At 52.9% G+C, this 55,312-nt stretch carries 61 protein-coding genes and 1 pseudogene (2 of these 62 only partly in view); 46 read left to right on the top strand and 16 right to left on the bottom strand.

What is annotated here, in order from left to right:
* Positions 1 to 461: the start of a succinylglutamate desuccinylase/aspartoacylase family protein gene (locus ACO6S1_RS19450; RefSeq protein ID WP_422344184.1), read on the bottom strand. The gene continues 592 nt to the left of window position 1, outside the view; only the first 461 of its 1,053 coding nucleotides appear in the window; it begins with the start codon at positions 459 to 461; its stop codon lies beyond the left edge, outside the window.
* A gap of 271 nt (positions 462 to 732) precedes the next feature.
* Between ACO6S1_RS19450 and rpsM the strand changes: the two genes are divergently transcribed.
* The 5 genes from rpsM to ACO6S1_RS19425 all read left to right on the top strand — a co-directional run bounded on the left by rpsM (position 733) and on the right by ACO6S1_RS19425 (position 5,505).
* Positions 733 to 1,101, top strand: a complete 369-nt coding sequence (gene rpsM, locus ACO6S1_RS19445) for a 30S ribosomal protein S13 (protein WP_108810492.1) — start codon at positions 733 to 735, stop codon at positions 1,099 to 1,101.
* A gap of 59 nt (positions 1,102 to 1,160) precedes the next feature.
* Complete coding sequence (rpsK, locus tag ACO6S1_RS19440; protein WP_067198370.1) at positions 1,161 to 1,550, top strand: 30S ribosomal protein S11; 390 nt, start codon at positions 1,161 to 1,163, stop codon at positions 1,548 to 1,550.
* A 103-nt stretch (positions 1,551 to 1,653) separates the two neighbouring features.
* On the top strand, positions 1,654 to 2,712 hold the full coding sequence (locus tag ACO6S1_RS19435; protein ID WP_108810491.1) for a DNA-directed RNA polymerase subunit alpha: 1,059 nt from the start codon (positions 1,654 to 1,656) through the stop codon (positions 2,710 to 2,712).
* A 114-nt stretch (positions 2,713 to 2,826) separates the two neighbouring features.
* Entirely contained in the window at positions 2,827 to 3,249 is a 423-nt protein-coding gene (rplQ, locus tag ACO6S1_RS19430; protein ID WP_422344183.1) for a 50S ribosomal protein L17, read from the top strand.
* A gap of 96 nt (positions 3,250 to 3,345) precedes the next feature.
* A complete protein-coding gene (locus ACO6S1_RS19425) occupies positions 3,346 to 5,505 on the top strand; it encodes a prolyl oligopeptidase family serine peptidase (protein WP_422344182.1) in 2,160 nt (719 codons plus the stop codon).
* 105 nt (positions 5,506 to 5,610) lie between these two features.
* Here ACO6S1_RS19425 and gyrB read toward each other — a convergent pair whose 3' ends face one another.
* Positions 5,611 to 8,118, bottom strand: coding sequence for a DNA topoisomerase (ATP-hydrolyzing) subunit B (gene gyrB / locus ACO6S1_RS19420; RefSeq protein WP_422344181.1), 2,508 nt, complete (start codon positions 8,116 to 8,118; stop codon positions 5,611 to 5,613).
* Positions 8,119 to 8,266: 148 nt separating this feature from the next.
* On the opposite strand from gyrB, the gene ACO6S1_RS19415 reads away from it, so the two are divergent.
* Genes ACO6S1_RS19415 through ACO6S1_RS19405 form a run of 3 tightly spaced genes read left to right on the top strand, consistent with a single transcriptional unit; the run spans position 8,267 to position 9,701 of the window.
* Entirely contained in the window at positions 8,267 to 8,701 is a 435-nt protein-coding gene (locus ACO6S1_RS19415) for a GxxExxY protein (protein ID WP_422344180.1), read from the top strand.
* A gap of 26 nt (positions 8,702 to 8,727) precedes the next feature.
* Positions 8,728 to 9,129 (top strand): PaaI family thioesterase, encoded by a 402-nt coding sequence (locus ACO6S1_RS19410; protein WP_422344179.1) that lies wholly within the window; start codon positions 8,728 to 8,730, stop codon positions 9,127 to 9,129.
* Between the two features lie 56 nt (positions 9,130 to 9,185).
* A complete protein-coding gene (locus tag ACO6S1_RS19405; RefSeq protein WP_422344178.1) occupies positions 9,186 to 9,701 on the top strand; it encodes a hypothetical protein in 516 nt (171 codons plus the stop codon).
* Between the two features lie 28 nt (positions 9,702 to 9,729).
* On the opposite strand, the gene ACO6S1_RS19400 is transcribed toward ACO6S1_RS19405, so the two are convergent.
* On the bottom strand, positions 9,730 to 10,137 hold the full coding sequence (locus tag ACO6S1_RS19400) for a host attachment family protein (RefSeq protein ID WP_422344177.1): 408 nt from the start codon (positions 10,135 to 10,137) through the stop codon (positions 9,730 to 9,732).
* A gap of 55 nt (positions 10,138 to 10,192) precedes the next feature.
* Positions 10,193 to 11,536 (bottom strand): dicarboxylate/amino acid:cation symporter, encoded by a 1,344-nt coding sequence (locus ACO6S1_RS19395; protein WP_422344176.1) that lies wholly within the window; start codon positions 11,534 to 11,536, stop codon positions 10,193 to 10,195.
* Positions 11,537 to 11,721: 185 nt separating this feature from the next.
* On the opposite strand from ACO6S1_RS19395, the gene ACO6S1_RS19390 reads away from it, so the two are divergent.
* A complete protein-coding gene (locus ACO6S1_RS19390) occupies positions 11,722 to 13,278 on the top strand; it encodes a class I adenylate-forming enzyme family protein (protein ID WP_422344175.1) in 1,557 nt (518 codons plus the stop codon).
* Positions 13,279 to 13,348: 70 nt separating this feature from the next.
* Here the strand turns inward: ACO6S1_RS19390 and ACO6S1_RS19385 are convergent, their stop codons facing one another.
* Positions 13,349 to 13,912 carry a PEP-CTERM sorting domain-containing protein gene (locus ACO6S1_RS19385; protein ID WP_422344174.1) on the bottom strand — a complete coding sequence of 188 codons (564 nt, stop codon included), beginning with the start codon at positions 13,910 to 13,912 and terminating at the stop codon, positions 13,349 to 13,351.
* 256 nt (positions 13,913 to 14,168) lie between these two features.
* Here ACO6S1_RS19385 and ACO6S1_RS19380 point away from each other — a divergent pair, with 256 nt between their 5' ends.
* From ACO6S1_RS19380 to ACO6S1_RS19330, 11 genes and pseudogenes are all read left to right on the top strand, one after another.
* Positions 14,169 to 15,821 carry a tetratricopeptide repeat protein gene (locus ACO6S1_RS19380; RefSeq protein WP_422344173.1) on the top strand — a complete coding sequence of 551 codons (1,653 nt, stop codon included), beginning with the start codon at positions 14,169 to 14,171 and terminating at the stop codon, positions 15,819 to 15,821.
* Between the two features lie 81 nt (positions 15,822 to 15,902).
* Entirely contained in the window at positions 15,903 to 17,462 is a 1,560-nt protein-coding gene (gene guaA / locus ACO6S1_RS19375) for a glutamine-hydrolyzing GMP synthase (RefSeq protein ID WP_422344172.1), read from the top strand.
* A gap of 119 nt (positions 17,463 to 17,581) precedes the next feature.
* On the top strand, positions 17,582 to 18,589 hold the full coding sequence (locus ACO6S1_RS19370; RefSeq protein WP_422344171.1) for a zinc-dependent alcohol dehydrogenase family protein: 1,008 nt from the start codon (positions 17,582 to 17,584) through the stop codon (positions 18,587 to 18,589).
* 79 nt (positions 18,590 to 18,668) lie between these two features.
* The gene (locus ACO6S1_RS19365) at positions 18,669 to 19,385 is read left to right on the top strand and encodes an endonuclease III domain-containing protein (protein ID WP_422344170.1); all 717 of its coding nucleotides are present in this window, start codon (positions 18,669 to 18,671) and stop codon (positions 19,383 to 19,385) included.
* Positions 19,382 to 19,804, top strand: a complete 423-nt coding sequence (locus ACO6S1_RS19360; RefSeq protein WP_422344169.1) for a GNAT family acetyltransferase — start codon at positions 19,382 to 19,384, stop codon at positions 19,802 to 19,804. The genes ACO6S1_RS19365 and ACO6S1_RS19360 overlap by 4 nt, the downstream gene beginning before the upstream one ends.
* Before the next feature lie 25 nt (positions 19,805 to 19,829).
* A complete protein-coding gene (locus ACO6S1_RS19355; protein ID WP_422346248.1) occupies positions 19,830 to 20,255 on the top strand; it encodes an AAC(3)-I family aminoglycoside N-acetyltransferase in 426 nt (141 codons plus the stop codon).
* A gap of 53 nt (positions 20,256 to 20,308) precedes the next feature.
* Positions 20,309 to 20,470 (top strand): annotated as a pseudogene (locus ACO6S1_RS19350) (endonuclease III); the annotation flags it as partial.
* A gap of 36 nt (positions 20,471 to 20,506) precedes the next feature.
* On the top strand, positions 20,507 to 20,875 hold the full coding sequence (locus tag ACO6S1_RS19345) for an ArsC family reductase (protein ID WP_254054360.1): 369 nt from the start codon (positions 20,507 to 20,509) through the stop codon (positions 20,873 to 20,875).
* Positions 20,876 to 20,909: 34 nt separating this feature from the next.
* Positions 20,910 to 21,452, top strand: a complete 543-nt coding sequence (locus ACO6S1_RS19340) for a metal-dependent hydrolase (RefSeq protein ID WP_422344168.1) — start codon at positions 20,910 to 20,912, stop codon at positions 21,450 to 21,452.
* Complete coding sequence (locus tag ACO6S1_RS19335) at positions 21,419 to 21,703, top strand: DUF427 domain-containing protein (RefSeq protein ID WP_422344167.1); 285 nt, start codon at positions 21,419 to 21,421, stop codon at positions 21,701 to 21,703. Before ACO6S1_RS19340 ends, ACO6S1_RS19335 begins: the two co-directional genes overlap by 34 nt.
* On the top strand, positions 21,703 to 22,821 hold the full coding sequence (locus ACO6S1_RS19330; RefSeq protein WP_422344166.1) for a glycerophosphodiester phosphodiesterase: 1,119 nt from the start codon (positions 21,703 to 21,705) through the stop codon (positions 22,819 to 22,821). Before ACO6S1_RS19335 ends, ACO6S1_RS19330 begins: the two co-directional genes overlap by 1 nt.
* Here the strand turns inward: ACO6S1_RS19330 and ACO6S1_RS19325 are convergent.
* On the bottom strand, positions 22,803 to 24,029 hold the full coding sequence (locus ACO6S1_RS19325) for an MFS transporter (RefSeq protein WP_422344165.1): 1,227 nt from the start codon (positions 24,027 to 24,029) through the stop codon (positions 22,803 to 22,805). The two genes, ACO6S1_RS19330 and ACO6S1_RS19325, sit on opposite strands and share 19 nt — an antisense overlap.
* A 124-nt stretch (positions 24,030 to 24,153) precedes the next feature.
* Between ACO6S1_RS19325 and panB the strand changes: the two genes are divergently transcribed.
* The 5 genes from panB to ACO6S1_RS19300 all read left to right on the top strand — a co-directional run bounded on the left by panB (position 24,154) and on the right by ACO6S1_RS19300 (position 29,289).
* Positions 24,154 to 25,026: a 3-methyl-2-oxobutanoate hydroxymethyltransferase gene (gene panB, locus ACO6S1_RS19320; protein WP_422344164.1), complete on the top strand. Its 873-nt coding sequence runs from the start codon at positions 24,154 to 24,156 to the stop codon at positions 25,024 to 25,026.
* 153 nt (positions 25,027 to 25,179) lie between these two features.
* Entirely contained in the window at positions 25,180 to 25,950 is a 771-nt protein-coding gene (locus ACO6S1_RS19315) for a tetratricopeptide repeat protein (protein WP_422344163.1), read from the top strand.
* Positions 25,950 to 27,296, top strand: coding sequence for a PQQ-binding-like beta-propeller repeat protein (locus ACO6S1_RS19310; protein ID WP_422344162.1), 1,347 nt, complete (start codon positions 25,950 to 25,952; stop codon positions 27,294 to 27,296). The genes ACO6S1_RS19315 and ACO6S1_RS19310 overlap by 1 nt, the downstream gene beginning before the upstream one ends.
* A gap of 30 nt (positions 27,297 to 27,326) precedes the next feature.
* The gene (gene der / locus ACO6S1_RS19305) at positions 27,327 to 28,718 is read left to right on the top strand and encodes a ribosome biogenesis GTPase Der (RefSeq protein WP_422344161.1); all 1,392 of its coding nucleotides are present in this window, start codon (positions 27,327 to 27,329) and stop codon (positions 28,716 to 28,718) included.
* A gap of 133 nt (positions 28,719 to 28,851) precedes the next feature.
* Positions 28,852 to 29,289: an Hpt domain-containing protein gene (locus ACO6S1_RS19300; protein WP_422344160.1), complete on the top strand. Its 438-nt coding sequence runs from the start codon at positions 28,852 to 28,854 to the stop codon at positions 29,287 to 29,289.
* 4 nt (positions 29,290 to 29,293) lie between these two features.
* Here ACO6S1_RS19300 and bfr read toward each other — a convergent pair whose 3' ends face one another.
* The 4 genes from bfr to ACO6S1_RS19280 form a co-directional block, all read right to left on the bottom strand.
* Positions 29,294 to 29,770 (bottom strand): bacterioferritin, encoded by a 477-nt coding sequence (gene bfr / locus ACO6S1_RS19295; protein WP_109356584.1) that lies wholly within the window; start codon positions 29,768 to 29,770, stop codon positions 29,294 to 29,296.
* Positions 29,771 to 29,889: 119 nt separating this feature from the next.
* Entirely contained in the window at positions 29,890 to 30,060 is a 171-nt protein-coding gene (locus ACO6S1_RS19290) for a (2Fe-2S)-binding protein (RefSeq protein ID WP_422344159.1), read from the bottom strand.
* A gap of 72 nt (positions 30,061 to 30,132) precedes the next feature.
* Positions 30,133 to 31,380 (bottom strand): DUF418 domain-containing protein, encoded by a 1,248-nt coding sequence (locus ACO6S1_RS19285; protein ID WP_422344158.1) that lies wholly within the window; start codon positions 31,378 to 31,380, stop codon positions 30,133 to 30,135.
* Positions 31,381 to 31,419: 39 nt separating this feature from the next.
* Complete coding sequence (locus ACO6S1_RS19280) at positions 31,420 to 32,094, bottom strand: nitroreductase family protein (RefSeq protein WP_422344157.1); 675 nt, start codon at positions 32,092 to 32,094, stop codon at positions 31,420 to 31,422.
* A gap of 225 nt (positions 32,095 to 32,319) precedes the next feature.
* Here ACO6S1_RS19280 and ACO6S1_RS19275 point away from each other — a divergent pair, with 225 nt between their 5' ends.
* The 3 genes from ACO6S1_RS19275 (at position 32,320) to ACO6S1_RS19265 (ending at position 35,290) form a co-directional block, all read left to right on the top strand.
* Complete coding sequence (locus ACO6S1_RS19275) at positions 32,320 to 33,108, top strand: Coq4 family protein (RefSeq protein WP_422344156.1); 789 nt, start codon at positions 32,320 to 32,322, stop codon at positions 33,106 to 33,108.
* Positions 33,109 to 33,419: 311 nt separating this feature from the next.
* Positions 33,420 to 33,731: a Bor/Iss family lipoprotein gene (locus tag ACO6S1_RS19270; protein WP_422344155.1), complete on the top strand. Its 312-nt coding sequence runs from the start codon at positions 33,420 to 33,422 to the stop codon at positions 33,729 to 33,731.
* A gap of 29 nt (positions 33,732 to 33,760) precedes the next feature.
* Positions 33,761 to 35,290 carry a hypothetical protein gene (locus ACO6S1_RS19265; RefSeq protein WP_422344154.1) on the top strand — a complete coding sequence of 510 codons (1,530 nt, stop codon included), beginning with the start codon at positions 33,761 to 33,763 and terminating at the stop codon, positions 35,288 to 35,290.
* 4 nt (positions 35,291 to 35,294) lie between these two features.
* On the opposite strand, the gene purL is transcribed toward ACO6S1_RS19265, so the two are convergent.
* Positions 35,295 to 37,529: a phosphoribosylformylglycinamidine synthase subunit PurL gene (gene purL, locus ACO6S1_RS19260; protein WP_422344153.1), complete on the bottom strand. Its 2,235-nt coding sequence runs from the start codon at positions 37,527 to 37,529 to the stop codon at positions 35,295 to 35,297.
* A 127-nt stretch (positions 37,530 to 37,656) separates the two neighbouring features.
* Between purL and ACO6S1_RS19255 the strand changes: the two genes are divergently transcribed.
* Positions 37,657 to 38,379: an SDR family NAD(P)-dependent oxidoreductase gene (locus ACO6S1_RS19255; protein WP_422344152.1), complete on the top strand. Its 723-nt coding sequence runs from the start codon at positions 37,657 to 37,659 to the stop codon at positions 38,377 to 38,379.
* 43 nt (positions 38,380 to 38,422) lie between these two features.
* Positions 38,423 to 39,022, top strand: coding sequence for a 2-hydroxychromene-2-carboxylate isomerase (locus ACO6S1_RS19250; RefSeq protein ID WP_422344151.1), 600 nt, complete (start codon positions 38,423 to 38,425; stop codon positions 39,020 to 39,022).
* 15 nt (positions 39,023 to 39,037) lie between these two features.
* Here the strand turns inward: ACO6S1_RS19250 and ACO6S1_RS19245 are convergent, their stop codons facing one another.
* Positions 39,038 to 40,018 (bottom strand): NADP-dependent oxidoreductase, encoded by a 981-nt coding sequence (locus ACO6S1_RS19245; RefSeq protein WP_422346247.1) that lies wholly within the window; start codon positions 40,016 to 40,018, stop codon positions 39,038 to 39,040.
* Positions 40,019 to 40,215: 197 nt separating this feature from the next.
* Here ACO6S1_RS19245 and ACO6S1_RS19240 point away from each other — a divergent pair, with 197 nt between their 5' ends.
* Positions 40,216 to 40,398 carry a DUF1289 domain-containing protein gene (locus ACO6S1_RS19240; RefSeq protein WP_422346246.1) on the top strand — a complete coding sequence of 61 codons (183 nt, stop codon included), beginning with the start codon at positions 40,216 to 40,218 and terminating at the stop codon, positions 40,396 to 40,398.
* Positions 40,399 to 40,401: 3 nt separating this feature from the next.
* Here ACO6S1_RS19240 and ACO6S1_RS19235 read toward each other — a convergent pair whose 3' ends face one another.
* Positions 40,402 to 41,304 (bottom strand): LysR family transcriptional regulator, encoded by a 903-nt coding sequence (locus ACO6S1_RS19235; RefSeq protein WP_422344150.1) that lies wholly within the window; start codon positions 41,302 to 41,304, stop codon positions 40,402 to 40,404.
* A 298-nt stretch (positions 41,305 to 41,602) separates the two neighbouring features.
* Between ACO6S1_RS19235 and ACO6S1_RS19230 the strand changes: the two genes are divergently transcribed.
* Entirely contained in the window at positions 41,603 to 41,971 is a 369-nt protein-coding gene (locus ACO6S1_RS19230) for a DUF983 domain-containing protein (protein ID WP_422344149.1), read from the top strand.
* Between the two features lie 14 nt (positions 41,972 to 41,985).
* Here the strand turns inward: ACO6S1_RS19230 and ACO6S1_RS19225 are convergent, their stop codons facing one another.
* Together ACO6S1_RS19225 and ACO6S1_RS19220 are read right to left on the bottom strand one after the other, a co-directional pair.
* Positions 41,986 to 42,393: a DUF2177 family protein gene (locus ACO6S1_RS19225; RefSeq protein WP_422344148.1), complete on the bottom strand. Its 408-nt coding sequence runs from the start codon at positions 42,391 to 42,393 to the stop codon at positions 41,986 to 41,988.
* 29 nt (positions 42,394 to 42,422) lie between these two features.
* Complete coding sequence (locus ACO6S1_RS19220) at positions 42,423 to 43,082, bottom strand: hypothetical protein (RefSeq protein ID WP_422344147.1); 660 nt, start codon at positions 43,080 to 43,082, stop codon at positions 42,423 to 42,425.
* Positions 43,083 to 43,222: 140 nt separating this feature from the next.
* Between ACO6S1_RS19220 and ACO6S1_RS19215 the strand changes: the two genes are divergently transcribed.
* The 6 genes from ACO6S1_RS19215 to trhA all read left to right on the top strand — a co-directional run bounded on the left by ACO6S1_RS19215 (position 43,223) and on the right by trhA (position 47,427).
* Positions 43,223 to 43,483, top strand: a complete 261-nt coding sequence (locus tag ACO6S1_RS19215) for an exodeoxyribonuclease VII small subunit (RefSeq protein WP_422346245.1) — start codon at positions 43,223 to 43,225, stop codon at positions 43,481 to 43,483.
* 2 nt (positions 43,484 to 43,485) lie between these two features.
* A complete protein-coding gene (locus ACO6S1_RS19210) occupies positions 43,486 to 44,388 on the top strand; it encodes a polyprenyl synthetase family protein (RefSeq protein WP_422344146.1) in 903 nt (300 codons plus the stop codon).
* Between the two features lie 36 nt (positions 44,389 to 44,424).
* Positions 44,425 to 44,928: a pantetheine-phosphate adenylyltransferase gene (gene coaD, locus ACO6S1_RS19205; protein WP_422344145.1), complete on the top strand. Its 504-nt coding sequence runs from the start codon at positions 44,425 to 44,427 to the stop codon at positions 44,926 to 44,928.
* Between the two features lie 121 nt (positions 44,929 to 45,049).
* The gene (locus tag ACO6S1_RS19200) at positions 45,050 to 45,703 is read left to right on the top strand and encodes a peptidylprolyl isomerase (protein ID WP_422344144.1); all 654 of its coding nucleotides are present in this window, start codon (positions 45,050 to 45,052) and stop codon (positions 45,701 to 45,703) included.
* Between the two features lie 8 nt (positions 45,704 to 45,711).
* Entirely contained in the window at positions 45,712 to 46,740 is a 1,029-nt protein-coding gene (gene queA, locus ACO6S1_RS19195; protein ID WP_422344143.1) for a tRNA preQ1(34) S-adenosylmethionine ribosyltransferase-isomerase QueA, read from the top strand.
* Positions 46,741 to 46,791: 51 nt separating this feature from the next.
* Positions 46,792 to 47,427, top strand: a complete 636-nt coding sequence (trhA, locus tag ACO6S1_RS19190; RefSeq protein WP_422344142.1) for a PAQR family membrane homeostasis protein TrhA — start codon at positions 46,792 to 46,794, stop codon at positions 47,425 to 47,427.
* 101 nt (positions 47,428 to 47,528) lie between these two features.
* Here the strand turns inward: trhA and ACO6S1_RS19185 are convergent, their stop codons facing one another.
* Positions 47,529 to 47,876 carry a DUF2282 domain-containing protein gene (locus tag ACO6S1_RS19185; protein WP_422346244.1) on the bottom strand — a complete coding sequence of 116 codons (348 nt, stop codon included), beginning with the start codon at positions 47,874 to 47,876 and terminating at the stop codon, positions 47,529 to 47,531.
* 152 nt (positions 47,877 to 48,028) lie between these two features.
* Here ACO6S1_RS19185 and tgt point away from each other — a divergent pair, with 152 nt between their 5' ends.
* From tgt to ACO6S1_RS19145, 8 genes are all read left to right on the top strand, one after another.
* Positions 48,029 to 49,156, top strand: coding sequence for a tRNA guanosine(34) transglycosylase Tgt (gene tgt, locus ACO6S1_RS19180; protein ID WP_422344141.1), 1,128 nt, complete (start codon positions 48,029 to 48,031; stop codon positions 49,154 to 49,156).
* Positions 49,156 to 51,882 (top strand): bifunctional [glutamate--ammonia ligase]-adenylyl-L-tyrosine phosphorylase/[glutamate--ammonia-ligase] adenylyltransferase, encoded by a 2,727-nt coding sequence (gene glnE, locus ACO6S1_RS19175; protein WP_422344140.1) that lies wholly within the window; start codon positions 49,156 to 49,158, stop codon positions 51,880 to 51,882. Before tgt ends, glnE begins: the two co-directional genes overlap by 1 nt.
* Entirely contained in the window at positions 51,879 to 52,340 is a 462-nt protein-coding gene (locus ACO6S1_RS19170; protein ID WP_422344139.1) for a peroxiredoxin, read from the top strand. The genes glnE and ACO6S1_RS19170 overlap by 4 nt, the downstream gene beginning before the upstream one ends.
* A 67-nt stretch (positions 52,341 to 52,407) precedes the next feature.
* Positions 52,408 to 53,160: a ferritin-like domain-containing protein gene (locus tag ACO6S1_RS19165; RefSeq protein ID WP_422344138.1), complete on the top strand. Its 753-nt coding sequence runs from the start codon at positions 52,408 to 52,410 to the stop codon at positions 53,158 to 53,160.
* Between the two features lie 111 nt (positions 53,161 to 53,271).
* Positions 53,272 to 53,973, top strand: coding sequence for a M23 family metallopeptidase (locus ACO6S1_RS19160; protein WP_422344137.1), 702 nt, complete (start codon positions 53,272 to 53,274; stop codon positions 53,971 to 53,973).
* 152 nt (positions 53,974 to 54,125) lie between these two features.
* Positions 54,126 to 54,479 carry an iron-sulfur cluster insertion protein ErpA gene (gene erpA / locus ACO6S1_RS19155; protein ID WP_422344136.1) on the top strand — a complete coding sequence of 118 codons (354 nt, stop codon included), beginning with the start codon at positions 54,126 to 54,128 and terminating at the stop codon, positions 54,477 to 54,479.
* Between the two features lie 11 nt (positions 54,480 to 54,490).
* Complete coding sequence (gene xth, locus ACO6S1_RS19150; RefSeq protein ID WP_422344135.1) at positions 54,491 to 55,279, top strand: exodeoxyribonuclease III; 789 nt, start codon at positions 54,491 to 54,493, stop codon at positions 55,277 to 55,279.
* A protein-coding gene (locus tag ACO6S1_RS19145) for an alpha/beta hydrolase (protein WP_422344134.1) crosses the window boundary here: on the top strand, positions 55,279 to 55,312 show its start. 782 nt of this gene lie beyond the right edge of the window; only the first 34 of its 816 coding nucleotides appear in the window; its start codon is at positions 55,279 to 55,281; the stop codon falls past the right edge of the window. Before xth ends, ACO6S1_RS19145 begins: the two co-directional genes overlap by 1 nt.

The following is a 55,312-nucleotide window of genomic DNA, read 5'->3' as shown; positions in this document are numbered from 1 at the left end:
TTATAGCGGTGCAGGGCGGCGCTGTGGATATCAATGCCCAGTGAGCAATGCCCGATAATCTCGGTCGAGAAGATGTGGGCCAGCTGAGAGGCAAGCGAGCCTTTTTCCGCCCCCGGAAAGGACCGGTTCAGATCGCGGCGATCGGGCAGGTAGCGGCTATGGGTGATAAATCCGAACATGTTGACGACCGGTACAAAGATGACCGTGCCCGCCATTCGTGAGGCATTGAGCTTTTTCATGACCCGGCGAATAATCTCGGTTCCGATGATTTCGTCGCCATGAATGGCGGCGCTGACAAAAATCGTCGGGCCAGTTCGCTTGCCGTGGAAAACCCGGACTTCGAGATTGGCTTGCATACCGGCAGATAGGTCGCTGACCGGAATGGCTATGTCTGCTGCTTTGCCGGGGGGGACAGTCGTTCCGGCAATTTCGAACAGATCATGCTTATTTCTGATGGTCACGCATTTTCCTTATACAAACGACAGGGTTGAAAACCCTTATGAGGACGGATATTGTCCAGGAGCAAGATAAAAACCATCTTGTCGAAAATGGCAGAGTTACGATGCTTGACAGCGCGTGCGACTCTCCCTATCTGAACGTTATTCGAAATCCCATACAACCGGCAACGCTTTCGTGGCGTCCGCTGGTTTTGTGCGTTTTGGATGTAATTTTAACAGCTTAGCTATGAGATAGGGGCCGGCGAATCGGTCTCTGTGGAGCAGGAGAAAAATATTGGCACGTATTGCCGGGGTAAATATCCCAACAAACAAGCGCGTAATTATCTCGCTTACCTATATTCACGGTATCGGACGCACAAAAGCGGCTGAAATTGTCGAAAAATTGAAAATCGATCCAGCCCGCCGGGTTCAGGACCTTACCGATCAGGAAGTTTTGCAAATTCGTGAAACCATTGATGCGGATCTGACTGTTGAAGGTGACTTGCGTCGCGAGACCGCAATGAACATCAAGCGTCTGATGGATCTGGCCTGCTATCGCGGTCTTCGTCATCGTAAAGGACTTCCTGTTCGCGGACAGCGTACGCACACCAATGCGCGCACCCGTAAAGGCAAGCCAAAAGCGATTGCTGGTAAGAAAAAATAAGACAGTGATCCCAGTTTTTGGGAACTGTCTCTTCTGGATATTAGGTAGGAATTGATCACATGGCACGCGAACCGCAGCGCATTAAGAAAAGCGCGCGCAAAAATATTTCGGCAGGCGTAGCGCACGTCAACGCCACATTTAACAACACGATGGTCACCATCACCGATGCACAGGGCAATGCGATAAGCTGGTCTTCTGCTGGTATGATGGGTTTTAAAGGCTCTCGTAAATCTACGCCTTACGCGGCGCAGGTTGCAGCAGAAGACGCTGGCAAGAAAGCAGCAGACCACGGTGTTCGCACCCTGGAAGTGGAAGTGAAAGGACCTGGCTCTGGCCGTGAATCCGCACTTCGCGCGCTGCAGGCCGTCGGTTTCACCATTACCTCGATCCGCGATGTTACGCCGATCCCGCATAATGGTGTCCGTCCGTCCAAACGTCGCCGCGTCTAAGCCGCTCAAGTTTACGGGAACTATCCGGCCGGTAGTTTCCAATTTTTGGTAATTCAGAGTGGTAACGGTCCAACCCACTCTTTGAACTCACTAGGGGAAGTCCATGACTGTCAATATGAAGAACTGGCAAGAACTGAAGAAGCCCAATGTTCTCGATATAAAATCCGGTGGTGATCCCAAGCGCAAAGCTACTTTTGTAGCGGAACCTCTTGAGCGCGGCTTTGGTTTGACCATTGGTAACGCACTACGTCGCGTTTTGCTGTCATCGCTGCAAGGCGCTGCGGTTACCTCGATCAAGATCGAAAATGCTCTGCATGAATTCTCGTCGCTTCCGGGCGTACGTGAAGACGTCACCGACATTGTTTTGAACGTCAAACAGATTGCTCTCAAGATGGAAGGCGAAGACGCCAAGCGTCTGCAACTTTCTGCAACCGGTCCTGCTGAAGTGACTGCAGGCGACATCGCTGTTTCCGGCGACATTGAAGTGATGAATCCGGATCTCGTTATTTGTCACCTTGATGAAGGCGCGTCATTCAACATGGAGCTGACCGTTAATGTTGGCAAAGGCTATGTTCCGGCGGTTGCTAACCGTCCGGCAGACGCCCCAATCGGCTTGATCCCGGTAGACTCGCTCTATTCGCCCATCCGTCAGGTTTCCTACAAAGTCGACAATGCCCGTGTTGGTCAGGAGCTCGACTTTGACAAGCTGAACCTCACCATCGACACCGACGGCACCGTGACCCCGGAAGATGCGATTGCCTACGCAGCCCGCATTCTTCAGGACCAGTTGCAGCTGTTCGTGCATTTCGAAGAAGCTTTGGAAAGCGTATCATCGCCCATCGGCATGGCCGCAGCCCAGAGCCAGCAGGAAAGCGATGCGAACCAGCTCAACCGCTACCTTCTCAAGAAGGTCGACGAGCTCGAACTTTCGGTGCGTTCGGCAAACTGCCTCAAGAACGACAATATTATCTATATTGGCGATCTCGTGCAGAAGACCGAAGCCGAAATGCTGCGTACGCCCAACTTTGGCCGCAAGTCCTTGAACGAAATCAAGGAAGTATTGTCCAGCATGGGGCTGCGTCTGGGAATGGACATTCCTGGCTGGCCGCCTGAAAATATCGAAGAAATGGCCAAGAAGCTTGAGCAAGAGCTTCTGGGTTAACTGATTATCCCTCTCCCCTTGAGGGAGAGGGTAAATAGGGAAAACTGGCCGACCCTTTGAACCGGCCTGCATCGGGGTACCTCATACGGCCCCAATACGAACGGAGTATAGAATATGCGTCATAGAATGAAGGGCCGCCGTATGCAGCGGACCGGTGCTCACCGTCAGGCTTTGCTGAAAAACCTGTCTGCGGCACTGATCAAGCATGAGCAGATCATGACAACCCTGCCCAAAGCCAAAGAGATGCGGCCTTATGTAGAGAAATTGATCACGCTCGCAAAAAAAGGTGGCCTGTCCAACCGTCGTCTTGCACATTCGCGCTTGATGGACGAAGTGCAGGAAAAGAAGCTTTTTGAAGTTTTGGCTGAACGTTATGCTGATCGCGATGGCGGTTACACGCGGGTTATCCGCGCAGGTTTCCGTGCTTCCGACGCTGCTGCTATGGCGGTCATCGAACTGGTCGACCGCGACCCAGAAGCAAAGGGTCAGGACAGCGGTCCGGATCAGAATGCTGAGGAAGATTTTGAAGAGGCATAGTCCTTCACTATAGATACAGTTTCAATTGATAATAGAGGCTGCGAGCGATAAGCTTGCGGCCTCTTTTGATTTGTTTCCATTGCTCGGGGAATTTTCATGCGTATCACCAGCCTTCTTGCCGTCGCACTGGCCACCAGTGCAGCCGTTGCTGTTAATCCGGCTCTTGCTCAAACTGAAGAAAAGACAAAGGATGCTGCGGCTTTGACCTATCCCCAAACCAAGACTGTCGATGTGGTGGACGAGCAATTTGGCGAGATGATCGCCGATCCCTATCGCTGGCTGGAAAATGATGTGCGCGAAGATGCAGAGGTCGCGGCATGGGTTGAGGCCCAAAATGCGGTGACCGATGCTTATCTTGAGACGCTGCCTGGCCGTGAAGCGTTGGCCGCATCGATGACAGCGCTTTTTGACTATGACGAGATTGATCCCCCGGTCGAGGCTGGTGGCAAATATTTCTACGAACGCAAGAGCGGCGGCCAGAATCAAGCGATACTCTACGTCCGGGATGGCAAAGACGGCGAAGAGCGGGTGCTGATCGACCCGGCCGGTTGGTCGGAAGATGGTGCTACGGCGCTGGCCGAATGGAAGCCTTCGGAAGACGGCAGTTTGCTGGTTTATGCGGTTCAGGACGGCGGCTCCGACTGGCGCACGTTGAAAGTCATCAACGTTGCAACCGGCGAGATTATGAAAGACACGGTTGAATGGGTGAAGTTTAGCAACCTTGCCTGGATGCCCGGCAATAGCGGATTTCTCTATTCCCGCTTTCCGGAGCCGGAAGAGGGCGAAGCCTTTCAGTCGCTGAACAAAAACCGAACCATCTACATGCACATGCTTGGTAAAGATCAGGGCCAGGATATCAAGGTCTATGCGACCCCCGACCAGCCGGAGTTAAGCCATTCGGCGACTGTAACCTCGGACAAGGCATGGGTGGTCATCACATCCTCGTCGGGGACAGATGATCGTTATGAAATCACCTTGGTCAAGGTCGATGCGAACGAGATCGAGCCGCGCAAGCTGATCACCGGCTTTGATCATAACTGGTCGCTGATCGATGGCGTAGGCGACACGTTATATTTTGTTACCAACATGGACGCGCCGCGCCTGCGGGTGATGAAAACGGATGTCAGTGCCGAGACCCCTGAATGGGTGGAGATTGTGCCGGAGCATATGGCGACGATTGATGATGCCATCCTGGTCGGCGAAACGCTGGCCGTGGACTATATTGACGACGCCAAGAGCCGTTTGGAGCTATTTGCGCTGGACGGCAGTCCGAAAGGCGTTGTCGATTTGCCGGGGCTGGGACAGGTGAAGGGGCTAGATGGTTCGGCCAAAGCGTCGGCTGGCTATTTCGCTTTCGAAAGCTTCAATAGACCTGCGACAATCTATAGCTTTAATCAGGCGGGTACGCCGACTGTCTGGGCAAAACCGGATATTCCTTTTGACCCTGATTCCATCGCCGTCACACAGCGCTTTTACGAGAGCAAAGATGGCACAAAAATCCCGCTATTTCTGGTGCACAAGAAGGATCTCGATCTGAGCGAGGGCGCGCCGACATTGCTCTATGGTTATGGCGGTTTCAATATCTCGGTTCTACCCGGTTATAGCGCCCCTAAAATGGCCTGGATCGAGGCAGGCGGCGTCTATGCTTCTGCCAATCTGCGCGGTGGCGGGGAATATGGCAAGGAATGGCATGATGGCGGCCGCTTGCAGAACAAGCAGAATGTGTTCGATGATTTTATCGCTGCCGGTGAATATTTGATCGCCGAGGGCATTACCCCGAAAGATGGTCTGGCGATTGAAGGGCGTTCCAATGGCGGCCTGCTCGTCGGTGCGGTGATGAACCAGCGGCCAGACCTGTTCACGGCCGGTCACGCCGCTGTGGGCGTGATGGACATGCTGCGCTTCGACCGGTTCACTGCCGGACGCTATTGGGTCGACGATTATGGCTATCCGAACAAGGAAGCGGATTTCCGGAAACTTCTGACCTATTCGCCTTATCACAATATTCAGGATGGCACGGACTATCCGGCCCTGATCGTATCCACGGCCGATACCGACGACCGCGTGGTGCCGGGCCATAGCTTTAAATATACCGCGCGCTTGCAAGCACTGGATACTGGCGAAAAACCGCACCTGATCCGCATTGAAACGCGGGCCGGACATGGCAGCGGGAAACCGACCGATAAAATCATAGAAGAATATTCTGATATTTACGGGTTTATGGCGGACGCCATCGGGTTGGAGATTGCCGACTAGTTTTACCTAGGATGTGGTGGCTTCAAAATCCGTTCGTCCTTCGACAAGCTCAGGACGAACGGGTGGAGCGGATTAAGCCAGGATAATCGCTCCAGATAGCCGCTCTTAAACGTCGAGGTTGGCGACATTCAGCGCGTTATCGACAATAAATTCCCGCCGTGGTTCGACGACGTCACCCATCAGCTTGGTGAATATCTCGTCGGTGAGATCGGCTTGTTCGACCGTTACTCGCAGCAACGAGCGGACTTCCGGATCCAGCGTGGTTTCCCAAAGCTGTTCGGCATTCATCTCGCCCAGGCCCTTATAACGCTGGAAGGACAGGCCTTTGCGGCCCGCGGCTAATACCGAATCCAGCAACTCGGATGGTCGCGTTATCAGCGTGCCCTCTGACCCGACCGTTGTATCCTCTTCTTTTTCATCGCCATAACCCGCGGCGCTTTTGATCAGACGGCTACCGGCCGCATAAGTGGCGCTCTGTTCAGAGGCAAGACGGTGCAATTTGCGTGCTTCGGCGGATTCCAGGAACTTCGCTTCGATAATATGGTGATCGGTGACCCCGCGCCACAGACGCTCAAACAAATAGCCACCTTCTTCGGACACACTGCCCGACCAGCGGCCTTCTTCGTCCACAGCGTCCATCCATTTAGCCGTAGCGTCCACCGCAGCCTGTCGTTCAGGGCGGCCATGATCAGGGTTTAGAGCGCCGGTGAGCGCCATGCCCTCGACAATGGTGCTGTCATAACGGCGCGGCACATAGGTCATTAGTGACCGCATGCGGCGACCATGTTCGACCAGGCTGCGCAGATCCTCTCCAGAACGTGCGCCTTCATTGGTCTGCAAAATCATGTTCTGCAATCCGGCATCGACCAGATAATTGTCGAGCGCATTATCGTCTTTCAGATAGACCTCGCTCTTGCCTTTGCCCACTTTGTAAAGCGGCGGTTGTGCAATGTAGAGATGCCCGTTTTCAACGATTTCCGGCATTTGCCGATAGAAGAAGGTCAGCAGCAAGGTGCGGATATGCGCGCCGTCGACATCAGCATCGGTCATAATGACAATCTTGTGATAGCGCAGCTTTTCGAGGTTGAAATCTTCGCGGCCAATACCTGTGCCCATCGCCTGAATCAGCGTGCCGACCTCTTTCGACGAGAGCATGCGATCAAAGCGCGCACGCTCGACATTCAAAATCTTACCCTTAAGCGGCAGGATCGCCTGATAATGCCGGTCGCGGCCCTGCTTGGCGGAACCACCAGCGGAATCACCCTCCACCAGGAAAAGTTCGGATTTCGCCGGATCGCGTTCCTGACAATCGGCAAGCTTGCCGGGCAGGGAGGCAATATCCATCGCGCCCTTGCGCCGTGTCAGTTCACGCGCCTTCTTGGCAGCCTCGCGGGCCGCAGCAGCGTCGATAACCTTCTGGACAACCATGGACGCATTTTGCGGATTTTCTTCGAGCCATTCGGCCAACTTGTCCGCCATCAGGCTTTCCAGCGGTTGACGTACTTCGGAGGATACCAGCTTGTCCTTGGTTTGTGAGCTGAATTTCGGATCCGGCAGTTTGACAGACACGATGGCGGTCAAACCTTCGCGCATGTCATCGCCAGTCAGTTTGACTTTCTCTTTCTTGAGCGCGCCAGAGCTTTCGGCATAGTTATTCAGCGTCCGGGTTAGCGCCGAGCGGAAAGCCGCCAAATGGGTGCCGCCATCGCGCTGCGGGATATTGTTCGTGAAACACAGCACATTTTCATAATAGCTGTCATTCCACTCCAGCGCGACGTCGATGGTGACATCATCACGGTCGCCATGAATGGCAATCGGTTCGGGAACCAGCGGGGTTTTGTTGCGATCAAGATATTGCACAAAAGCCGCAATGCCGCCTTCGTAGAATAGGTCGATTTCCTTGGTCTCTTCATGGCGTTCGTCACGCAGCAGGATGTGGACGCCGCTGTTGAGGAACGCGAGCTCGCGATAGCGATGCTCCAGTTTCTCAAAATCAAAATCGGTAATCTTGAAGGTCGCAGGGGAGGGGAAGAAAGTGACTCGCGTTCCCTTTTTACCGTTTGCATCGCCAATAATTTCCAGCGGGCGAACAGCGTCGCCAAATTCAAAGCGCATATTATGCTCTTTGCCATCCCGCCAGATATTGAGTTCCAGCCATTCGGACAGCGCATTCACAACCGATACACCAACACCGTGGAGACCGCCGGAAACCTTGTAGGCATTGTCGTCGGATGTGTTTTCAAACTTGCCGCCTGCATGGAGCTGCGTCATAATAACTTCTGCGGCGGATACGCCCTCTCCGGCGTGCATGCCGGTCGGGATGCCGCGGCCATTATCTTCCACAGAAACACTGCCATCTGCGTTCAGGGTGATCAGAATCAGGTCGCAATGGCCGGCCAGGGCTTCGTCAATCGCGTTGTCTGACACCTCGAAAACCATGTGATGCAGACCCGAGCCGTCATCGGTATCACCGATATACATTCCGGGCCGTTTACGCACAGCATCAAGGCCTTTCAGGACCTTGATCGAATCCGCGCCATATTCGTTTTTGTTTGAAGTATCGGAAGCGTTTTCAGCGCCTTCCGGGGTGTCGTTTTCTGTGTTTTCACTCATAGCTGTAAGATAGCGGTTAGGCACTCTAAACCCAAGCGAATTATTGGATTTTGGCATATTATTATATTTGTTTTTCAGATGCTTAACATATCCGGACAATCGCCAGTTTTTTCTCGCGCGAAGGCGCGAAGAATGCGAAGAAATTCTGGTGAAATATTCGGTGGACGAGCTGTCAGCCATTGCCGTGGATTGTGGCTACAAATTGCATGTCAATTTGGGTCCCGGGCTGCTGGAAAGTGTTTATGAAGCACTGTTGGCCAACGCGCTTGAACGCTGTGGGTTGAGAGTCGATCGGCAAAAGCCGATCAGAATAAAATATAAAGATGTCGTGCTGCAGGAAGGTTTCCGTGCAGACCTGATCGTTGAAGATAGATTGCTGATCGAGTTAAAATCCACCGAACGCCATTTGCCGGTTCACGCCAAGCAGGTGTTGACGTACTTGCGTTTGATGGACCTGCCGCTTGGTCTATTAATGAACTTCGGTTCTCCCACCTTTAAAGAGGGTTGCAAGCGTATCGTGAACAACCATAAGGACTTAGCGTCTTCGCGCGTTGACCTTGCGGTCGGCCTCCGGCTCGCGTGAACCAATCAGACAAAGAGCCATAGAATATGAATAACCCCGCCGATATCGTGCCCTTTGCAAAGACAATGGGTATCAAAATCACCGAAATGACGAAGGAAAAAATCCGCGGCGAGATGCTGGTGCGGCCTGAAATCTGTACCGCTGGAAACGGACGCGGCGCACCGTCTATTCATGGCGGCGCAGTGATGACATTTGCCGATGTTCTGGGCGCTTTTGGTGGTTTTGCTAACCTGCCTGAAGGATCGAGCGGCACCACTACCTCGGAAAGCAAGACCAATTTCCTCAACGCTGCGCCAGAGGGACAGATGGTTTATGGAGAATCCGTCCCTCTGAAAGTTGGCAGACGGCAATCTGTCTGGCAAACTCGTATATCGCTGGAAGATGAGACGTTGGTGGCGGTTGTTACGCAGACCCAAATTGTGCTGTAAAACACTTGATCATTCGAATCTTTCCAAAAGCCTGCATTTTCGTCTAGACCATAGATATGATGAGAAGCTTGATCCCCGCTGTGCTGATTTGTTTTGCCGCCAGCGCCTGTTCTGAAACCACGCAAGTCAGTGATGATTTGCAGGAAAGTCAGACCGATACTGCCAATCCTACTGGCCGGACGGAGCGAATTGGCGCCAATCCCGGTGAACGTCCCGTGCGTATCGGTGAAGGCGGACCCCGCTTTGATGCTTGTCAGGCAATGGGCCGCATAACCGGTTTGCGCGAAACCGAGCTTGATGTCCTGATCGCACCTTTTGATACTGCAAAGCGCAAGGATGGCGTGTTGGCAGGCCAGCTGGTCCATATCTGCACCCGCAGCCATGACCAGCAGTGGCTGGGCATTGTATATGATGACACAGCTGCAGCCGCAGAACCGGGCGCTGAAGGATCCGCAACCGTCGGATCAAAGGATTGCGGTGTGTCTTCGCCAGTGCGATCAAAACGCAACTATGACGGCCCATGCAAAAGCGGCTGGGTCGAAAGCACTTTTGTGAAGTTGGTTGCCGGTTAGTCGAACCTTGCTTGCCAGATAACAGAGCTTAATTATTCTGGATCGTTCGTTCGATATCCTTGATCGAGGAATTGGTTAGCGTCTTGCCCATTTCCAGAACGATTCTGTCGGTCACTTCCTTGTGCAGCAGCGGGCGCATTTCACCCAGACTATCCGGATCCGCGGTCAATACCAGACTGTCAAACTCGTCGTCGATCGCAAGCTTATAGAGATGATGGGCAAGCTGTTTGGAAAAGGTTGCTTCATCGGTTTCTCTGGCTGAGGAATCGGGCACATAGGAACCGGACGGACCCTCTGAACGAAGATTCTTGGGATTCAGAATGCTCTCTTCTCGCAGTCTGATACCATTGCTGTCACCAATGTTGCGATAGAGCTTGGCTTCGGCACCAGTTGCAACAACGACCAGGCAGTTGGTTGGGATGGAAGAGTTTGTCATTATATTTCCTTTGCTTGAGAGGGTGGGCCTGTTTCGAAAATTGTGTCGCCAGGGGTTAAACGCTTTGTTCGGATGTTTGTTCCACAACTGGAACGGCAACATTGCGCAGCAGGGTGCTTGCCGTCAGGTCGCCAGCGACATTGACGCTGGTGCGGCTCATATCCAATATCCGGTCCACGCCCATCACGATGACCATGCCATCGGCCGGTATCCCAAAACCGGCGGAAACGCTGGCCAGAATGGCGATGCTGACACCCGGTGTTCCCGGCGCGCCAATGGACGATGCAACCAGCGTTACGGTCATCACCATGATCTGACCCGCGTTCAATTCAATGCCGGACATTTGGGCGAGAAAGAGGATCGCGACGCTTTGATAGAGCGCGGTCCCGGCCATGTTCATGGTAGCCCCTAGCGGCACCACGAGGTTCGCAACGTCGCGCGGGACACCGAGCTTCTTCGCCGACTGCACGGTGCTGGGCATGACGGCTGTGGAGCTGGATGTCGAAAAGGCCAGCAGCAAGGTCTCACCGGTTTGTCTGAAAAACCTGGCAGGCCCTATCCGGCAAAATATGGCGAGTATGGCGAGGTAAAGCAGGAACAGCAGCAACAGGCCAAGCAACACCGTTCCGACATAGGCAGAAACCGCGATCAAAGTATCGAAACCGATCTGCATGACCAGCTGGGCCATCATGCCAAAAACCGCCAGGGGTGCGAGAAACATGGCCCATTTCACGATAGTCATGCAGATTGACAGTAGCGCGTCGAGCACAGAAAGAAACGGTTCGATCCGGTCGCGCGTAACCTGTGTCGCAGCGACGCCGACTAGCAAGGCAAGAATGACGACTGCCAGCAAATCGCCCTGAACGATGGACGCGGTCGGGTTGTCGGGCAAAATCGCGGAAATCAGTTCTGGTGCCTTGCCAAGATCAAAGGTGGCCTCGTCGCCATTCGGAACTGCGGTTCCGGATGAAATCCCGAATGATCCGGAAAGGGCATTACCGGGACGCAAGATGTCGGCAAGTGTAATGCCAATGGCAGCAGCGGCGAACGTTGTTGCGATTACAAATCCGGCAAAGCGCAGCCCGATGCGTTGCAGCGCTTCGCTTGAACCGCTGCCGGTCAGGCCACCAATGATCGAGGCAAATACCAGCGGCACCAGCACCATAGCGATAAGGCCGAGAAAAAGCTGACCGGGAAGCGCAAGCCATGCGCCCAGCCAGCGCGCGGTTTCCGCGGAAATGAGGCCGCCTTCCGGGCCGAGCAGCAATCCGGCTGCAATGCCGAGCACCAGTGCGACCATGACCTGCGCCCATAGCCGTGTCTGGATCCAGCTGTGCATTTTCGCCGATTGCTGGCCAAGGCGAATGGACGGTAGCTCTGGAAGAGGCGCTATTGGCATGGGTGTGCTGTTTCCGTTTCAATGGGCATGACAATATGGATTGTCCTCTCAGAAACGAGAACCGGTTCTGCGTCAGGCCGAGCGGGGTTTCCCGTTATCCGTTTGTCGAAACAATAGGTAATGTTCCGGATCAATGGCGAAATGCCGGATTGCATTTTTCCGCACAATGCAGGAAACAGCGGAACATGACAAAAATTGACCCTATCGCCTATCTCAACCAACCTTTTGGTCACTTATCCGATCTCATCAATGCCCATGCTGTCAACCAGCCGGATCGCATTGCCCTGGACGATGGGGAGGAACGGTTGAACTGGCGGGAAACTGCGGCTTTGGTCAACCGGGTGGCAGCCCAGTTGCAGGCAGATGGGCTGAAAAAGGGGCAGGCGGTATCCATCCTCGGAGCGACAACTATCCGCTATGCTATCGCCTATCTTGGCGCCATAGTTGCCGGCGGTTGTGCGGCCCCATTGACAACTTCCGCAACTCCAAAACAGCTTGCCAACATGATGGCAGATAGTGGTGCGATGCATTTGTTCGTCGATAGCGCCAAGCGCGCTGAGCTTTTCGAAAGCGGCATCGACCTGCCAAAGCTCCGCCATATCATGATGGATCAGGCGGAAGATGATGCGCCATTGATGCACGACTGGATGGCGGAAGAGGGCGAGATGCCCGCTGATCCCGATGTCGGCCCCAAAGACCCGTTCAACATCATCTATTCCAGTGGCACGACCGGCACGCCCAAGGGCATTGTTCATAGCCGCCAGATGCGTTGGTATCAGATGGCGGTCGGGGAAAATTCGGGATATGGCCAGCCGGGCCAGGTTTCGCTCTTTTCCACCCCCCTTTATTCGAACACGACGCTTGGTATATTTGTCGCAACAGTGGCCTATGGGGGGACTTCGATCCTCATGCGCAAATTTGATTGTCAGCGCTGGCTGGAACTGGCGCAAGAGAATCGCGCCACGCATACGATGCTGGTCCCGGTGCAATATCAGCGGTTGATGGATTTTGAAGGCTTTGATGATTATGATCTCAGCAGCTTTACCCACAAATATTGCACCAGTGCGCCGTTCTCGGCGGAACTGAAAGCAGAGGTGATAGAGCGCATGCCGGGCGGCTTGATCGAGATTTATTCGATGACCGAGGGCGGGGTGGTTTGCATTCTCTTGGCGCATCTCTTTCCTGATAAACTGCATACGGTCGGAATTGCCTGGGGTGGGAGCGAGGTGATTACGGTGGATGAAGACCTGAACCGCTTGCCGCCAGGCGAAATGGGCGAGTTGGTAGGCCGTTCGCAGACGATGATGAGCGGCTACAAGAACCAGCCGGAGAAAACCGAAGAAGCCAGCTGGTATGACGAAAATGGGGACCGCTGGCAGCGGATGGGCGATATTGGCAGGGTCGATGAGGACGGATTCATCACGCTGATGGGGCGCTCTAAGGACATGATTATCTCTGGCGGATTCAATATCTATCCGCGTGATTTGGAAGAAGCCTTAATGGCTCAGGCAGGTGTTGCTGATGCCGCTGTGATAGGAGTGGCTTCCAAACAGTGGGGCGAGACGCCTGTGGCTTTCGTTGTGCCAGAAAACCGCGCGATGCTGGACCCGGAAGCGGTAAAAACGTTAACCAATGCAGAACTGGGCAAAACCCAGCGGCTTTCGGAAATCCGCCTTATTGACGAACTGCCACGCAGTCATATTGGCAAGATACTGAAAACTGAGCTTCGCAAACTCGTCTAAGGTTCTCGAATAAGAAAAAGGGCTGGAAACCGAATGGTCCCCAACCCTTGGTGCTTCAGTAACCTGGAATCTATGCCGCGGCAGGCAGACCCATCTTGGCTTTGGCCTTCACCATCGTGCGGCGACGTCCAAAGGCCAGGCCAGCCAGGCCGAGGCCGAAGAGACCCAAGATGCCGGGTGCCGGAACAGGGGTTCCGCCAGAGCTGCCGCCGGTTGACCCGGTGTATTTCAAATTGCCTTTGCCATCGAAATCATAAATCCGGCCCCAACGGTCACGCCCGTAGGTCCAAAGGAAATTAAAATTATTGCCCAAAGAAATCTGCGTATATTTGGGACGGGTGGAGTGGAAGGCATTGTAGGTGCGGCCATAGCGACTAAAAGTTCCGCTGATATCACTGGCGAGATAGGTGGTCTTCTTTGCAGCGCCGGTAAAACCTTTCAACTTATTGCTGGAGACCGTCAGATCGATATTGCGGCCGCTGTAAGTTGCGGTGCCTGCCGATGAATCAATGGCGATGTTGGCATTGCCAATACCGTTGCTGATATAAGCATCATAATTGTAGATAGCGGCACTTGCAGGCGCAGCAGCCGTGATGGTCGCTGCAAGTCCGGCAAGGATCATTGTCTTTTTCATCTTCGAAGTTCCTTCATCTCTCTTCAATTTAATGTCCGCCGATATCGCCGGACTGCCAAAACTGAGTTGCTATAATGAAAGCAATAGCCGTGCCATTCAGAAAATATTATTAAAAATCAGATGTTTATACGTTAACTGTGACTGTTAACCGGGCGATAACGTTAAATTACCCGACATATCGGCTGGTCGGAATGGGTGCGGTCCGCAAGCCCACTTCATTAGTCAAAAAGAAAGAAATACCGGCTATCAAACGCCCATGAAAATTCGTAATTTCCCCTCTCCAGTCAGCCAAGCCATCACTCATGCCTTGCTGATTGTAGCGCTGGCTGGCTGCTCTTCTGGATCAGAACATCCGGTGCAGGATGCATCGACGGCTATAGAGCGACAGGATTATGCAGCCGCGCGCATATATCTGATGACGGCTTTGAAAGAAAATTCTCAAGATCCGGAGGCCAATTATCTTTTTGCGAAAACGCTGATTGAACTTGGCGATGCGGAAGGAGCCGAGGCGGCCTTGCGGAAACTGGAGGGCGTCGACAGCTATCAGGCAAAACGTCTGCCGCTTTTGGGCAAAATGTTGCTGCTTAAGGGACAGAATGACAAGGCGCTGGAGCTGGCAGCCAACCCGTCGGGCATTTATGCGGCCGAACTGGCGGCGATAAAGGCGATGGCGCAATATGCTCTCGGTCAGACCGAAGAAGCGGAAGCAAGCCTCGCCTCCGGACTGGCGGCTGCTCCCGACCATGCTGAGCTTTTGTGGATTGCTGGCAATCGCAATCTTGAAATTGGCGATCTCGACGCCGCCGCTGGCAACGCCGCTGCTGCCCTGAAGCAAAGCCCCGCAAGCATGGAGGCCTTGCTGCTGTCTGGCCGGATAGCATTGGCCAAGGCGGACGGAATGAAAGCGCTTGAGATATTCTCAAAAGTCCGGGAATTGCGCCCCGACAATATCGCGGCTGAATATATGCGCGGCGCGTTATTGCTGGATTTTGGGCGGCGTGAAAAGGCACGGCAGAGCTTTGAAACGGTTCTCGCCAATTCCCCCATGCATCCGTGGGCGACCTATTTCCTCGCGCAAATGGATTATGATGAAGGTGATACGCATGGCGCGTTCAACCGGATTCAAAATTCTAAAGCGGATCTTTCGCAAGTGCCTTTGTCGCTGCGCCTGACTGGCTTTCTGGAGTTGCGGCGCGGCAATGTCGAGCAAGCGATTGAACCACTGAATCGATATTTGGCAACGCATCCCGCCGATGCGGAGGCCGTATCTACTCTGGCACGGGCACTGATTAAGGCGGGAAATCATAAAGATGCTTATGAAGCAATTGCTCCGGTTGCCGGTTCAACGACAGCGCCGCTGGATGTCTTGAAACTCGCCGCAAGTTTGGCCAACAAAGCGGATAGCTGGACTGCAAGCGCTTATGCAGATCGTGCGGCTGCATTGGAAAAAGACCCGGCAAGAAATACGATCTTCCGGGCCGAGCAGGCGATTATTGCCCAGGATTGGGCCAAGGCGGCAAAGCTTTACGAAGACCTACTATCAAAACCGCATCCACAAAAGCCGATGCTGCTCAACAATGCGGCTATGGTCCAACTGAACCTCTCCAGGGGCGATCAGGCGGTCAAGCTGGCGCGTCAGGCGCTCGCACTGGCCCCGGACGATCCGATGGTGAAAGACACATTGGGGTGGATATTGTTGCAAACGCGCAAAGACAAAGAACAGGCTCTGAAACTCATTCAGCAGGCCGCCGATATCATGCCACAAAATATCGAAATTCGCTGGCACCTTGCCAACGCGTTGGCCGCCAATGGCCAAAAAGAATCTGCGCGAACGATTGTTGCGAGTCTTGCGGCAGTCGCGGAGGGTGATCAGAAAATTCAGCTCGACAGTTTACGCGCCTGGCTGTGATATTTTCCTAAGCCCAATCTGATCGCCCTTCCTGGGGTAAAAAATATAGACTCTTTCGGCGCGTCAGATTAAGCGCATCCCATGTCCATAGCCCATGAAGAAACCATCCTGATCGTCGATTTCGGCTCTCAGGTCACGCAGCTTATTGCCCGCCGGGTCCGTGAAGCGGGAGTCTATTCGGAAATAGCCCCGTTTAACAACGCCGAAGCGGCCTTTAAGCGATTGAAACCCAAAGGGATTATCCTGTCGGGTGGTCCATCCAGCGTCACAGATGATGGCAGCCCGCGTATCCCGCAGGCGTTTCTCGATGCTGATATTCCGGTACTCGGCATTTGCTATGGCCAGCAGGTTATGACCACCCAATTGGGCGGTCAGGTTGAAGGTGGCGAGAGCGGCGAATTTGGCCGCGCCTTTATCGAGATTGCCGAAAGCTGCGTATTGTTCGACGGCCTGTGGAAGGTTGGCGAAAAGCACCAGGTTTGGATGAGCCACGGCGATAAAGTCACCGAATTTGCCCCCGGCTTCCGCATCGTCGCAACCACAGAAGGCGCGCCTTTCGCGATTATCGCGGATGACGACAAACGCTTTTACGGCATGCAGTTTCATCCCGAAGTCGTGCACACGCCCGACGGCGGCAAGCTGATTGCCAATTTTGTTCGCCATGTCTGCGGCTGTGCCGGCGACTGGTCGATGGCAGAATTCAAGGCGGCTAAGATCAAGGAAATTCGCGAGCAGGTTGGCGACGGCAAAGTCATTTGCGGGCTTTCGGGCGGCGTCGACAGCGCGGTCGCGGCAGTGCTGATCCATGAAGCGATCGGTGAGCAGCTTACCTGCGTCTTTGTCGACCATGGATTGATGCGGATGGGTGAGGCGGATCAGGTGGTGAGCCTGTTCAAGGGTCATTATAATATTCCGCTGGTGCATCTCGATGTCGAGACATTGTTCCTCAACGGCCTGAAAGGCGAAACGGACCCGGAAAAGAAGCGCAAATTTATTGGCAAGACCTTTATCGATGTGTTTGAGATTGAAGCAAAAAAAGTCGGTGGCGCGGACTTCCTCGCACAAGGCACGCTCTATCCCGATGTGATCGAAAGCGTGAGCTTTACTGGCGGACCCAGCGTGACGATCAAATCGCATCATAATGTCGGCGGCCTACCAGAACGCATGAATATGAAGCTGGTCGAACCCCTGCGCGAACTGTTCAAGGATGAAGTCCGCGCATTGGGCCGCGAACTTGGCCTGCCGGAAATTTTCGTCGGGCGCCATCCGTTCCCCGGACCGGGTCTAGCCATCCGTATTCCTGGCGAAGTGACCAAAGAGCGCTGCGACATTTTGCGCAAAGCCGACGCTATCTATCTGGAAGAAATCAGAAATGCCGGTCTATATGATGCGATCTGGCAGGCCTTCGCAGTTCTGCTCCCGGTCAAGACCGTGGGTGTGATGGGCGATAGCCGCACCTATGACAATGTCTGCGGCCTGCGCGCCGTGACCAGCACCGATGGCATGACCGCCGATGTTTATCCCTTTGACGCGAGTTTCCTGACGCGGGTTTCGACGCGCATTGTCAATGAAGTGAAGGGGATTAACCGGGTGGTTTATGATTATACCTCGAAACCGCCGGGAACTATTGAGTGGGAGTGAATGGAAGTCTCATTGGCTTCGATTGAACTTTTCATTGCGATTAGCTCGTTTTTCAGCGGTCCTTCGACAGGCTCAAGACGAACGGGTAAGGGGTTATAAATAAAAGAGGAAATATCGTCATGAAAGCCATCCAACTCCACGCCCCAGCATCGCTCGACAACCTCAAACTCGTCGATCTCCCCGACCCAGCGGCCCCCGGTCCCGGCGAAATCGCCGTCCGGTTGCGCGCCTCCAGCCTCAACTATCATGACTATGCGGTGGTCAAGGGCATGCTGCCAACCGCCGAAAACCGCATACCGATGTCCGATGGCGCGGGCGAAGTGACGGCCGTGGGCGAGGGCGTGACCGCGTTTAAAACCGGCGACGCCGTGGTTTCCACCTTCTTCCCCGATTGGATAGACGGCGCTCCGCCCGAAGGCGGGTTTCAGCGCGTGCCTGGTGACGGGATTGATGGCTATGCCTGTGAGCAAACGGTTGGCCCGGCGACAGCCTGGACGCACGCACCAAAGGGCTATAGCGCCGCCGAATCGGCAACCCTGACTTGCGCAGGCCTGACCGCCTGGCGCGCGTTATTCGTGGATGGTTGCGTCAAGCCGGGTGACACCGTGCTGGTGCAAGGTACCGGCGGGGTGTCGATATTCGCGTTGCAATTTGCCAAGGCGGCTGGCGCGAAGGTGATCGCAACCTCTTCTTCCAACGAGAAGCTGGAGCGGCTCAAGGACTTGGGTGCAGACCATCTGATCAATTATAAAGAGGTTGAGGCCTGGGGGCCAAAAGTGCTCGAACTGACGGGCGGGGCCGGTGTCGATTGCGTGGTGGAAATCGGTGGTCCGGGTACGCTCGACCAGTCGATGATGGCGACGCGCATCGGCGGTCATATCGCGCTAATCGGCGTGCTGACCGGGTTTGCCGGTCCCGTGCAAACGGGCTTGCTGATGGCTAAAAATCTGCGTGTACAGGGCCTGACTGTTGGCAGCCGCGCGCAGCAGATCGACATGATCGCAGCCATTGAGGCCAACGGCATCAAGCCGATGCTCGACAAGCATTTCCCGCTTGCAGGCCTGGCCGATGCTTTCCGTCATCAGGAATCAGGCGCGCATTTCGGGAAGATTATTGTCGATATCTGATCGGTAGTTCGCGCCGTCTGTTAGCCTGAACAACGCAATATTCTTGTGAACAGCGATGTCTCAAGGCATTCTCCTTGGCATGCAAGTAACTTTCGATTTCGATTCCCGCTCCGCCTTGCTGGATTGCATCCAGCAGCAATTAATCGCGCGTTTCGGGCGGATTGTGCGCCCTGCGGAAAAGCGTCGCGATCCGGTTTGGACGCTGGTGCAAGGAGTTATCGGCGCGCGGTCGAAGACTGCGATATCAAACGCCTCGACCGACCGGTTATTGGCTGATAGCCGAAGTTGGGAAGCCGTAGCGGCGTTAGAGGCAGAAAAACTAACGGATTATCTTGCCAATCAGACTTTTCCAGACCTGTCCGCAGGGCGTTTAAAGGATTGTCTGTCGGAAATTATCAGGCGGCGCGGCGCTGTCGACCTGTCGCATCTGGAGAGCATGAGCACAGCAGAAGCAATGGCGTGGCTCGAATCCCTGCCTGGCGTCGCTCGTAAAATAAGTGCGGGCGTGGTGAGCAACAGCACGCTGAGCCGCAAAGCATTGGTGATCGACACACATCATCGCCGTGTGGTCCAGCGCATCGGACTGGTGCCGCCCAAAGCGGATACCCCGCGCGCTTTTGATAACCTGATGCCGGTCTTGCCGCCTGATTGGTCGGCGGCGGATATTGATGAGCATCATTTGCTGATCAAGCGGCTGGGACAGACGCATTGTCGGCCTTCGCGTCCTGATTGCGCGACTTGTCCATTGCTCGGCGATTGTCGGACCGGGCAGGCGACCGAAAAGAAAGTATCGTGAATACAGAGCCGACAACTCGGCTGGCAGGTCCGGATGATTGTTGCGACGTGATCACCCTTTGGCAGAATTGCGGCCTCACACGTCCTTGGAACGATGCCGCTGGTGATTTCACACGTGCTATAGATAATCCTGCTGCTGATATCTTGTGCCTTGAAGAAGGCGGACGCTTGGTGGCAACGGTCATGGTTGGCTATGACGGCCATCGCGGTTGGGTATATTATCTTGGCGTTTCGCCGGATCGTCGCGCGCAGGGTCTGGGGCGCCATTTGATGGAGGCTGCCGAAATATGGTTGCGCGAGCGTAATGCGCCGAAAATCCAGTTGATGGTGCGAGAGGATAATAAGCAGGCCATCGGATTTTATGAAGCGCTGGGCTATGAAGTGCAACCGGTCGTGACCATTGGTCGGCGACTGAAATGATCATCTATGGCTTTGCGCACTAGCGATAGATGCCTTGCTGAGTGTTTTTGGAGCGGCGTTCGAGGATAGGGATACTTATGATCCCGGTGCTGCCAGAGACGTGTATCTCGAAAAATTGCTGGCTCGCGATTATGTCATTGCGCTGGTTGCGCAAGTTGATGGAGAAGTTGTTGGCGGGGTTGCAGCCTATGAAATGGCAAAGCTGGAACAGGAACGCTCTGAGATATACATCTATGATTTGGCGGTGTTGGAAAGCCATCGCCGACGCCATATTGCAACGCTGCTGATCAATACTGTCCGAAAAATTGCTGTCGATCGCGGCGCCTGGATGGTGTTTGTTCAGGCTGATCATGGGGATGATCCGGCCATTGCCCTCTACACAAGCCTCGGGACCCGTGAAGATGTTTTGCATTTTGACATCGCTCCGTCCGATATGGCGACAGGAAGATAGTCTCTAGAATCGTTAGCGATACAAACCTTCACCGGGTCCGCAACCATATCGGATTGACCGATGCGAAGGTCGCCGGCAACATTGCGCTACAATTAGAAGAGCGAAGCCCTGATTGGGCTTTGCAAGATGGGCATTTCTGGCTTATTCAGTTCGGGAAGAAAATCTGCACATCCCGGAGTCCGAAATGCGACCGGTGTCCCGTGAGCGACATTTGTCTCTGGTTTGCTGCGCAGAAAAACAGGGTGAAGACTATGAGTAATGAGACCAAGATGTATGGTATTTCCAATTGTGACACGATCAAGAAGGCGCGCAACTGGATGGAGAAAAACGGGATAAACTATGTTTTCCATGATTATAAAAAATCCGGTATTACCAAGGATATGCTGGAACTCTGGGTGATGCAGGTGGGTTGGGAGCCGCTGCTCAACAAGCGCGGTACGACGTTCAAAAAACTCCCCGACATGATGAAAGAAAATATAGACGAAAACAGCGCGATCATGTTGATGGCGGAAAATCCCAGCATGATTAAGCGTCCGGTGCTTGAGCATGGCGATGAATTGGTCGTGGGCTTCAAAGCCGCAGACTATGAAGCGGCTGGTTTGACGGCGCGTAACAGCTAGAATGCTGCGGTAGTTCGGGCTGATGCCGACAATTATGTCCCACGCCGCAATCCCGATTGCGGGAGCTTTGCTATTGGGACGAAGCCGACTGTCGTTACCCGTGATTGCTACCGGTATAGTCTTTTCGATGTTCCCCGATGCGGATGTCATCGGGTTCAGATTTGGCGTTGATTATGCAGATGGTTGGGGCCATCGCGGAGCCACTCACTCGTTGCTATTCGCTGCCGCTGCGGCTCTATTCACTGTCGCGTTGGTTCGGCCACAGCGCTATGTCTTGGCGGGCCTGTTCCTGTTCATTTCGATGGCTTCGCATGGGCTCCTCGATACGTTGACCAATGGCGGATTGGGGGCGGCTTTGTTTTGGCCCTTGGACGAAACCCGTCATTTCGCGCCGCTGACGCCAATTGCTGTGTCGCCGATCGGCATTGCAGATTTCATCTCCGCGCGTGGTATAAAAGTGTTACAATCAGAAGTTATATGGATTTGGACACCGTTGACCATTTCAGTCGCGATGATTCTTGGTCTGAAACACTGGAGAGTAAAATGGTTACAGCGAAATGGAACGGCGCAACAATAGCGCAAAGCGATGACACCGTGACTGTTGAAGGCAATCATTATTTTCCGCGCAATTCCGTTAAGACCGACTTGCTGATCGATAGTGAAAAAACCAGTTTTTGTCCTTGGAAAGGCACGGCATCCTATTACTCATTGGTCGTTGATGGAGAGACCAACGTGGATGCAGCATGGTATTATCCTGAACCAAAAAATGCGGCCCATGAGATAAAGGACCGGATCGCTTTTTGGAACGGTGTGGTAGTTTCAGAATAATGCTGGGCCGGGTTCTATTTGCATTTTCGATGTTGGTCATAGTCAGTGCTTGCGGTGTCCAATCGGAGAATAATGACATGCCTGTAACAGCTGTTGCTACCCTGTCGGGTGAACCACCAATTATTATAGCGCATCGCGGGGCCAGCGGGGAGTATATCGAACATACGCTGCAGGCTTATCAGAGGGGAATTGACGACGGTGCTGACTTTATCGAGCCGGATCTTGTATTAACCAAAGACGGCATACTGGTCGCTCGGCATGAAAACGAAATTAGCGGAACGACCAACGTTGCAGACAAGTCGGAATTTGCTGATCGTAAAACAACCAAGACGATTGATGGACGCGACTATGAAGGCTGGTTCACCGAAGACTTTACCCTTGCCGAATTGAAAACATTACGCGCGAAAGAGCGGCTTCCAGAACTACGGCGCTCCAATATGGAATTTGACGGCCAGTTTGAAATTCCGACTTTCGAAGAGGTTTTGCAACTGCTCAAAGCGTATGAGAAAAAAACTGGCAAGCGCGTGGGTATCTATCCTGAAACCAAGCATCCATCCTATTTCGCTTCCATCGGGCTGGCTCATGAAAAACCTATGCTAGAATTGCTGGGTAAATATGGCTTTGAAGATGCCGATGATCCGGTATTTATCCAATCCTTTGAAATCGGCAATCTTCAAGCTCTGGCGACCCAAACGGAAATCCGGCTGGTGCAACTGGTTGCCGACGAGGGTGGTCCTGTAGACCGTGAAGATCAATCCTATGCGGATATGGTAACGCCATCTGGGCTTGTCGAAATTGCAAAATATGCCAGTGGACTGGGGCCTGCAAAATCACTGGTAATTGGCCGCGACACACTGGGCCGCCTTTCTGGTTCTAAAGGATTGGTTGCCGCCGCACATGAAGCGGGTCTGGTCGTTCATCCTTGGACGTTCCGCAGGGAAAATTATTTTCTGCCCACCGATTACAAGCGCGGGATTGATCCTGCCGGTAGCGGTGACCTGGAAGGAGAAATTCGTGCCTTTATTGCAGCTGGTGTCGATGGCATTTTCATTGATAATCCGGCGCAGGCAGCGGCCGTTCTCAAGAAACAAGCGTCGCGTCAGGCGGAAGCACCATAAAAGCGCCGGACCGTGACTATATAGATGATTATCGAAAGCGACATCAACGCAGCCCCAACAAGAAATGGCGCGCCAGGAAAATAAATCCCCTGAGCATCGGCATAGGCCCCGAAAATCATAGTCATAACCACCGGACCGAATATCGCGGTCAGGCTGATCATGCTGGCCACGGCTCCCTGCAATTCACCTTGGGAGTCTTCGTCAATCCGGCTACTCATCATCTGTTGCATAGCTGGGAAGGCGAAGCCGCTAGCCGCACCAATGACGATACCAAGATAGACAAAAGAGTCGGACGGCGCGAAAGCGAAACAAAGATAGGCGGGTATACCAAACATCAGGCTGATCAAAGCGGTTCGTCTTTCACCCATTTTTAAAATGACTGGACCGGTTAGAACACCTTGGACGAGAGCCAATAATATGCCGAATAGGGCAACGCTGAGCCCAATTTCAAACTTGCTCCAGTCAAAGCGTTCGATCAGCCAATAGGCCCAAACAGCAATTTGAGCCTGCGCAGCGAGTTGAAGCACGAATATCGCCGATAAAAATCCGATGACGAGAGGCGTTTTCGCCATTTGGATGATGCTGCCCAACGGATTTGCGCGGGTGATAGAGAAAGCACGGCGCTTTTCCTCGGGTAATGTTTCTTTCAGGATCAAGATGCCAATAGCCGTACCAACAAGCGCCAGAATTGATGCTGCGATGAAGGGCAAGCGGTCACCATATTCCCCCAATATACCGCCAATCCCTGGCCCGATGACGAATCCGAAAGCGCCTGCGCCGCCTAATATACCGAAAAACTTCCCACGCTCTGCGGGTTTGGCGACATCTGCCACACAACTATTGGCCGCTGCCCAACTTGCGCCCATGATGCCGGAAATGATCCGGCCGATGAACAGCCAAACGAGGTCAGGAGCCCAAGCCATGATCGCATAATCTAGCCCAAGCAAAAATAAGGTTGTCAGCAGTACAGGCCGCCGTCCGAAACGGTCGCTCAAGCCGCCAATTACCGGGGCAAATAAAAATTGCATCATCGCGTAAGCGAACAACAGCCACCCGCCAATTTCCGCAGCGCGATCAATGGACGCGCCGGTCAGGCCGGTGATAAGCGACGGCATAACAGGAAGGATTAAGCCAATCCCCATCATATCGATAAAGACAATGAACGCGACAAACAGCAATATGGACTGCGGCTTTCGGGCCGATGTCATAAGGAATTCCAATAGTTTGGAGAAGCAAATTGCAGATGTGAGTCGTGAGATGCCTATTTGATGCCGCAATTTCCAATTAAACGCAACGCTGGCCTTATCGCTTTGCCGGAGTTATGAAACCACCATGTCCACTACCTACAAATTAGACACGTCTACAAGTCGTGCAAATCCGACACCAAAACCTTTGAAAAGGCTGACGGTTCCTGCGATCCAGCGCCGCAAGTTCGAGGGCAAAACCGAAGAACCCCTGGTGATGCTGACCGCCTACACGGCTCGAACGGCGCAACTGCTGGATGCACATTGCGACATGTTGTTGGTTGGGGATTCTCTCGGCCAGGTGATTTACGGTTTGCCATCCACTTTGCCGGTAACGCTGGATATGATGTGCAATCACGGGGCTGCCGTTGTGCGCGGTAGTTATCACAGTCTGGTTATCGTCGATATGCCGTTCGGTTCGTATGAGAAATCACCGGAGCAAGCATTTGAATCTGCAAGCAGAATTATGGCAGAAACTGGATGTGCAGCGGTTAAACTAGAAGGTGGGCAGTCGATGGCCACCACTATTTCTTTCCTGTCACAGCGTGGTATCCCGGTCATGGCACATATTGGTCTGACGCCGCAGGCGGTTAACGCGCTTGGCGGATACGCCGCCCGGGGTCGCAGTCAGGAAGAACATGAGAAAATTCTTGCAGATGCAAAAGCTGTTGCGGACGCGGGCGCATTTGCGATGGTTGCCGAAGGGGTGCTGGAACCGATTGCGATTTCTGTAACCAAAACCGTCGACGTCCCGGTTATCGGGATTGGCGCATCGCCGCAATGTGATGGTCAGGTGCTGGTGACGGAAGATATGCTTGGCATGTTTGAACGGACAGCGCGTTTCGTCAAACGTTATCACAATATTTCGGAAGTTATTGAAGAAGCGGCCACGAAATATGCCGATGAAGTGCGTAGTCGCAGTTTTCCGGGACCTGATCAGCTCTATCAGCCAAAAAAATAGTTTCGGCGCATCGCAATAACAATCAACCGTTCAGCATCTGGAAATGGTCGATATACTTGGACTTTTCGGATACCATCGGTAAAGGACAGGCGATAATAATTTGCGGCATGCATGCATGCCGCCTGACAAGCTTAGAAATTGAAGGAGGCCGTGTTGGCCAAAGACGATAAAAATACGCCGGAAGAACAGCCAGACCGTCAGGAACAAGTGTTCATGCGAGAAGTCGATGATGCTGTTCGCGAGGATGATCTTAAGAATTTTGGCCGTCGATATGGTGTCTGGATCGGCGTTCTAATTGTAGTCGGATTGGCATCCCTGGCCGGTTGGATATTTTACAATAACAGCCTTGAAGAGGAAGCCGGTGTGCGCAGCGAAGAATATGTTGCTGCTATCGATAGCGTCAAACGGAACAATCTTGACGGTGCCGCTGCGGCGCTTGAGCCTCTCGAAGACGCGAACCAGAAAGGGTATCGCGCTGCGGCAAAGTTGATGCGGGCCAATATCGCACTGGAAAAGCAGGATGCGAAAGCGGCCATCGCGGGCTACCAAGCCATCGCGGCTGATGGTGATTTGCCGCAACCTTTTCGCGATTTGGCCCTGATCCGTCAAACGACAGCTGAGTTTGACACTTTGGAACCTCAGGCGGTGATCGATCGTTTGAAGGGGTTGGCTGTGCCCGGAAATCCATGGTTTGGCAGTGCTGGAGAAATGGTGGCGTTGTCCTATTTGAATCAGGATAAGGCGGATCTTGCAGGGCCCTTATTTGCGCAGTTGGCAAAGGATGATAGCGTTCCGCCAACCATCCGGTCCCGTGCCTTGCAAATGGCGGGTGTTCAGGGAATTGACGCCGTTGAACTGGATACGGATGGTGAAATTAATACGACCGCGACATCTTCGGAGTCGAGTGAGGGAGAGTCAGAGTAATGATTTCGGTTAAGAACAAGTATTTTGCGAAGATATGTGCCGGCCTCATGACCGTTTCGATATTGTCTGGTTGCGCGATTTTAGGTGGTGGTGACGACGACAAAAAAGATACACCAACACTGGGTAAGCGCACAAACATCCTGACCGGAGAAAGTGGCGCTGAAGTCGATCCCGCTCTGGCCGGTATCCAAGTCATTGTTCCAGCCCCCCGAGCCAATGCCGATTGGGCGCAATCAGGCGGCAATGCAGGTAAATCTGTTGGGCATGTGGCCTTAGGATCGGCGTCGAGCCGGATATGGACAGCTGACATTAGTGGTACGAACAAACGCGAGCGGCTGGCTGCTGCGCCTGTTGTGTCCGGAGGGCGTCTCTTTGCCGTGGATACCCAGGCAACCGTGCATGCTTTTGATTCCGCTACCGGTGCAAAGGCTTGGTCCACTCAGATGGAAGTTAAAAACGACGGTAAGCCATCGCGATTTGGCGGTGGCGTTAGCGCGGCTGGTACCATGGTCTATGCAACAAATGGCGTTGGTGACGTTGTCGCGTTAAACGCGGCCGATGGAAGCCAAGTTTGGAAGGTACGTCCGGCAGGACCATTGCGTGGTGCGCCGACCATTTCTAATGGCAATGTTTATGTGATGACACAGGACAACCAGATTTATGCGCTCAGCCAGAGCGATGGATCGGTTCAGTGGAATGAAGCTGGAACCGTCGGACTGGCTGGTATTTTCGGTGTTGCAGCCCCCGCGGCAGCACAAGGCACCGTAATCGCTGGCTATTCATCTGGTGAGCTGACGGCTTACCGCTATGAGAATGGCCGTAATCTGTGGAACGATGCATTGGCGCGGACCAGTATTTCAACATCGGTTGCAACCCTTTCGGACATTGATGCAGATCCTGTGATTGATCGTGGCCGTGTGTTCGCTCTCGGGCAAGGTGGTCGAATGGCAGCCTATGAACTGGTTACCGGACAGCGGATTTGGGAATTGAACATCGCTGGCATCGCAACGCCCGTTGTCGCTGGCGAGTGGGTTTTTGTTCTTACCGACGATGCGAAACTGCTTTGTATTGCGCGTCCTACAGGCAAAGTACGTTGGATTAGTCAGCTGGCCGCTTTTCGCAATGAAGAAAAGAAAAAGAATCCGATCAACTGGACTGGGCCGGTTTTGGCGGGCAACCGTCTGATCGTTGCCAGCACGGAAGGCGAAGTTGTTTCCGTATCGTTGAGTGATGGAAGCAGCACAACCTTGGTTGATTTGAAGCAGGCTGTTTCGCTACCACCGATTGTGGCTGGCGAAATGCTTTACATATTGGACAATAGCGGCCGCATTTCTGCGTTTCGATAAGGCCATCATATAAGGAACGGGAACAGCCATATGCTGCCCAATATCGCAATTATCGGGCGGCCCAATGTTGGTAAGTCCACCCTTTTCAATAGGCTTGTTGGCAAGAAGCTGGCCCTGGTTGATGATCGCCCAGGCGTGACTCGTGACCGGCGGGAAGGCGCCGCCAACCTGCTTGGACTTGAATTTAACGTCATCGACACTGCTGGTTATGAGGATGAGGATGCAAAAAGCCTCCCCGGGCGAATGCGGCATCAAACGGAACTGGCTGTAGCTGGCGCTGAATTGGCGCTGTTTGTGGTTGATGGTCGCGCCGGACTTACACCGCTTGATGAAGAAATTGCTCGCTGGTTGCGCGGTTCAAAGACGCCGGTCGTGTTGCTTGTAAACAAGGCCGAAGGCAAGGCAGCGGAAGCGGGGATATTGGAGAGTTACGCCCTCGGCTTCGGTGATCCTATTCCCCTAAGCGCAGAGCATGGCGATGGCATTGCTGATTTGTTTCAGGCCATCCGTCCCTATGTCGAGGCTTTTGAGGCAGCTGCGCAGGATGAGCCTGTTGATGAAAAGGCACCGCTTAAACTCGCTGTTGTTGGTCGACCGAACGCCGGTAAATCAACGCTAATCAACAAAATGCTCAAAGAGGACCGGCTTATCACCGGCCCAGAAGCGGGTATTACGCGCGATAGCATTTCCGTCGAATGGGTCTGGCATGATGAAATGCTGACCGAGGAAGAGAAATTAGACGGCATAGATCCGGAGCGCAGAGTTCGGCTGATCGATACGGCCGGTATGCGTAAGCGCGCAAAGGTGAACGACAAGCTTGAAAAACTGTCTGTTGCTGACGCCAAACGCGCAATTGATTTTGCGGAAGTGGTTGTGCTTTTGCTTGACGCTACCAAGGGACTTGAGGCGCAGGATCTGCGCATTGCCGATCAGGTTATTCAGGAGGGGCGCTGCCTGGTCATTGCGATTAACAAATGGGATGTCGCGGAAGGCCCCAGCAAGCTGTTTAACGGTATCCGGGCCGCCCTTGATGATGGACTTGCCCAAGTAAGAGATGTTCCGCTGATCGCAGTTTCTGCGTTTACCGGCAAAGGAATCGATCAGCTCATGAAAGCCGCATTCAACACGCGGCGGGTCTGGTCGCAGCGCGTTCCGACGGGTAAGCTGAACCGCTGGTTCGAAGATGCGCTTGAGGATAATCCGCCGCCAGCGCCGGGCGGTAAGCGAATTAAGCTGCGCTACATTACCCAGGCTAAGACCAGGCCGCCATCTTTTGTTATCTTTGGCACGCGTGTTGACGATTTGCCGGAAAGCTATCGTCGATATCTGATAAACGGTATTAGGCGTCAACTTGGCTTTGGTGGCGTACCGGTGCGGTTGATCATCAGGTCTCCCAAAAACCCATATCACGACAAAGAGTGATCATTTTTCCAGATTTGTGGCCTGGAAACATGGTTAACAATTTTTCCATGCTGATAACCAAGTCTTTACAGTTTAGGTTCTAAACTCCGGTCTAAGAGTGTATTTTAATTTGTTTCTCTTAGGGATTTGATCATTGGTGCAGCTTGATAGCGATCTGATTGACTGGGCAGTCTATAGCGAAACTCGATCTTCGCTAGGGCCCGATTTTGTTCGCATTTTGGGCTATTTTCGAGAAGATGGAACGCAATCAATTGCGAAAATCGAGGCCGCTATGCGTGCCAAAGATGCCACCCAAATCATAATGCCAGCGCACAAACTAAAGGGCGAGTCCCTTCAATTTGGTGCAATACGACTAGCGGCGGTCGCCGAACTGATCGAGATGACCGCACGCAAATGCGTGGAACATCAAGAGTCTCCAGATGAAATAATCGAACAAGTGGTCGGGCTGAGGCCGTTATTTGAAGAAACGTTGCCGATATTGGAATATGAATCCAGTCCCGTCGTCCAACGCCAATCCATGGGGTTCGGGCGACGTTCTTCCGGCCTCAGCGATCGGTTTACCAGCAGTTAATCCGCTATTCCGCTGGCTCTGACTGAAGCTGGACATAATTTTCAATGCCCATGCGTTCGATCATGTCAAATTGCTTTTCCAGCGTGTCGACATGTTCTTCTTCGCTTTCCAGTATTTCAGCGAACAGATCGCGCGTGACATAATCGCGTACTTTCTCGCAATATTCGATGCCATCTTTCAGCGGCGGTAGAGCTTCATGCTCGAGCGCGAGATCCGCCTTGAGTATTTCTTCAACCGACTCACCGATTTTTAACCGACCGAGCAACTGGAAGTTGGGCAGGCCGTCGAGAAACAAAATGCGTTCGGCCAGCTTGTCCGCATGTTTCATCTCATCGATGGATTCTTCATATTCAAATTTGGCGAGTTTGCTAACGCCCCAATTATCCAGCATCTTGCTATGCAGAAAATATTGGTTGATTGCGGTGAGCTCGTTTTTCAGCGCTTCATTCAGATAATCAATGACTTTTGCGTCACCCTTCATGGCGTAATCCTTTTCGGTGGGGAAATCTATTGGCTAAAGCTATACACGAGCACAGCGTTGTAGGAAAGAGCTAGTTCCCCAAAAAAGGTAATTATTTCAGTAGTTTGATAAAGAGAATGCTAAGCGGTCGCAACTTCATTTTCGATAATGGTTCGCGCAAACGATAGGCACTGGCCACATTTTGGTTTGCGTCCAAGCTGCGCATAAACATCGCTCGGCTTTTCAGACCCGCTACGAACAGCGGCTCGCAGGTCTTTTTCCTTTATCGCATTGCACACACAAACAACCATATGGGCTCCTTATGCGACTCGTATATAGCTAATGAGAATAGATCGCAATAGCAAAAATGGACTGATTTGCCGTCAATTGGTGATTTTCATCAATTGTACTTCGCGGCGTGCCAAAGAGCGCCAGAGCCATTCCAGTGGACCATAGCGAAAACGCATGAGCCAAGGCTTTGACCAGAGCAGCATCGTCGTCCATGTGCTTAAGACGAACAATATCATCTCTGCTCGTCCGATCGTCCCAAAAAGTCCAAGGCCCCAGCCATAGAAGATGAACGCCATAACGATACTGGTTCCGAGATAATTGGAAAAAGCAACACGACCTGCCGCGGCGACGCGGTGGAGCAGGGGATGCCTGGCAAATCGCTGAATGCCCAAAATCAGGATTGAGACATAACCGATTGCCATCAACAATCGAGGCAGGCTCGACCAGGCCTGCGTGATATTCATCATCAGGATAACTTCAAAATTCCCGTAGGCAGCTAGCCCGGCCAGGGCAACGAAGGCCATTGCACCAATTAGAGTGCCCCATAAGGCAAGGCGGTGGTAGCTTTTAAGATCCCCCTGGCCAAGCAGGAAGCCAGACTTGTAGAGGCCCATGCCGATCATCATCAATGGTATGCTTTCCAGCGGCCCTAGAATCAGGTTCTTGAACGGATTGAGCCCTTGGTTTGTCAGCTTGTCCATCAGTATCTGGCTGAAGGACCCGCGATACAGATCGGTTTCTGCTGCCAGCCGTTCCTTGGAAGCGCCAATTTTGTCCAGCATTAACGCGAATTCATCGAGAATTTCCTGACTTGCACCCGGTTGAGCCGCCTCGTTCTGCAAAATAAACATCGTCCCCATGCCGATAATCAGCAAGACGCTGCTGATTATATATATCAGAACGCCGCCTTTGATGAGCTTCTCGCCAGACCAGTCGCGGAGCAGATATACGACCGCTCCCGACGCGGCATAGAGAAACAAAATGTCTCCCCACCATAACAGATAGAAATGGGCGAGTCCGAATATCGCGAGCCAGAACATACGCGAATAATGAACCCGGGCCGGTGATTGCCCATTTGCATTTGCCCGTTCGATCACCAGCATCATACTGGCACCAAAAAGCAGGGAAAAAATCGAGCGCATCTTTCCATCAAACAGAATGAAGGATGCCATCCAGGATGCAATGTCGGAAACGCTACCCGGAGTGCTGATGATCGGACTGATATAGGCCATTTCCGGAAAGCCAAAAGCGGTTATGTTTACCCATAAAATACCCATCACGGCAAAGCCACGCAGCGCATCAACGGTAATATGGCGGGTTTGCGTGGTTGTGGCGTTCATTGACAGATCCCAGCTGTATTATAAGTACAATACAGCTTGTTAGAGCCAGCTCGCAATGGCGTCCAGTGGTTTCTTGATCGTGGCATGAACGGGGATGGTTGCATCCGGTGCGGGCTTTCCGACAACCAGCACCATCATCGGTTTTTCATTGGAGGGGCGCTCGCACAGTTCATTCAGGAACTTCATCGGATTGGGCGTGTGGGTGAGGGTGGCGAGTCCGGCATCGTGCAGGGCCGTGATCAACATACCGGTCGCGATGCCTACGCTCTCGTTAACATAGTAATTTTGTTTCATCTCGCCCGGTAACATGCCGCCCTTGCGCTGGCCGAATATGACAATCAGATAAGGCGCGATTTCGAGAAACGGTTTGTCTGCATCGGTACCCAGCGGGCCAAGCGCCTCCAGCCATTCATCGCTGGCTTTATTTTCATAAAATTCACGTTCTTCAGCTTCTGCTGCCTCGCGCAGGGCCTTTTTCTTTTCTGCGGATTCGATGACGGCAAAATGCCAGGGCTGGTGATTGGCGCCATTGGGCGCTGTGCCGGCAGCAAGCAGTGCATTTTCAATGACTGCCCGCGGAACGGCTTCATCGGTAAAGTAACGACAGGTACGTCGGACTTTCAGAGCTTCGTAAAAGGCTTTCGACCGCGCGATGCGTACCTCGTCGGTATATTCTGGCAGCTCGGTATAGGGCAGGGTTTCGTGTGGTTTCATCACGGTCTTCCTTGGCGCCGCGACAATTTGGGCGCGTAATATCATTTCAAAGTTCACACAAGTCTCACCCCCCTTTCTCGGTCTTGTGGGAGGCGAACAAGTGATTTGGTTATCCTAAAAAGGCTTAGACATCAGGAGGCCAGTAGGAAAGCATATATCTACTATTGACATTGATGTTAGTAATCGATATCACGCTCTTAACAATAGACAAAAAGCGATTCCGATATGACAATCTCTCCTGCAGAAATGCCCTTGCTTAACACCAAACATGCACCGCCGAAAATTCGGCCGGTGAAGGCTTTCCGGCATTTCCGTAATCTGATCGCGGACAAGGAAGATACGGCAGAGGTTTTCCACATTATCGAAGCGCTGGCCGGCAAGGCCTTTATTCGCAACGCCAAGCGTTTCCTGAAAACTCCGCATGCGCAGGAATTGATGGAGCGGAATGTCGATCTGCCAGCTATGCTGGATGATCATGACAAATTGCGTGAACTTCCGTCTGACACCCTTGGACAGGCTTATGTCCGTTTCATGGAGAAGGAAGGTCTGACTGCCGCTGGACTGGTTGCCGAGTTTGATCGCTATGGCGAGACTTATGAAAAGCGTAATGACATTACCGAATGGTTTGGCAACCGGATGCGGGACACGCATGACTTGCTTCACGTTCTGACTGGCTATGGCCGCGACGCCTTGGGTGAACAATGTGTTCTAGGCTTTACTTACAGCCAGAACCCTAATCTTGGTGTGCTGTTCATAGCTTATGCCGGTGCGCTGGAAATGAAAAAGCAGGCGCCCTCGGATGCGCCCGTGTTGAAGGCCGTCCGCGAAGGACAAAGGCTGGGCAAGGCTGCCAAGCGATTGGCTTATTATGATATCGAAAAAATACTCGCGATGCCGCTTGACGAAGCGCGTGCGTTTCTGAATATCGGTGAGCCGGTTTACTACAAACAGGCGCATGCCGCTTATGAAGCGCAGGGAATTGATCCTTATAATTTGCTGGGTCAGCCGGCTTAGGTTCGCGAAAGGCATTATTGCGCCGCTTCGATTTTCCTGACCAGAACATCATTTCCAGCAATTAGGCGATCTATTTCGTTCTTCACCGTCGTCAATTTCTGCGTAGACTGTTCAACTTTTTGTTCGAGCTGACTGACCCGTCCCCGGATTTACGGATTGTCAGTTTTAAACCTGACCCAATGGCGGCGCAGGACTGGCAGAAAACCCCCATTGCGATTGTCCGGCATTTCAGCGATAAAGTGCTAGGGTCGCCCGAAATTCGAAGCGCCGAGATCCAAAAGGACCGGGCTCATAGGAAGGAGGGCAATATCTTGCAAAAGCGATTTGGACTGATTCTGGTCAGCGCGGTTCTGTTGTCGAGCTGTGCCGAACATCGGCTTGTGGTGCAGCGACCCAATCCCGATGGTGAACATGCTATTGTGAACAGCAAGGCCTATCTGCTGCCTCGCGGCCAGCCGCGCAATGTCGCCGATTGCCAGACCAACCTGATCGATGAAGTGCGTGTCAAAACGAATTTCGGACAGTCGTTGATCACGGTATTGACGCTGGGCTTCTATCAGCCGACGACCATCGAATATTACTGTGCCAAGGTGCCTTCGGATGAAGGCAGCACCGACGAATAGTCCGCGCTATTCAGCCGGACGGGAGAAACATGATGCCCCCCAATCAGATTCAGGTGAACAACAATATCGAATGGGTGAACCATCACTTCAATATCAAGGTTCCGATTGCCAAGCGCCTGAGAGTTCATAACGAAAACCCGACGCGCGCGACCATGTCCGGGATGCGCGCCACCGCAGCGCGGCTGCAAGGGATCATTGCCGATGCGCTGGCGGCGGGGGTGCAGATCCGGGCCTGCGGATCGCGTTGGTCCTTTTCCGATATTCCTGCGGTCAAGGACGGCTGGATCGTGGAAACCGCCAATCTTGACTGGACGTTTAATGTCGGGGCGGCGGATGTTGACATGGCCAGCGCTACCTCTCGTGATGACCTTTATCTGGTGCAATGCGGCACGAATATTTCCAAGATAAACGAACGGTTGGAAACGACGTCCCGCCGCCGCGCGCTACGGACATCGGGGGCAAGCAATGGCCAGACCATAGCCGGCGCGATCGGGACCGGCGTCCATGGCTCGGCAATTGATGTCGGCGCAATGGAAAGCGAAGTTGCGGGTATCCAGATTCTGACCGCCACGCAAAATCTGTGGATTGAACCCGCGCGTGCGCCGGTGATGACAGCAAGTTTCGCCGCGAAGCTTGGTGCGACGCTGGTGCGGGATGATGCCAAGTTTGATGCAGCCTTGGTCAGCTTGGGTGCCTTGGGCATTGTTCATTCGGTCATGCTACGCGCAACAGGCCGATATCTGCTTAATTCGTCGCTGCTGCATATTCCTTTTGGGCAGCTGCAAGGCGCGCTGAACATGCTCGATTTTCGCGGGTCAGGCTTGCCCGACCAGACCCGCAGGCCTTATTTTTTCCAGGTGATCCTGGATCCCAACAAAATGGACATTGGATATACGACCGTGCGGTACAAAGAACTGTGTCCCCCGGGATACCGGCCGGATTATAACCTGAAATCCGAAGCAGAACCGGGAACCGATTTACCGCGCCTGATTGCGTCGGCGATCAAGATGTTCCCGGACTTGCGCAACACGGCCACGAGTCTGCTGATCCAGGCCGAGCTGAAAGTGCGTTCCGACCGACCGCATGAATGGCGGCTGCCCGGTGAGACATATAGTTTTACCAGCGCGCGCGAAGGCATTGCGAGTTCCGGCTTTGCCGTGCCAATTGCGCAGGTTACGACCGCGCTCGACATCATGCGCCAGGCGTTTCAGGTCCACAAAAGCGCACCGGTTGTGTTCACCTGCCGCTATGCGCAAAAATCACCGGGCATGATGGCCTTTACCCGCTATGACCCGAGTTGCGTCATCGACATTGACGGTATCGACACGCCTGCAACCCGCAAGCTGATCACGCTGGCCGGTCAGCGGCTGGAGGCGGCGGGCATGCCCTTCACCCAGCATTGGGGCAAGATGCATGATCTCACCAAGGCGCGCGTAAGGCGCGGCTATGGCGGTGGCGTGGACCGCTGGAATCAGGTGCGCAAATTGCTGCTGCCCGATGCGGTAGAACGCGATGCGTTTTCGTCGCCGTTTCTGGATAGCGTTGGGTTGAACGCTTGAGAGGCTAGTCTTTCATCCAGTCGCGGAAGAAACTGTCGCTTGCTTCGCGGAGGTCGGCGAGGGGGATTTCTTGACCCCCTATAATTATTGAATTCCCTTTTGTCTGGCCAAGATAGCGCAACGAAATTCCTTCGTCAGATGCTTTATTCAAGAGAACAGAGTCATCGACGTTGCGCGATGATATTATGTAGCGGCCTTGGTCTTCGCCGAATGCTGTACCTACAGTCAAATCAAACTTCGCTTGTAGCTCAAAGCCAAGTGAACTTGCTAAGCCCATTTCAGCTAATGCGACGAGCATACCCCCATCGGATATGTCATGGATGGCGGTTAGCCAGCCCTCACCAAGTAACTCACTTAGAAAAGTCCCGTTCTGTATTTCTTGTTTAAGGTCTACGGTTGGTGCGCTCCCAGCTTCGATGCCTGCGATGTCGCGGAGCCAAAGTGATTGCCCAAGTTGCGAACCTTCGCTTCCGACCAGCCAAACATCATCCCCCTCATTCTTAAACCCAATTGTCATCATCTTATCGAGATCATCAATCAACCCAACCGCGCCAATAGCCGGCGTCGGCAGGATCGCGTGGCTCACGCCATCTGCACCAGTGGTCTCGTTATACAAGCTCACATTGCCCGACACGATCGGCATATCCAGCGCTTCGCAGGCTTCGGCCATGCCTTCGATACAACCGACAAATTGCGCCATGATATGGGGCTTTTCGGGATTGCCGAAATTCATACAATCTGTTGTCGCCAGCGGTTTTGCACCCACGGCGCAAAGGTTGCGATAGGCTTCCGCAATAGCTTGCTTGCCACCTTCAACCGGGTCAGCCTTGCAATAGCGCGGCGTACAATCGGTGGTGATCGCGAGACCTTTGTTGGTGCCATGAACGCGGACAACGGCGGCATCACCGCCCGAACGCTGGCAAGTGTCTGCGCCAACCTGGCTGTCATATTGTTCCCAGATCCAGCGGCGCGAGGCGAGGGCAGGGCTTGCCATCATCTTCAGAAGGTCCGCGCCGATATCGGTGCTTTCGGGAATGTCGCCCAGTGGTGGGGTCGCGACATGCGCCTTATATTCTTCTTGGCTGAGATGCGGCCGGTCGTAGAGCGGTGCATCATCAGCGAGCGGGCCGAGCGGGATATCGCAGACCGTCTCGCCTTTGTGGGTCAGCACCATGCGGCGGGTGTCGGTCACTTCGCCGATCACGGCAAAATCCAATTCCCACTTGGTAAAAATCGCCTCGGCCATTTCCTCGCGGCCGGGTTTCAGAACCATCAGCATGCGTTCCTGACTTTCCGACAGCATCATCTCGTAAGCGGTCATTTCCGTCTCGCGGCAGGGTACTTTGTCCATGTCGAGAATGATACCAACCTCGCCATTGGTCGCCATCTCGACGCTGGAGCTGGTCAGGCCAGCCGCGCCCATATCCTGAATGGCAACGATTGCGTCGGATGCCATGAGTTCCAGACAGGCCTCGATAAGCAGCTTCTCGGTAAATGGATCACCAACCTGAACCGTGGGGCGTTTCTCATCGCTATCGTCATCAAATTCCGCGCTCGCCATGGTCGCGCCGTGAATGCCGTCGCGGCCGGTTTTGGAGCCAACATAGACGATGGGATTGCCAACGCCGGAAGCTGCTGAATAGAAAATCTTGTCCGCATCCGCCACGCCAACAGTCATCGCATTGACGATGATATTGCCGTCATAGGCCTCGTGGAAGTTGGTTTCGCCGCCAACCGTGGGCACGCCCACGCAATTGCCATAGCCACCAATGCCAGCGACCACGCCTTTGACGAGATGCTTCATCTTGGGATGTTCGGGACGTCCGAAGCGTAGCGCGTTTAAATTCGCCACCGGCCGCGCGCCCATGGTGAACACATCGCGCAAGATACCGCCTACGCCCGTTGCGGCGCCTTGATAGGGTTCGATATAGCTTGGGTGGTTATGGCTCTCCATCTTGAAGATCGCCGCCTGACCATCGCCAATATCAATGACGCCGGCATTCTCACCCGGACCGCAAATGACCTGTGGGCCCGTGGTGGGGAGTTTCTTCAAATGCAGGCGAGAGCTTTTGTAGGAACAATGCTCGGACCACATGACCGAAAATATGCCAAGCTCCGTGATATTCGGTTCGCGACCGAGCGCGTTTAATATGCGCTGATATTCCTCTTCATTGAGGCCATGTTCGGCGACAATTTCAGGGGTGATTTTGGTGGCGGTGCGCGAGGATGTCTGTGTCATGAAGACCCTTTAACGAGCCCTCCCGATTCCGCCTAGTGTGAATTATCAGTTTTACAGAACCCATTGCATTTTATGGCGTAACATGGTTTCATAATGAAACTGATATAACTGATGGCTGGAGAAAGTTTTGGACAAAGTGGTTTTGGTCATCGGAGCTGGCGACGCGATTGGCAGTGCGATCATGCGCGCTTTTTCGGACAAGGGCTATGTCGTTTGCGGGGCACGCCGTGGCGGAGAGAAGCTGGAAGCGCTGGTTGAAGAACTGCGCAGCGCGGGCAAGAAGGCGCATGGATTTTCCTGTGATGCGCGCAAGGAAGACCAGATCGAGGCTCTGTTCGCGGATATCGAAGCCAATATCGGCCCGCTTGAGTGCGTGGTCTTCAACGTCGGCGCCAATGTGCCGATGACAATCCTCGATACCAGCGCCCAAAAGTTTCTGAAAATTTGGGAAATGGCAACCTTCGCCGGGTTTCTGACCGGCCGGGAAGCCGCGCGCTTCATGACCAAACGCGGCCATGGTTCGATCATCTTTACCGGCGCGACGGCCAGCATGCGTGGCGCCGCGGGCTTTGGCGCCTTTGCCAGCGCCAAGGGCGCTCTTCGCAATATGGTGCAAAGCCTCGCTCGCGAAATGGGTCCAAAAAATATTCATGTCGCTCATGTGGTGATTGATGCAGCGGTCGATACCGATTGGATCAAGGGAATGCTGCCAGACTATGAGGAACGCAAGGCCAATGACGGCGTCGTCAATCCCGATGATCTGGCGCAAAATTATGTGATGTTGCACGAGCAACCGCGCAACGCCTGGACGTTTGAACTGGATGTCCGGCCGTGGGCTGAAAAATGGTGATAGCCCTGTTTTCGTGCAGGGGTAGAAATTAAAGGAATTCTGGATGTCCAAGACGATTGAACTTATATTCGATTTTGTAAGCCCCAATGCTTATCTGATCTGGCAGCCGCTAAAGGCATTGGCCGAAAAACATGGTGCCAATATTGAAGTGCTACCGGCCTTTCTTGGCGGGATGCACAAGCTGACCGGCAATGCGCCGCCTTTCATCCGCGACGCGGAAGTGAAGGGCAAAAATGCTTATGCGATGCTCGAGATGAATCGCTTCATCGCCAAACATGGCCTCAGCAAATTTCAGATGAACCCGCATTTTCCTTTCAATACGATCAGTTTGCAGCGGATGCTTGTCGCGCTTGAACCTGAAAAGCGCGCGACATTTATCGAAACATTGCTGCCTGCAATATGGGAAGAACAGTTCGACGTAACGGATACTGAAGTGCTCGGTAAAATTATTGCCGATGGCGGATTTGATGCGGAGGCGTTATTTGCAAAAACGCAGGACCCCGCCGTCAAACAGGAATTGATGGACAATGTCGAAAAAGCCGTCGCGCGCGGCGCTTTCGGGATTCCCACCATGTTTGTCGATGGGGAAATGTACTTCGGTAAGGAGCGTCTGGGTCAAATTGATGAGCAACTGTCTTCCTAGTTCATCTCCGTAAAGTCAGGGTTTGACCACCAGGTTTCCGAGATGCTTGCCATTGAACAGCATGAACAGCGCCTCGGGAAAGCGGTCAATGCCCTCGACAACATGTTCGGGAAGAACAAGTTTGCCCGACCGCATCAAGTAGGAAATTTCCGCAATGGCCTCCGGATATTTGGAATCATAATGACTGACAACAAAGCCCCGCATGGATGCATTGCGTTCCGCCAATCGCAGATATAATTTTGGTCCGCGAACATCTTCCAGATGTTGATATTGCGAAATGGCACCGCAGATGACAACGCGCGCTCCGGATGGAGCCAGATTATCGAGAACATTGTCGAGAATTTCACCACCGACATTGTCAAAAAAGACGTTCACGCCATCTGGGGCAGCCTTTGCCAATTCTTCCGCAACGTCGGAATTTTTATAGTCAATCGCCACGTCTGCGCCCAGCTTTTCCGTTAGATAAATGCATTTTTCCGCACCACCGGCGATGCCAATCACATAAGCTCCGCGCGCTTTGGCCAACTGGACGACAACCGATCCGACAGCGCCTGCCGCGCCAGAGACGACAACGACGTCACGCTCTTGCACTTCCCCGACGGCTATCAACCCGACCCATGCGGTGAGGCCAGTGGTAATGCCCAACTGTCCCGCAAAAGCCGATGGGGCAATGCCATCCTCCGGCTCCACTTTGGTGGCTGCACCTTCCGGCAAGAGGGCATGGGTTTGCGCGGACATCAGGCCATAGACCCAATCACCAACGGCCAGATTGTCGCTTTTGGTTTCTACCACCTGACCCACGCCCAAGGCGCGGATGGTGGTGCCGATATCGCCGGTCTTGTGCATCCCTTCGTCATTCAACGTCGTTCTTATCCAGGCATCCATGGAAAGCGTATCGACTTTTGCGACAAAATGACCGGCCGGAATATCGTCAATGCTGACGTTCTCAATACCGAAGTCATCAATGGTCGGCATGCCATTTGGCCGTTGTTTGATAAAAACTCTGCGGTTCTGGATAGCGATGACCGAACTCCCGGATTAAGTTTTGAAGAGTCACGGTCATCATGAATATGCACCCCAGTCGCAAGTAGCAGTTTGACTAGCTAAGCCAGCAAAACGCCATTTCTGATCGGTGTCGTCTCGAAGGACAAATAGACTTGCCCGGTCGTAGTCAATGTGCTGATGAAGACCGCATGGAATCGCCCTGCCAAAAGATATGTTCTATTGATGAACCGAGCGGTCTTTGTGTCGGGTGCGGGCGTAGCTTATCGGAAATCGGAGAATGGGCATCTGCTACCCCGGACCGCCAGCGAGAAATATTATCACTCCTGCCCGCCAGAATGCATGATATCGGCAGCAACAAGAGACCGTCCTGACCGCTAGGGAGTAATCAAATTTCTATTGATATACTGGTTCAGCGCATCGACAAAAACGCGGGTTTTGAAGGGAAGGTGCTGCCGATTGGGGTATACGGCATAGATAGCTCGATCGTCATTTTTATTCCAGTGTGAGAGGATGGGTTTTAGTTTTCCCGTCGCTATTTCGGAGGAAACCAGAAAATGAGCCAGCCGTGCGATCCCCATATTTTGCAGCGCGGCTGCCTTTACGGTGAGGCCGATTCCAGAAAACGTGCTGTCGACGCGAATAGTTTCTTTTTCATCACCGCCATCAAATGTCCACTGATTGGTCGTTTGGCCTTTGGCATGGATCGTCAGGCAACGGTGATCGAGAAGGTCTGACGGCGTGGCGGGGGTTCCATATTGTTCGAGATATTCGGGCGAAGCGCAGACTACCCATGGATCATGGATAAGCTTGCGGACGATGAATGATGTTTCCACCGGGCGCTCGAATAACAGAGCAATATCGACTCTCTCTTTCAACAAATTGATCCCGCCATCGCCTTGTAAAAGAAGAACGGAAACGTGCGGATAATCCCGAGAGAATGTCTTGAGAAATGGCAGCAGAACCTGCAGTGAAAATGCGTCTGAAGCCGCGATGCGCAAGACACCCCTTGGCACCGTGCTCAAATTCCGTGCGGTGTCTTCGGCGTCCTCTATTGCGGCCAGAATATTCTCGCATCTTGCAAACAAAGCATTGCCAGCTTCGGTCAGCGATAGCGATCGCGTTGTTCGGTAAAACAAGCGCACGCCAAGACGATCCTCAAACCGGCTTATTTTTTTGCTGACACCTGATGAGGTCAATCCCAGTCTGCGACCTGCTTCGATGAAGCTTCCCGACTGCACAACTTCGGTGAAAACCGACATTTCGCTTATTGGATGCATGGTTGCGGTTTGCTTTAATTAGTGAATTATTGTCAACAATCATTTTCTATCCAATCCGTTTATTCAAGTTCAGAACGCGCCTATCTGTTATCGAGTAGTAGGTAGCGGGTCATTTCTGTTGAATTTGATCAGGCTGCATATTGATTGCGATTATTATTAGTTTCGCTGCGGCTTTTTGGCTGCGGCGAAGGGCTCGGCCTTAAGCCCCCTCCCGGCCGAGCCAATTTACAACTGACCAATTGTTCGATGGGATGTCGATTACGCGGGAAGGCTATATCCGGATGCATAGGAACTGAGCATGGATGACGAAGTGATCGCCTTGATCAAGGCCGGCCTAAGGCTGAGATGCGGACATTGCGGACGAGGCAAGCTGTTCAGACGCTATTTGAAATTTCATGACAATTGTCCGGATTGTCGGCAGGACTTGACTGTTGCAGATACGGCCGATGGTCCCGCCTTTTTTGTCGGTTTTTTTACGATGATTGTTTTTGCCCCCATCACGTTGGTACTGGTTCAATCGTCAGAAGTTATGACCACCAAAATCTTGGCATTTGTCTCAGGAATAGTGATCAGTTCGATTGTCTGCTTGATCCTTTTACCGCCGGTAAAAGCGATACTGCTCAATCTGCAAATTAATTATGATTCAGGTGAAGGTACCACCGACTGATCAGGAATCCTCTCTCAGGTTTTGACGAACCGAAGCACCAGATAAGCGGTCAGTGCTGCGGTCGCGCCTGTCGCAAACGTACCCCACGCAATGTCATATAGGGTGATCTTGGTCGACCAGACTTTCAAAACGGCTTGGCTGGTCAAATCATAAGTTGCATAGGCAATGCCGCCAAATAGCGCACCGTTGAGCAAAGCGGTTGTCCACTGCCCGCTGGCAAGCGCCGGCTTGACGCCGAACCAGATGATCCCAAACAGATAGATCAGATAAAAGGCGAGGGCAGGCAACTTGCGAAACTCATCCGCCATTATTTCTCCGATTACCGGTCGATACAGGCTGTTCGCCATATTGCTGAGCCACAGAAAGTCGAGAACGCCAAAAATTATCGCGGCGATGATATAGGCAATCATAAATTGGGTCATGGATATTCCTAGTTACAAATTTTTGCCGCTCAGGCAGTCTTTAGGGTTCTTGTCTTGCCTACAAAGGCTGCTGCCAATGCAGCGATCGCAAACGCGGCCAATGCTGATACCATCATACCCATATCGGCCGCCTCGGGTTCCGGCCCAAACCAATTCATGATCTGGAATGCGAGCAGCAATATGACTAGAAGGACTAAGGCCAGTTTAGAGCGCGGTGCCGTGGATCGTGTGCGCAATACGAAAAAAGCAAGTGCGCCAAAGGTCAACAGCAGCTCTAGCGGCATTGTGATGGCCGGATAATTCCAAAGTCCAAAACCCAATTTGGGTGGAGTTCCAGCAATGGTCAGATCCGGCGCATGAACTAACAGATCCAGCAACCAGTGCGAGAACACAACGGCAGCGCCAATCAGGGCTCCGGTCCTGTTTCGGGTGAGCAACCAGATTAGTAAGCCAAAGCCCAAAGCCCAAACGCCGCTGCCGACCAGACTATGCGTGTAGGGCATGTCATAAAGGTCAAGCGGGTTCATCACTGTGAAGCCAGGGGTAATCCGGAACTTCTCTATGCCGAGAAGTGCAAAGCCGAAAAATCCGAAATCTATCAATTGCCCCGCAACAAATAGCGTTCCAAGTCCGGGCGCTTTGGGATGGGTTGCTGCGACCATTGCTGGTGCGAAATGCCCTATGAACATGATTAGTCTCCCCTTTTTACAATTGATCCTAACAACGCGATCGACAAATGACCAGTCAACGCCGTTCGGGAAACAAAAACTCATCAAATTGCTCCGTCTGGGCCTTGACCGAAACCCAAAGCGACGCCATTGCAATGCGGATGAGTGAAACCGATCAAAATATGTCTGAAGACGCGGCCAATCTGAACTTTGAAGATGCGCTAAGGCGTCTGGAAGATATTGTGAGAAAGCTGGAAAGTGGAGATGTTCCATTGGATCAGTCCATCGCGCTTTACGAACAAGGCGAAAAGTTGCGAGGCCTTTGCCAGAAGCGTTTGGAAGATGCGCAAGCGAAGATCGAGAAAATTACTCTTGACCGCGATGGCAAAGCTCAAGGCTCCACTGCCTTTGATGCGGACTAATTGTGCCTGCCAATAATAATCTGGACCTACAGGAGGAAATTGCCCGCGTTGCAGAGGCGATCGACAAGCAATTCGATCTGCTTCTGGTCGTCCCTGATGACGCGCGGGCACAGCTATTTGAGACCATGCGTCATGCCGCGATTGGTGGCGGAAAACGGTTGCGGCCATTGCTGGTTATGGCAACATCTAGCCTGTTTAATGTGGATGAGAGTTGCGCCTTTCGTGCGGCAACAGCATTGGAAGCCTTGCATGTCTACTCGCTGATCCATGATGATCTGCCATGCATGGATGATGATGACATGCGGCGCGGCAAGCCAACAGCGCATAAAGCATATGGCGAAGCGCAGGCGGTTCTTGCCGGTGATGCGCTGCACGCCATCGCCTTTGAACTATTGGCGGATGAAAATACCCATTCGGACCCTTTTGTGCGCGCTGAAATGATTGCCTGTTTGGCAAAAGCTGCGGGGCCTTCGGGTATGGCTGGTGGCCAGATGATGGATCTTGTCGCCGAAACCACAACTTTTGATTTACCGACGGTAACGCGATTGCAGCAGCTGAAAACCGGCGCGCTTATTAGTGCTTGTGTTGAGATTGGTGCGATATTGGGCAGAGTTCCGATTGAAGGGCGAACGGCTTTGCGCGGCTATGCCCACGATCTTGGACTCGCTTTCCAGATTGCGGATGATATTCTGGATGTCGAGGGCGATGAAGAGCTGGCTGGCAAAGCTCTGCACAAAGATGACGCAGCAGGCAAACAGACTTTTTTAAGCTTGATGGGATTGGAACGCGCCAAAGAACAGGCGCAAATGTTGGTCGATCAAGCGAAATCACATTTAAACGGCTATGGCGAGGAAGCCAATTTACTTCGCGCCATTGCGGAGTTTACGGTTCAGAGAGACCGGTAATGATCGTTCAAGCGTTATGCTGATGGGGGGAATATTATGAGAGTTGGTGTTTATCCTGGTACTTTTGATCCTGTTACCTTGGGGCATATGGATATCATTCAACGCGGCACGCGGCTGGTCGACAAGCTCGTAATCGGTGTAACAACCAATCCTTCAAAGTCGCCAATGTTTTCCCTGGAAGAGCGCCTGAATATGGTCCGCCGGGAAACCGCTGAATTGGGTGATGCTGTCGAGGTGGTGGCCTTTAATGCATTGCTGATGAAATTTGCTCAGAAACAGGGCGCAAGTGTCATCGTTCGTGGCCTGCGCGCTGTGGCCGATTTCGAATATGAATACCAAATGGCCGGTATGAACCAGCAGTTGAATGACCAGATTGAAACGGTGTTCCTGATGGCAGATGTCTCTTTGCAACCAATTGCTTCTCGCCTCGTCAAGGAAATCGCCGTTTATGGTGGCGAAATTCACAAATTTGTATCGCCTAAAGTTTGCGAAGAAGTGGTCGCTCGGGTTTCCGAAACTGGTTTAAAGGGTGATCAGTAATAAGGTTTTCAAAGCTAGTTCATTGCGGCGAAAGCATATCTGGTCCAATAGGCAGCATTATTGATATCACGCGATCAATCCAATGCGTGATCTAAATCAACGAACAGGTGAGTAGTTATATATGCTAGGCAAATTTTTTGTTTCTTTCATTGCTTTCGCGATGGTGAGTAGTGGAGCAGCTGCACAGGAGCAAGCCGCACCTGCTGAACCTGCTCCGGCTTCGGTTCCGGCAGAAGAAAATATCCTGCATTTGGACCTTTCTACTGGCGGGCGTGTCACAATCCAGCTTTTTCCTGCGGCAGCTCCCAATCATGTCGAGCGCATTAAGACGCTGACCCGGCAGGGTTTTTATGATGGGATTATCTTCCACCGCGTCATTGAAGGCTTTATGGCCCAAACCGGCGATCCAACCGGTACTGGCACGGGCGGTTCAGACTTGCCGGATTTGAAGGCAGAGTTTCACCCTTTCCCGCATCTCAGAGGCGTCGTTTCCATGGCCCGTGCGGAGAGTGAAGACAGCGCGAATAGCCAGTTTTTCATTGTTTTCTATCCGCGCTTTGCGCTGGATAAAAAATATACAGTTTTCGGCCGAGTCACGTCCGGCATGCAATATGTCGATCTGATCAATCGTGGCGAACCACCTGCCAATCCGGCAAGGATTCTGCAGGCTTCGATCGCGGCGGATGGTAAAGGGCCACCTGCTCCGCGGTCCCTTGCACCAGTCGCTGAAAAAGAGATTACGGTCGATGACCTGAACGCGCCGATCAATCCATAGGATTTTGTGTGCGCGTTGATCTCTTTGATTTTGAACTACCGCAAGAGAATATCGCTCTAAGACCCGCGGTACCGCGAGATAGTTCCCGGTTGCTGCATGTTACCGGATCCGCGCGATTGTCTGACCATGTGGTTACTGATCTGCCGCAACTATTGTCTCCCCATGACATATTGGTCTTTAACGATACCAAGGTTATTCCCGCTCAGCTGGAAGGGTACCGCGGCGATGCGAGAATAGGTGCCACTTTGCACAAGCGCGTTGATCTCAGACGTTGGCAGGCGTTCGTGCGCAATGGCAAAAGACTAAAAGTTGATGATGTCGTCGATTTCGGTGAAGGTGTGTCGGCAAAAGCGGAGGACAAATTTCAAGACGGTAGCTTCCTGTTGCATTTTTTGGGAGACGAGCCAGTAGAGGTTTTGCTCGCTCGCGCCGGTACGATGCCATTGCCGCCTTATATCGCTCGAAAACGTGAGATTGATGAACAGGATGCCAAAGATTATCAAACGATGTTCGCGCGGGAAAATGGTGCTGTAGCTGCGCCGACAGCTGCACTTCATTTTACTGAAGGGTTGATTGCGGCGCTTACCAAAGCTGGAATTCAGCAAGAAACGCTAACTCTTCATGTCGGTGCCGGGACCTTCTTGCCGGTGAAGGTGGATGAAACGGACGACTATCAAATGCACAGCGAATGGGGCCGGATCGAGCCAGAAGTCGCTGATCGTCTCAACAAGGCACGCCAGAATGGCGGCCGGGTAATTGCAGTTGGCACAACCAGTTTGCGTTTGCTCGAAAGCGCCACCGGCGAAGATGGTATCATTCAAGCGTTTGAAGGCGACACCGATATATTTATCACGCCCGGCTATAGTTTTCGGGCAATTGATGGTCTGATGACCAATTTTCACCTGCCCAAATCCACGCTTTTCATGTTGGTCAGTGCGCTAATGGGACTCGACACAATGCAGTCGGCATATTCCCACGCCATCGCTAAGGGATATAGATTCTACAGCTATGGTGATTCAAGCTTGTTGCTACCCTAGTAGCTATCTGGGAATTGTCAGTTGAATTCAAAAAAGATCAGGATCGTTTGAATGTATCCCAGTGAAATTGCTCGAGAACGGATTGCCGATGGGGTTGTTCACATATCCAGCCTGGCTGCGGTGCTTACCGGTTGTGCTGCCCTCGTGATATACGCGGTGGCTGCATTTGACGCACCATTGATTATTGCCTGTTCAATCTATGCTGCCTGTATGATTGCATCCTTCACGGCATCCGCGTCCTATCATCTTTTGCCACAGCATCACTGGCGCAGTGGCCTGCGCAGGTTCGATCACGCGGCGATCTATGCGTTGATTGCCGGAACCTTTACGCCCCTTCTCGTGCATATCGGTACGACCCTGGTCTACATTGTTCTGGGCGCCGTCTGGTTGCTCGCAATTCCGGCCATGTTGTATAAGGTTCTGGGCGAGAATATCGCACCGCGCTGGTCTTTGGCTTCCTATATTGGACTTGGCTGGATGGGCACCATAGCGCTGCCGGATTTTTCATCGGCATTACCAATGTCCGCGGTAATCGCGATTATCGCCGGCGGGTTTTTCTATTCTTTCGGAACAATATTCTATGGGCGCAAGTCTCAGGCTTTTCGGTATGCGGTGTGGCATATGTTTGTGCTGCTCGGGACCGCAGCGTTTTTCCTCGCGATATGGCTGGCGCTGTTTTCACAATAGGACCAGAAAACTTGAATTTCGGCGCGATGTAACGAGCTTCCGTAAATACAGAAAGGGCGGCTCAATCGAACCGCCCTTTATAACTTTTTATCAGTAAAGGCTTAGCCTTCAGCAGCAACCGGAACTGGTGGATCGTTATCAGCCACTTCGGTCAGCGAGCCACCCTGTGGTTCGCATTCGCCGGCTTCGGTATATTTCCAGGCATTGCCTTGATAATCGACAACTGATGTACCGGCACAGCTTGTGCCTTCGCCAGCAGCACAGTCATTTTCGCCTGCTTTGGCGATACCGAAGCATTTTTCTTTTTCAGCGGCAGCCACTTCGGTGACTTCTTCACCTGCAGCTTCAGCGCCTTCGGTTGCTTCGCCACCGCCACCTGAACAGGCGGAAAGGGCTGCGGCCGCGATCAGCGCAGTCGCAGCTGATCCTAATTTCATTGTCTTGGTCATCATAAACTCCCGATTTTGGTCTTTGAAAAACTGCTACCATCCTGCACAGTCAAAGAGGGATTCGTGCAGAACGGTCTATTGGTTACACCATAAGGCAAAAAATACAAAATTCTTTGTTTTTTCGGGCCTTACTTCGTTGATTGGGATAAATTTTGATAGCTGAGCGTTTTTCTTTTTCGATTGCGGCCACCGATGGCAAGGCGCGCACCGGAAAAATTTCGATGCTGCGCGGCGATATTCGTACGCCCGCTTTCATGCCTGTTGGCACAGCGGCTACGGTAAAAGCGATGAAGCCGGAAACGGTTCGCGAAGCAGGGGCCGATATCATTCTCGGCAACACCTATCATCTGATGCTGCGGCCCGGCGCCGAGAGAGTCGCAAAGCTAGGCGGCCTGCATAAATTTATGAATTGGGATCGGCCAATTCTGACGGATAGTGGCGGTTATCAAGTGATGAGCCTGTCGGATTTGACCAAGATGAGCGAAGATGGCGTGGAGTTCCAAAGCCATCTGGATGGATCGCGCCATATGCTGACACCGGAACGGTCGATGGAAATCCAACGTCTGCTTGGCAGCGACATTGTTATGGCTTTTGACGAGTGCACCAAAAATGGTGCCACCCGGGACGAAGCCATGCTGTCGATGGAACGCTCCATGCGCTGGGCGAAGCGCTCCCGTGATGGTTTTGACAGTGGCAAAGAGCATGCTGCCAAAGCGGCGTTGTTTGGCATACAGCAAGGGTCTTTGGACCGGGAAATCCGGGCAGCATCAGCCGAGGCGCTGATCGAGATAGATTTTGATGGTTATGCAATCGGAGGGTTGGCGGTCGGGGAGGGGCAAGAGGCAATGTTTGGTGTGCTTGACTACGCGCCGGATCAATTGCCAGCCGATAAACCGCGCTATCTTATGGGTGTTGGGAAACCTGACGATCTGGTCGGGGCCGTCGAGCGCGGGGTGGACATGTTTGATTGCGTGCTTCCGAGCCGATCTGGCCGCAATGGGCAGGCTTTCACAGCTACAGGTCCGATAAATATCCGCAACGCGAAATTTGCCGAAGATTTGGAGCCATTGGATGCAGATTGTACATGTTCTGTATGCCGGACCTATAGCCGCGCCTATTTGCATCATCTGATCCGATCCAAAGAGATATTGGGTGCCATGTTGATGACAGAACATAATATCGCTTTTTACCAGTCGCTTATGGCCGGAATGCGAGATGCCATTGCGAGTAGTAAATTTGCGGCTTTTGCCAGCAATTTCCGTGGGAAATATCTGCAATAATGATCAAGGGATTGCCAGAACCAACCAGCTTGAAAGACGCCATAAAGCGCGCGCAAGACCATGCGCCTTATCTGTGCATGGCCATGGAGGTTCAACCGGAACTCACGGCATTGCTTGAGAATGAAGATTTGAATGTAGCTTTGGCATTTGTGGCGGAAGCGGGCGCAAATGCTGAAAATGTTCGCCAGAAACTAAGGCGCGAAAAGCGGGCGCTGGCTCTCACTTTAGCGGTCGGTGATTTGGCGGGTCAGTTAAGCCTTACTGATGTGGTCAGGCGGCTGTCAGATTTTGCAGACCGGTCACTGGATGAAGCCCTCGCGGATATCTACGCCTCGCGTTATCCGGATGCCGACCCTGCTGGCTTTGCAATCATCGGATTGGGAAAACATGGCAGCCGGGAACTGAACTACTCTTCTGATATCGATCCCATATTCATTTATGATCCGGGAAAAATTCCCACGCGCGGTCGCGAAGAACCGAGTGATGCGGCGCGGCGGATCGGGCAACAATTGGTCGATGCGCTCAATACACGGGATGCCGACGGCTATGTTTTTCGCGTGGATATGCGATTACGGCCATCTCCGGAAGTCAGCCCCGTGGCGCTGCCCGTCGAAGCCGCGATCAGCTATTATGAATCCAGTGCGCTCGCATGGGAGCAGGCCGCGTTTATTCGTTCACGATTTGCAGCCGGTGATGCTGTTCTTGGTCGCTATTTCCTTGAGACCATCAACCCGTTTATTTGGCGACGTTCACTCGATTATGGCGCTATTCGCAATATTGGAGCGGTATCGATTCAAATACGCGATCACTATGCAGCAGGTCAGAAATTTGGGCTTGGCTTTGACCTGAAGCGCGGCCGGGGTGGAATCCGGGAAGCAGAATTTTATGCGCAAATGCACCAACTCATCTTTGGAGGACGCGAACCGGAGCTGCGTGTACCAGCCACGCGAGAGGCGTTAAGCGCATTGGCAGAAGCGGGAAGGATAAAATCAGATAAGGCAATCATTCTGTCAGAATCCTATGAGCTGTACCGGATTATCGAGCATCGCCTTCAGATGATAAACGATCAGCAAACGCATAGCCTGCCTGATGATGCGGCCGGGCTGGATCGCGTAGCCCGGCTTCATGGACTGGATCAAGGGGCTGAACTGCTTGCCCTGCTCGAACCACCGGTCGAAGCTGTTGGTGCGATATATGACGAACTGATCGCTTCTGATGATAGCGATCTGTTGCCGCACGCCGATCAAGCCCTGGAAGCAGCATTGGCAGAACGTGGTGTTGCGCAAACCGTTACTTTTGTCGAGAAAATCAAACGTTGGCGGAGCGGAAAAGTCACGGCGTTGAGAAGCCCAGCGGCGGTCGAATCCTTTGAAACCGTGTTGCCGGACATTGTAGAGGCGATCGCTCGATCACCTGATCCACAACATGCGCTCGTTCGACTGGACGATCTGATCGACAAGCTGCCTACCGCGATCAATTTTTTCCGCATGCTGGAGGCGCGACCTGGGCTTCGGGAAATGCTCAGCCGTATTTTGAGTCACGCACCGGTTCTGGCTGATGAATTGTCCCGCAGGACCGAGTTGTTCGAAGGATTGATTGATACGACCGCTTTGGATTTACCGCCTTGTGTCGATGAACTGGTAGAACAATTTGCACGACGGGAAGATGGTGACGATTATCAGATGCTGCTCGACCGGGTGCGAGCGAGAGTAGGGGAGAAGCGCTTTTCGCTTGGTACGCAGCTTATTGAATCTCGACATGATCCACTGGCCATCGCCGGTGGATATGCCCGCGTTGCAGAAGCTGCGATCCGGGTACTAACCGGCGCCACTATATCGGAATTCGAAAAAGTCCATGGCAAGATTGAAGGCAGTGAGATGCTGGTCCTGGCGCTGGGCCGTCTGGGCGGCGAAGCGTTGACGCACGCTTCTGATCTTGACCTGATTTTTCTGTTCACGGGTGATCATGGTGCGGAGTCAGATGGAAGACGGCCTTTGGGTGGAACGCAATATTTCAATCGGCTTGCACAACGTATCGTGGCTGCCCTTTCGGTACCCACTGCGGCAGGACCGCTTTACGAAGTGGACACCCGGCTTCGCCCTTCCGGCACACAAGGTCCGATGGCAGTGACGATTGAAAGTTTCTATAAATATCAACAAGAAAATGCCTGGACTTGGGAGCATATGGCACTAACAAGAGCGCGCCCTGTCTTTGGTAGCCAAGAGGCCTGCGATCAATTGCAGGATCAGATCATAACCATCTTACAGAAAGAACGTGAGCCTGAAACGTTGCGCAAAGCAGTGCGCAAAATGCGATTGGACATTGTCGAACATAAACCGCCCAAAGGGCCGCTGGACACAAAGCTTATGGAAGGTGGTCTGGTGGATTGGGAATTCATTATTCACTTCCTCCAGCTGAAAACCGGGGAAGCTTTGTATCCGCAGCTCGGCGAGGCCGCACGCGGGCTTGCTGTCGGCGGGCATTTGAACGAGAATATGGTCGCTGCCCATGAACTGATGACCCGCCTGCTTGTGGCCTTGCGCCTGATGTCGCCAACCTGTGACTATCCGCCGGAGACAAGCCGTGAGTTAATCGCCAAGGCCGCCGGCCAGGAAAACTGGGATGCCCTTTTGAACGGGTATGACGAGGCTCGACAATGCGTTATCGAGGAATGGAATCGGCACTTGCGGCCAGACCCTCATGAAATTTTAGGAGACGTAATATGATAGAAGTTGGTGAGCAAATGCCGGATATGGATTTGACGGCACCCGATGGCAGCACAGTCAAACTCTCCGATTATCACGGCAAGAAACTGGTGCTGTTTTTCTATCCCAAAGCCAGCACGCCGGGCTGCACGACGGAGGCTAAAGACTTCTCGGCATTATTGCCCGAATTTGAAAAAGCAGGTGCGGCAGTGCTTGGCATGTCAGCAGATAGTCCCAAGCGTCAGCAGAATTTTATCAGCAAACAAGAGTTGACAGTGGACATTGCTTCGGATGAAAGCACCGCGTTTCTGGAGAAAATCGGTGTCTGGGCGGAAAAGAAAATGTACGGTAAGACCTATATGGGCATTATTCGATCAACCTTTTTGATCGGGCAGGATGGCAAGGTTTTGCAGTCCTGGCCGAAAGTGAAGGTCAAAGGGCATGCCGAAGAGGTGCTGGCGGCGGTCCAGGCCGCATAAGGTTCCCGGTTTGAACATTGCAACCACAATGAAGCCCTCCGCTGGTGAAACGGCAAGGCGTGTTCTCATGACATCCGAGCCAGCGGCAAAGGTAATCGCCGCTCGTCATGCTACGAGAGAATGGCGCAAGGGAAAGTTGAACCCGGATTTTGCTTCATCCATGCCAGATATTCCGGCTCGTCCTGTTCGGCCCGAATTGCTTCGGCCTGGCCAGATGCCGCGGCGCGGCAAGGGGACGTCGGTAACCAAGCGTATCGCGCTGATCCATGCGCTTGCCCATATTGAATTTGTCGCAATCGATCTAGCTTATGACATGATTGGACGGTTTGGAGCCGAATTTCCGGATGAATTTGCAGATGACTGGTTTCGGGTGGGCGCAGAAGAAGCCATGCATTTTGTGCTTCTGGACCGGCGATTGCGCGAGATGGGGAGCTTTTATGGTGCTCTGCCGGCTCATGATGGCCTTTGGGATACTGCCAAAGAGACTGCCTATGATGCATCGGCGCGCCTGGCAATCGTCCCCATGGTGCTCGAAGCGCGCGGTTTGGACATCACGCTCGATACGGTTGAGCGATTCAAAGCACAGGGCGATCCGCTAACAGCAAAGGTATTGAATCGCATCTATCATGACGAGATAAATCACGTGTTTTTCGGAACGAAATGGTTTGAATATTGCTGTGAACAGCAAAAAATCGACCCGCATGATCACTGGAAAAATCTTGTAAAAAAGCACTTTAGAGGCGGGTTAAAGCCTCCATTTAACGACTCGGCGCGCCATGCAGCCGGTTTAACCCAAGAATACTATCTTGGTATTGAATAATTAACCAAAATAAACCTACTCCTATCGTTACAGAACGGGGGCAGAATTTTCTGTCAAAAAATATGGAGCCACGATGTTTTCTGGCTCACAGTAGCAGGACTCGATCAGTTTATGACCGATAGCGTAGTAAGTTTGTTTCAAGGGGTTGTGAAAAAAGTCACAACAGTTGCGATTTTAGGATTGGCAATCTCTTTTTCTTCAACAGCAATGGCGGCCGGAGCTGCAGATGCAGGCCTTCCGCTGGATGTGCTGAAAGACAAATCAGAGAGTTCCGACAAAATCCTGGGAGAAGCAGATCCCGCCTTTCGTCTCCTTTTTAACAAATGGTCCGACCATGGTAAAAAACAAGCGGTTAGTCTGACAATTCCCTCTCGCAAACCTGTTGAAAATTATAAGCTGACCAGTACTTTTGGTTTCCGGTCTGACCCATTTAAAGGTCGCCGTGCCCGCCATAAGGGCATTGATATGGCCGGTCCGGTAGGCACGCCGATTTATGCAACTGCTGACGGCATTGTGGGTCGATCCCAATGGGTTCGCGGTTATGGCAACTATATTGAAATCAATCACGGCAACGAAATTCAAACACGCTATGGGCATATGTCGCGACTGAACGTTAAAGCAAACGCGCGCGTAAAAAGTGGCGATCTGATCGGCTTCATGGGTTCGACTGGTCGTTCGACGGGTAGCCATCTGCACTATGAAGTGCGCATTGCGGGCGAAGCGGTTAATCCAGTTCCGTTCATGCAATCCAATGATTTCTTGCTGGCACAGAATGCGACACCGGGCGTTGCACTTGGTGGTCCAGCCGATTAATTCTATTCCGATACACCTTTGGGAGAGGGTGCCTAAGAGGGGCTGGTGACGCTGAAACGCTTACCGGCCCTTTTTCTATACGGCCTTATTGCAGATAAATAATTCTTCCGGCTCCTTTTGACAGCCCGCCAAGTAATCCCTATCTTATGAGCATGACCCAAACAGCAGAGCAAATCTCTTCTCAGGACATCATCCTGACTCCCAACGCGGCCAAGCGCGTCGCTGCTATTGCCGAAAAGCAAGCGAAGCCGGCTATATTGCGCTTGGCGGTGGAAGGCGGGGGCTGTTCGGGCTTTCAATATCGTTTTGGCCTGGCCGAAGAAATTGAGCCTGATGATATCGCGGTTCAGGAATCGGGCGTGACCCTGGTGGTCGATGAAATCAGTCTCGATCTCGTTCGCGGTAGCGCCGTTGATTTTGTTGAATCTTTGGGCGGTAGCGCGTTTCAGGTGACCAACCCCAACGCGGCTTCCGGCTGTGGCTGTGGTTCCAGCTTTTCTGTCTGATTGCTGCATCGGTGAGGATTGCCAGCTTCAATATTAACGGCATAAAAGCGCGCCTGCCGCGCTTGCTGGAGTGGCTCGAAGAGACCAGGCCGGATGTTGCCTGTCTTCAGGAAATCAAGACGCAGGACGAAGGCTTCCCGGCGACAGAATTTGAGAAAATTGGCTATGGGGCGATCTGGCATGGCCAAAAAAGCTTTAACGGCGTTGCCATTTTGACCCGGGATCAGCAACCCGAAGAGACCAAACGCGGCCTCGATGGAGAGCCGGAGGACGAGCACAGCCGTTATCTTGAGGCCAATATCAAAAGCACAAATGGTGAGACAGTGCGAGTGGCGAGCATCTATCTTCCCAATGGCAATCCGCAACCGGGATCCAAGTTCGATTTCAAACTCCGCTGGATGAAACGCCTGCGCAATCGCGCGAATGAAATATGGCGGGAAGAAATACCTGCAGTCTTGGCAGGTGACTATAACGTCATTCCGCGCGACAACGATGTGTTTTCGGTAAAGGCGATGGAAAACGACGCCCTGATGCAGCCTGAAAGTCGGCAGGCCTATCAGCGTATTTTGAACGATGGTTGGACCGATGCCCTTGGTGTGACTTATCCTGCGGGCAATATCTGGACATATTGGGATTACCGCAGCGGTGGTTGGCAACGCGATCAAGGTTTCAGGATCGATCATTTGCTGCTGAGCCCTCTTGCTGCCGATAGGCTCAGCCATTGCGGTGTCGACAAGGAACATCGTGGCCGCGAAAAGGCCAGTGATCATGCTCCGACCTGGGTTGAACTAGACATCTAATGCGTGCCGTGCTGGTGAGCCTGGCCATAACTG

The organism is Parasphingorhabdus sp., assembly GCF_965233695.1.
Classification (GTDB): Bacteria; Pseudomonadota; Alphaproteobacteria; order Sphingomonadales; family Sphingomonadaceae; genus Parasphingorhabdus.
Note: the sequence above shows the minus strand (reverse complement) of the source record. Positions and strands in the feature narration are given on the sequence as shown.

What these genes read in the sequence shown, in the direction of transcription:
- rpsK (WP_067198370.1), top strand. Translation starts at nt 1,161, where the DNA reads ATGGCACGCGAACCGCAGCGCATTAAGAAAAGCGCGCGCAAAAATATT.
- ACO6S1_RS19435 (WP_108810491.1), top strand. Translation starts at nt 1,654, where the DNA reads ATGACTGTCAATATGAAGAACTGGCAAGAACTGAAGAAGCCCAATGTT.
- rplQ (WP_422344183.1), top strand. Translation starts at nt 2,827, where the DNA reads ATGCGTCATAGAATGAAGGGCCGCCGTATGCAGCGGACCGGTGCTCAC.
- ACO6S1_RS19425 (WP_422344182.1), top strand. Translation starts at nt 3,346, where the DNA reads ATGCGTATCACCAGCCTTCTTGCCGTCGCACTGGCCACCAGTGCAGCC.
- gyrB (WP_422344181.1), bottom strand. Translation starts at nt 8,118, where the DNA reads ATGAGTGAAAACACAGAAAACGACACCCCGGAAGGCGCTGAAAACGCT.
- ACO6S1_RS19410 (WP_422344179.1), top strand. Translation starts at nt 8,728, where the DNA reads ATGAATAACCCCGCCGATATCGTGCCCTTTGCAAAGACAATGGGTATC.
- ACO6S1_RS19405 (WP_422344178.1), top strand. Translation starts at nt 9,186, where the DNA reads ATGATGAGAAGCTTGATCCCCGCTGTGCTGATTTGTTTTGCCGCCAGC.
- ACO6S1_RS19400 (WP_422344177.1), bottom strand. Translation starts at nt 10,137, where the DNA reads ATGACAAACTCTTCCATCCCAACCAACTGCCTGGTCGTTGTTGCAACT.
- ACO6S1_RS19395 (WP_422344176.1), bottom strand. Translation starts at nt 11,536, where the DNA reads ATGCCAATAGCGCCTCTTCCAGAGCTACCGTCCATTCGCCTTGGCCAG.
- ACO6S1_RS19390 (WP_422344175.1), top strand. Translation starts at nt 11,722, where the DNA reads ATGACAAAAATTGACCCTATCGCCTATCTCAACCAACCTTTTGGTCAC.
- ACO6S1_RS19385 (WP_422344174.1), bottom strand. Translation starts at nt 13,912, where the DNA reads ATGAAAAAGACAATGATCCTTGCCGGACTTGCAGCGACCATCACGGCT.
- ACO6S1_RS19380 (WP_422344173.1), top strand. Translation starts at nt 14,169, where the DNA reads ATGAAAATTCGTAATTTCCCCTCTCCAGTCAGCCAAGCCATCACTCAT.
- guaA (WP_422344172.1), top strand. Translation starts at nt 15,903, where the DNA reads ATGTCCATAGCCCATGAAGAAACCATCCTGATCGTCGATTTCGGCTCT.
- ACO6S1_RS19370 (WP_422344171.1), top strand. Translation starts at nt 17,582, where the DNA reads ATGAAAGCCATCCAACTCCACGCCCCAGCATCGCTCGACAACCTCAAA.
- ACO6S1_RS19365 (WP_422344170.1), top strand. Translation starts at nt 18,669, where the DNA reads ATGCAAGTAACTTTCGATTTCGATTCCCGCTCCGCCTTGCTGGATTGC.
- ACO6S1_RS19345 (WP_254054360.1), top strand. Translation starts at nt 20,507, where the DNA reads ATGAGTAATGAGACCAAGATGTATGGTATTTCCAATTGTGACACGATC.
- ACO6S1_RS19340 (WP_422344168.1), top strand. Translation starts at nt 20,910, where the DNA reads ATGTCCCACGCCGCAATCCCGATTGCGGGAGCTTTGCTATTGGGACGA.
- ACO6S1_RS19335 (WP_422344167.1), top strand. Translation starts at nt 21,419, where the DNA reads ATGGTTACAGCGAAATGGAACGGCGCAACAATAGCGCAAAGCGATGAC.
- ACO6S1_RS19330 (WP_422344166.1), top strand. Translation starts at nt 21,703, where the DNA reads ATGCTGGGCCGGGTTCTATTTGCATTTTCGATGTTGGTCATAGTCAGT.
- ACO6S1_RS19325 (WP_422344165.1), bottom strand. Translation starts at nt 24,029, where the DNA reads ATGACATCGGCCCGAAAGCCGCAGTCCATATTGCTGTTTGTCGCGTTC.
- panB (WP_422344164.1), top strand. Translation starts at nt 24,154, where the DNA reads ATGTCCACTACCTACAAATTAGACACGTCTACAAGTCGTGCAAATCCG.
- ACO6S1_RS19310 (WP_422344162.1), top strand. Translation starts at nt 25,950, where the DNA reads ATGATTTCGGTTAAGAACAAGTATTTTGCGAAGATATGTGCCGGCCTC.
- der (WP_422344161.1), top strand. Translation starts at nt 27,327, where the DNA reads ATGCTGCCCAATATCGCAATTATCGGGCGGCCCAATGTTGGTAAGTCC.
- bfr (WP_109356584.1), bottom strand. Translation starts at nt 29,770, where the DNA reads ATGAAGGGTGACGCAAAAGTCATTGATTATCTGAATGAAGCGCTGAAA.
- ACO6S1_RS19290 (WP_422344159.1), bottom strand. Translation starts at nt 30,060, where the DNA reads ATGGTTGTTTGTGTGTGCAATGCGATAAAGGAAAAAGACCTGCGAGCC.
- ACO6S1_RS19285 (WP_422344158.1), bottom strand. Translation starts at nt 31,380, where the DNA reads ATGAACGCCACAACCACGCAAACCCGCCATATTACCGTTGATGCGCTG.
- ACO6S1_RS19280 (WP_422344157.1), bottom strand. Translation starts at nt 32,094, where the DNA reads ATGAAACCACACGAAACCCTGCCCTATACCGAGCTGCCAGAATATACC.
- ACO6S1_RS19275 (WP_422344156.1), top strand. Translation starts at nt 32,320, where the DNA reads ATGACAATCTCTCCTGCAGAAATGCCCTTGCTTAACACCAAACATGCA.
- ACO6S1_RS19265 (WP_422344154.1), top strand. Translation starts at nt 33,761, where the DNA reads ATGATGCCCCCCAATCAGATTCAGGTGAACAACAATATCGAATGGGTG.
- purL (WP_422344153.1), bottom strand. Translation starts at nt 37,529, where the DNA reads ATGACACAGACATCCTCGCGCACCGCCACCAAAATCACCCCTGAAATT.
- ACO6S1_RS19250 (WP_422344151.1), top strand. Translation starts at nt 38,423, where the DNA reads ATGTCCAAGACGATTGAACTTATATTCGATTTTGTAAGCCCCAATGCT.
- ACO6S1_RS19240 (WP_422346246.1), top strand. Translation starts at nt 40,216, where the DNA reads ATGGAATCGCCCTGCCAAAAGATATGTTCTATTGATGAACCGAGCGGT.
- ACO6S1_RS19235 (WP_422344150.1), bottom strand. Translation starts at nt 41,304, where the DNA reads ATGCATCCAATAAGCGAAATGTCGGTTTTCACCGAAGTTGTGCAGTCG.
- ACO6S1_RS19230 (WP_422344149.1), top strand. Translation starts at nt 41,603, where the DNA reads ATGGATGACGAAGTGATCGCCTTGATCAAGGCCGGCCTAAGGCTGAGA.
- ACO6S1_RS19225 (WP_422344148.1), bottom strand. Translation starts at nt 42,393, where the DNA reads ATGACCCAATTTATGATTGCCTATATCATCGCCGCGATAATTTTTGGC.
- ACO6S1_RS19220 (WP_422344147.1), bottom strand. Translation starts at nt 43,082, where the DNA reads ATGTTCATAGGGCATTTCGCACCAGCAATGGTCGCAGCAACCCATCCC.
- ACO6S1_RS19215 (WP_422346245.1), top strand. Translation starts at nt 43,223, where the DNA reads ATGAGTGAAACCGATCAAAATATGTCTGAAGACGCGGCCAATCTGAAC.
- coaD (WP_422344145.1), top strand. Translation starts at nt 44,425, where the DNA reads ATGAGAGTTGGTGTTTATCCTGGTACTTTTGATCCTGTTACCTTGGGG.
- ACO6S1_RS19200 (WP_422344144.1), top strand. Translation starts at nt 45,050, where the DNA reads ATGCTAGGCAAATTTTTTGTTTCTTTCATTGCTTTCGCGATGGTGAGT.
- trhA (WP_422344142.1), top strand. Translation starts at nt 46,792, where the DNA reads ATGTATCCCAGTGAAATTGCTCGAGAACGGATTGCCGATGGGGTTGTT.
- ACO6S1_RS19185 (WP_422346244.1), bottom strand. Translation starts at nt 47,876, where the DNA reads ATGACCAAGACAATGAAATTAGGATCAGCTGCGACTGCGCTGATCGCG.
- glnE (WP_422344140.1), top strand. Translation starts at nt 49,156, where the DNA reads ATGATCAAGGGATTGCCAGAACCAACCAGCTTGAAAGACGCCATAAAG.
- ACO6S1_RS19170 (WP_422344139.1), top strand. Translation starts at nt 51,879, where the DNA reads ATGATAGAAGTTGGTGAGCAAATGCCGGATATGGATTTGACGGCACCC.
- ACO6S1_RS19165 (WP_422344138.1), top strand. Translation starts at nt 52,408, where the DNA reads ATGACATCCGAGCCAGCGGCAAAGGTAATCGCCGCTCGTCATGCTACG.
- ACO6S1_RS19160 (WP_422344137.1), top strand. Translation starts at nt 53,272, where the DNA reads ATGACCGATAGCGTAGTAAGTTTGTTTCAAGGGGTTGTGAAAAAAGTC.
- erpA (WP_422344136.1), top strand. Translation starts at nt 54,126, where the DNA reads ATGACCCAAACAGCAGAGCAAATCTCTTCTCAGGACATCATCCTGACT.